We start from the raw sequence: 56,839 nt of genomic DNA, 5'->3' as shown, positions 1-56,839 counted from the left end.
CTGGGCCGGGTAGGTGAGTTCGAGTTCCTGGGGGACGACGCCGATGGGCGAGGTCATCGAGAGCATATGGCCGCGGAACTGGATGGCGTCGTGGAGCTGTTTGTGGCTCTGGGAGTCGCTGTAGGGCTTGCGGGCCGAGCAGGGGACGATCACCAGGGGCTGCTCGTCGAACCGGCAGCGGTAGCGGGTGGTGACGCGCTCGGCGAAGCGCTGGATCTCGACGCGGCGCAGGGTGTCCTCCGTCGCAGCGGTGATCTCCTCGCGCCGGAGGACCGGGGTGCGCTGTTCGAGGTAGCCGTACTGCTGATCCAGGCGTCGCATCGTCGCCGTGAGCCACTGGTCCTGGCGGACCTGCCCCTCGATGTAGTCCCGCAGGCGGCCGTCCCGGATCCGTCGGCGGACGCGCTTCAGTTCGGCCTCGAGCGCGTTGACGTTGTGCTCGACGCAGGCCGCGCGGTCGAACTCCTCGCGGGGGACCTGACACGCCGGGCACGAGCAGGGGAGTTCGTCCAGATCTTCGAGGAAGTACGCCTCGTCGGTCGTCAGGTAGCGCCCCTGGGTCCCGCGGACGACGGCGCGGTCGGTGTCGACCAGGTCGACGCCGGCGTAGACGAGCGTGGCGACGTTCCTGGGAGTTGCGACGCCGGGGAGGTACAGTGCCGTGTCGGCGGGCGTCGCCTCCCGCGTCCCGACGACGGCGTCGACGAACGCGCTCGCGTGGCCGACGTAGCCGGTCGCGCCTGAGAGGACGTACGCGTCGGCCCCGTGGTCCGCAGCGGTGTCGGGCGAGACGACGGCGGCGCTCGGGTAGTCGACGTCTGGGTAGTCGACGGCGAAGGCGTCCTCGACCTCGTCGGGCGTTCCCGCGGGGAGCCCGCGATGCGGGAGGACCGTGAGAACGGAGTCGTCGCCCTCGGGGACGTCGCGGTCTTCGGGCCAGAGGCTCCCGGCGTCCGCGACGACGTCGTCCGCGAGGCGGGGCGTGACGTGGGCGTCGGCCAGGCGGAGTTCGCCCACCCGCGCGGCCCCGTCGCGCTCGTGGACTTCGAAGTGGTCGGTCATGGTCGTTCTGGGGCGCGGGGCGGCAATTAACTTGTTATCCCCGGCCGGGACCTCACCGGTGGCTGCTCTCAAGTTCGTTGCCGCCGCGATGGCTCTCACTAGTCGGTGGCGTTCGGTGGTTGTCCACGTCGATCCGGTCACGCCCGGAGTGCCCCTGTCGGCGCTTCCTCTGGCGGTTAGCTCTGCTTACGAGCCGGTGTCGTGGGATACGATCACGTTTCTCGTCCGATCGCCATCGGGGTGGTATAGACTACTCTGGACCTCGATCCGGTAAAGCCGCCGCAGTCTATCGGTTCCGGCTCGCTGGCGTTCGGTTCGCGGTACGCTGCGTTTTCTTTTGGAACTCGGGGACGACGGTCGAACGAGACATGTCTCCGGACGATACACTCGACGAAGACGACCGACGACAGGCGGAACCGGACGCGCGGACGTCGCGACGGTGGTTCCTGGCAGCGACGGGGCTGACGGGACTGGCCGGTGTCGGCGGGTTCGCGTTCGCACAGCAATCCTCGAACACCTACGAGTTCGGCGGCGAGGTCGCGGGCTGGCAGGCCCGGTCGCCCGCCGCCATCGAGGGCGAGACCAATCCGACGCTGGACCTGGAGGCCGGCACAGAGTACGAGGTAGTCTGGGAGAACCTCGACGGCGCGCCCCACAACTTCGTGATTCAGGACGCCGACGGCGACCGGATCGTCGGCACCGAAATCGTCGACGAGCAGGGCGCGACCCTGTCGTTGACGTTCACTGCGACCGAGGAGATGGCCCAGTACATCTGTACGATCCACCCGTCCTCGATGGTCGGCGATATACAGATCACCGGCGGTGAGTCGGCGACTGGAACCGGCGGAACGGCGACGCCGCAGGCCGACCGGTTCGTTCCCGAGGGCCCGACCGTCGGCGTCCAGCGAGTCGCCGACGGCCCGCTGACGAGCCCCGTCGCTATCCGATCTGTCCCGGGGATGGACGGGGCGCACGTCGTCGTCGACCAGCCGGGACAGCTCTACCTTCTGGCGGACGGTGAGTTGCAGCCTGACCCGCTGCTCGACGTCGGCCCGACGCTCGCCTTCGGGCGGGAAGGCGGCTTCGACGAACGGGGGTTGCTCGGCCTGGCCTTCCACCCCGAGTTCGAGGAGAACGGGCGGCTGTTCCTCCGGTACAGCTCCGTGGACCCGTACAGCGACGACGGGCTCGTCGGTCCGGGCGACCGCGAGTTCCCCGACGACTGGGACCACGTCGAAGTGCTCTCGGAGTTCCGGGCGGTCGGCACCGGGTCCCAGCTCGGGGTCGACGCCAACTCCGAGCGAGTGCTGCTCGAAGTACCGAGCCCGCAGTTCAACCACAACGGCGGCGCGGTGACGTTCGGTCCCGATGGCTACCTCTACACCACCGTCGGCGACGGCGGCAACGCCAACGACGTCGGCCTCGGTCACGTCGCAGACTGGTACGACGGGAACGAGGGCGGCAACGCCCAGAACGTGCGGGCAAACCTCCTCGGGAAAGTTCTCCGGGTGGACGTCGACGCCGGTGCGTCGGCGGGCGACGACGAACCGCCGGGGAGCGGGCTTCCCTACGGCGTCCCCGACGACAACCCGTTCGTCGGCACCGGGGGGATGGACGAAATCTACGCCTATGGGCTGCGCAACCCCTGGCGGATGTCCTTCGACGGCGGAACCCTGATCGCGGCAGACGTCGGCCAGGACCTGTACGAGGAGGTCGACGTGATCGAGGCCGGCGGCAACTACGGCTGGAACGTCCGCGAAGGGTTCCACTGCTTCGACGCAGCGAACCCGACCGAACCGCCAGCGGAGTGTCCATCTTCGGCCCCCGACGCTCCGCCCCACGACGGCCGGCCGCTCCGCGACCCAGTCCTCGAGTATCCCCACACCTACGACGGGACGAGCGTGGGGATCTCGATCACCGGCGGCTACGTCTACCGCGGCGACGAACTCTCCGAACTGTCTGGCCGGTACGTCTTCGGCGACTGGTCCACCAGTTTCGCCGAACCCCGGGGTCGGATCTTCGTCGCGACGCCGGACGGCGGCGGGAGCGGGACCGAGACAGGGACGGCGACCGCGACCAGCGCTGCGATTGGGACCGAGACCGGCGCCGGAAGTCCCTCGGCGACCGCGACCGCGAGTCCAGCGGGCGAAGGCGGGGAGGCGACGCCCGGGAGCGGCGGTGACGACCAGTTGCTCCCGTCCGACCAGCCCTGGCCCCTCGAAGAAGTCCTGATCGAGGGCGGAGAAGGCCAGCAGCTCAACCGGTTTATCAACGCCTTCGGCCAGGATTCAGACGGGAACCTCTACGTCCTCGCCAGCCGCACGGGGCGGATCACCGGCGACGGCGGCGAGGTGTACCAGCTCGTCCCGGCCGGCGACGGCGACCAGATCAGCCAGCCGGAGATGGAGACGCCGATGCCCAGAGCCGACGATGGCGGTGAAGGTGCGGGCGAGAGTGCGGGGAACGAGACGACGAACGAGTCGGCGGGCACCGAGGCGGGGAACGAGACGACGGCTACCGAGACGATATCGACCAACCAGACGCGGACGACGGAGGGGATCTAGCTGGACGAATCGCCGTCCCGTCGCTCGGCGAGGTTCCGAACCTCGACCCGGTCGGGCACCCGGTCCAGCGCCGACGGCGGCCAGCGGTCGTGGCCGAGCGTGAACTCGGCGTCGGGATTCAGTTCGACGAGCCGGGCGAGCCCGTCGGCCGCCGCCTGGTAGGCCTGCGGTTCGAGCGCCTCCGGCACCTCCGCCGTGAAGGGGTACGTCTCGCTCAACTCTCGAGGATAGGGACCGAACGGCGCGGCGATGCGCCAGTTCTCGTCGAACTCGTCGCTCCGTGCGCCCTCGGTGACGAACACGTCGCCCGAGAGGTCGAACCGGTCGAGTCGCTGGTGGTGGCGCACCACTTCGGGCCGGCGCGCGCTCTCCGTCGAGAGGTAGAAGAACGTGTCCTTGGAGACGGGATCAGTCTCCTCCAGCTGGTCGGCGTGGTGGAGTAAGGTGCGGTACCCGTCGAGCATGTCCGGGTGGGCGCGGGCGCGCGACTCGACGAGTTCCAGCAGGTCGCCGTCGCGGATGGCCTGCTTGATCGTTCGAATCTCGCCGTAGGTGACGTGGAGGTTGTGGCGGGCGAGCAGTTCCTCGGTCTCCCGGTCGCTCATCTTCCGCAGGGCCTCGGGCGTGTACTCGGCGCAGACCGGGCACTGGCACGGGAAGTACTCCATGTCGTCGAGGTGCTCGGTGCCCCGCACGGTGAGGTAGCGCCCGTCGCGGGCGTAGAGGGCGTAGGCGGCGGAATCGAACAGGTCACAGCCCAGCGCGACGGCCAGCGCGAACATCATCGGGTGGCCCGCGCCGAAGAGGTGCACAGGCCTATCCTCGCCGAGACCGCGCTTGCAAGCGGCGACGACGTCGACCAGGTCGGCGTAGCGGTACTCGTTCATCAGCGGCACGACGGCGCCCAGCGGGAAGACGTCCAGCGAGGTGCCGTCGGCGTGTTCGGCGGCGGCCCCCCGGAGGTCGGGGTAGGTCGACCCCTGGACCGGCGCCGTGACGAGCATCTCGCCGACGTCGACGGTCTCGGCGAGTTCGAGGCGCTCCTGGGTCGTTTCGAGTTCCTCCTCGGCCTGCTCGCGCTCGACGTCTGGCGGTGTCGGGATGTCCACCGGCGTCCCGATGTCGCTCCCGATGTCGTGCTGGAACTGCAGAATCTCCTCGGTGGTGACGGTGATGTCTCCGTACTCGGCGAGCTGGAACGACCCGGAGTCGGTCATGATCGCCCCGGAGAAGTCCAACAGGTCGTGGAGGCCTCGGTCGAGCGCGGGCTCGCGCAGGTCGTCGCTCCCGTGGAGGACGTAGCTGTTGGTGATCAGGATCTCGGCGCCGAACTCGGATTCGAGGGTCGCCGGCGACACGGTCTGGACGTGGGGGTTGACGACCGGGAGGAGTGCGGGGGTCTCGACCGTGACGCCGCGACGGGGAACGGTGAGTTCGCCCAGCCGCCCCGCGGCGTCGTAGTGGCGGACCTCGAAGTGACTCATTGGATAGTGTGGGGTTGACTGGACGCCTAAGGATTGCGTTCTCTGGGCCGGTTGCGACGTGGCTCAGAACTCGGTCCAGTCGACGACGGGGACGTCGTCGATGCGGTCGAAGTGGTCGACGTTGGCACGGTCGATGTTGTCAAGGACCGACGTATCACAGCGATTCATCGTCACTCCGCGTTAGCCTTCCCGGCTCAGCTGTCCGATATCGTCCTTCACCGCTTCCTGCGTCTCCGGGTCAAGGACGCTTGCACCCGTGACGTCTGCGAGCTTTCCGTCGTCATCGAGCCGATCCCTGATGACGTCGCTGAAACTCCGATCCCCCTTCTCGCGTTTCAACGCTCGATAGACGTCGTCGTCGATCTCGATGTGCTTGCTCATGATGTGCATATAGTGGTTTTACGCAAAGAGTTTTCAAACGAGTACAGCGCCATCGACTCTCACGGACGTAATCACCCGTACAGGATGTCGTCGATGTCGTCTTCCTCTGTTTCGACGCCGGAGTCGAACATACCGGACCGGGCGGCTTCCCTCTCCGCTTCGGAGAGCGGGACGGTCGAGGCTCGGAATGAGTTCACGACATAGGATTCCGAGGCCTCTTCGACGAGCTGTCCCAGTAGCTCCTCTAGCGTGACGTCCTGCCCCGTTCGCTCTCGGACTACCGCCTGGAGTTCTTCCAGACGTGACTTCGTGTCCGCATCCACTTCGACCGTCGGCATACGATTCAGTAACGCTTGCTGCTGGATTAATCTACCCTTGGTGACTTCGGTGGCTGATGGTTGGTTCGCCATCATTCTGCTCGGTACAGATGAAAGACATAGCGATCTGGGGGTTTTCGGCGATATAGCTGTGAGTGCGAGGTTCAACAACTCGAAAGCCCTCGGCGCGCTGGGGTCGCGCGACCCGCCCTGCGCTCCTCGACTTCGTCTGCGGTGCTTGCGGGGTCGTGCTTCCCCCACCCCGCCTCGCCCTTTCAGTCCTCCAGGCACTGCCTAGCTCGCGCGGCCTCACTCCGTTCGGCCCGCGCTCGCGATTGGAACCACCAAACCTCCCCGGATTCGCGCCGTCCGGCGCGAATCACGCTTCCTGACCGCTCCGCAACCGCTTGGCCGGGAGCGCAGCCCGAGTGCTGCGAGGGCCGCGGGACCCGGGGAAGGACAGGGCTGCCGTAGCGGCCCTTGGAGGACTGAAAGGGCGAGCGTGTTTCCGGGAACCTGGACGACGCAAGCACCGCAGGCGGAGTCCTCGTGAGCGAAGCGAACGAGGGCTCGTCAGAGCTTACCTCTGACGGCTGCCGAGGAGCACAGCGAGTCCCGGGGCCGGAAACGTGCGAGGGCTTTCTGAGTGTTGTCGTGCCAGTCCCTTCCAACGAAAAGTCGCAGAACCATCCGCTCACTTCACACCATGCAGAACACAGAGAAAACGGCTGCCGTGTGCTCACTTCATGTCACGAGCTCACGCAAGTAGTCACGCAGGTCCTCGATGGGCGTTCGGGGGCAGGCCATCAGCGTGGACATCGTCTCCGAGTCGATGCTCGACCCGGAGACCGTGACAGTGGTCGTCGTGTCGTTGCAGTCGAACCAGATCGGCGTGACCTCGATGACCTCCGTCTCCTCGCCCTGCTGGAACGTTATCGTATAGCTATCCTCGTAGTCGATGGTGCCGTTCACCCTGGCCCCGGAGCCGAGTTCGAACGTCCGCCGGAAGACGAGCGTGCCGTCGCGTTCGATCCGCAGGTCGACGGTCTCGGACTCGTTCCCCGTGTTGCGGATCACCAGCTCGATGGGTTCCTCGGCCCTGCCGAGGTTCGAGTCGACGGCGAGGAACTCGACGGTCGTCTGGTTCGTGACCTGCTGTGTCGTCGTCTCGTTGGGGGCCGGCGTGGCGGGTCCGTCTGCGAGGCCTGCGCTACACCCCGAAAGCAGTGCGGACAGCGCGATCAGCAGGAGGAGGATCCTTTCTTTCACACCGACGGCATCGCGACGAAGGCGTATATGCTTCCTGTGAGCGGTCCGTCGCAGAGTCCGAGCGGCCATTCGAGCAGAAAATATATATGCGGCCCGTGTTACTCACAATCTGAGTAACTAATGACGATCCTCATCACTGGCGGTGACGGCTACGTCGGGTGGCCCGCCGCACTGCGAATCGCGGACCGGACGGACGACCGAGTGCTGCTCGTGGACAACTTCGGCCGACGTGAGTGGGTCGAGGAGACGGGCGCGACGAGCGCGACGCCCGTCAAGAGCATCGACGAGCGCCTGGAGGCCGCACGCGAGGTCCACGGACTGGACAACATCTCGTTCGTCGAGGGCGACCTCGTCGAGAAGAGCTTCGTCGACGAACTCCTCCAGGTACACGAACCGGAGACGATCGTCCACGCCGCGGCCCAGCCCTCGGCGCCGTACTCCCAGATCAACGGCGAGCGGGCGAACTACACCCAGCACAACAACATGCAGGCGACGCGGAACCTGCTGTGGGGCCTCGAAGAGCACGACCTCACCGACACCCACTTCGTCGAGACGACGACGACGGGCGTCTACGGCGCGCCGGAGTTCCCCATCCCCGAGGGCGGCGCGACGATGGAAAATCAGGGCGAGCGCGACGACGTGCCGTTCCCGGCGATGGCCGGATCCTGGTACCACCTCACGAAGTCCCACGACGCGGCCAACATGCGGCTGGCGCACAAGCAGTTCGACATCCCGATTTCGGACGTGCGGACGGCCATCGTCTACGGGACCGAAACGGAGGAAACGCGCGAGGACGACCGACTGAAGACGCGCTTCGACTTCGACTACTACTTCGGCACGGTCACGCACCGCTTCTGCGCCCAGGCCGTCGCCGGCTACCCCGTGACGGTGTACGGCAAGGGTGAACAGCGCAAGCCCTTCATCTCGCTGGAGGACGCCGTCGAGGGACTCGCCCAGCTCGCCGTCGCCGACCCCGACGACCGCCCGGAGGGCCTCACAGTGTATAACCAGGTCACGCGCGCGATCAGCATCGTCGAGATCGCCGAGACCATCGCCGACGTCGGGTCGGAGTTCGACCTCGACGTCGACGTCGAGCACTTCGAGAACCCCCGCGACGAGGACGAGACCCACAAGATGGAGATCGAGGACGACCGCTACGCCGACCTGATCGGCGAGCAGGCCCAGAGCTTCGAGGACGGTGTACAGGACATCTTCCGGACGCTCACCCGCTACGCCGACACCATCGAGGCCCACGAGGACCGGTTCCTCCCTGGCGTTCTCGAGGAGTCGGAGGACTGAGGCGGGATGGACGTCCTGGTCACCGGCGCCTGCGGCTACATCGGAAGCGCGCTCGTCCCGCTGTTGCAGGACGACGAGCGCGTCGACCGGATCGTGCTGCTGGACAACCTCTCGGACGGGTCGCCCCGCTCCTTGCTGGGCTCGGTCGGCGACTCGCTGGAGTTCCGCCGCGGCGACGTCCGCGAGTACGGTGACGTCGAGAGCGCGACCCGAGACGTCGACGCCGTCGTCCACCTCGCGGCCATCACGGGCGCCGCGAGCACCCACGACCGCCGGGAGGAGACCTTCGCGGTCAACTACGACGGGACGGAGAACGTCCTGACCGCGGCGGGCAAGTTCGGCGTCGACGACGTCGTGCTGGCCTCCTCGTGTAACGTCTACGGCCGCGCGACCAGTACGGACATCGACGAGACCACCGACGCCGATCCGATCAACCCCTACGCCGAGACGAAACTCCAGTCCGAGGAACTGCTCGCCGAGTACTGCGAGGAGTTCGGCATGGACGGGACGGCCCTGCGGATGGCGACCAACTACGGCTACTCGCCGGCGATAAGGTTCAACCTCGTCGTGAACTACTTCGTCTTCCGGGCGCTCACGGGGCGCTCGCTGACGGTGTACGGCGACGGCTCGAACTGGCGCCCCTTCGTCCACGTCGAAGACGCCGCCCGCGCGTACGCCCACGCCGCGCTCGAACCCGACCGCTGGGACCACCGCGTCTACAACGTCGGGACCAACGACGGCAACTTCCAGATCGCCGACGTCGCCGAGTTGGTCCGCGAGGAAGTGGGGCCGGTCGACGTCACCTACCTGGAGGACGAACACCCCGGCCCGTCGTACCACGTCAACTTCGACCGCCTCGCGGAGACGGGGTTCGAGCCGTCGTGGACGCTCCGCGAGGGCGTTCGCGACCTGAAACGCCGGTTCGAGAACGGCGCAACGATCCAGCAGTGACCGACACACCAGACGAGACCAATGACTGACACGCCACACATCGCGATAACCGGTGCCGCGGGTTACATCGGCAGCCGCGTCGCCAGAGAGATACAGGAGACCCACCCCGACTGGGAACTGACCGCCATCGACAACTTCTACCTCGCCAAGGTCCGCTCGATCGGTGACCTGGAAATCGACCACGTCGACATCCGTAACCGGGACCGACTCGAGGCAGCCCTCGACGACGCCGACGTCGTCCTGCACCTCGCCGCCGTCAGCGGGGTCGACGACTGCCAGGAGAATCAGGACCTGGCCTACGACGTCAACGTCCAGGGGACCAACAACGTCGCCTGGCTCTGCCGCAAGACCGGCGCCGGCCTGGTGTTCCCGTTCAGCATGGCCGTCCTCGGCGACCCCGAGGCGTTTCCCATCACCGTCGACCAGCCCCGGGGCCCGATGAACTGGTACGGCCGGACCAAACTCCTCAGCGAGCGCGCCATCGACACCTTCGCCGAGGGGGCGTTCCCCGCCCACCAGTACATGATCTCGAACCTCTACGGCTCCCACGACGTCGACGGGACCACCGTCTCCAAGGGGACCGTCATCAACTTCTTCGTCTCCCGGGCGAAGGCCGGCGAGCCCCTGACGGTGTACGAGCCGGGGACCCAGTCGCGCAACTACGTCCACGTCGTCGACGTCGCCCGCGCGTACGTCCGCAGCTGCGAGCGCCTGCTCGACCAGCTGGCGGCCGGCGAGACGGGCGTCGAGAAGTACGAGGTCGCCAGCGACGAGGACCCCAGCGTCGAGACGGTGGCCAACCTCGTCGCCGACATCGCTGCGGAGGAGACGGGCGAGCGACCCGAAGTGAAACTCGTCGAGAATCCGCGGGCCGACGACGAGACGCTGACGGACACCTTCGAGGTGGACACCTCCCGAGCCCGCAACAAGCTTGGCTGGAACGCGGAACGGAACATCGAGTCGGTCGTCCGGGAAATCTTCGCCGACGAGTAAGCGGAGCCCGCGGCGCTGAGACCACCGCTCACCGCGTGATGTCGAACCGGGCGCCGCCCCGGTCGCTCTCCGTCACGGACACCTCCCACCCGTGAGCATCGGCGATCTGGGAGACGATCGAGAGGCCGTAGCCGGTCCCCTCGTCGGCTGTGGTGTAGCCGCGTTCAAACACGTTCGCCCGGAGTCCCTCGGGTATCCCGGGCCCGTCGTCCGCGACCCAGAGCCCCGGACGGTCGACGGTCCGGCCGACGCGTACCGTGACTGCGTGGTTCCCGCACTCCAGGGCGTCCTCTCGATCAGGGGAACGAGGCTCTGTGGAGCCGTGCTCGACCGCGTTCCGGAAGAGGTTCTCGAGCAGTTGCATGAACCTGCTCTCGTCGGCGTCCACCTCCCCCAGGCCGGGGTCACACTCGAGCGTCGCCTGGCCCGTGTCCACGTTCTGCCAGGCGGCGCGGACGCAGCGTTCGACGTCGACGAGTTCGGTCTCGCCGATGAGGTGGCCGTCTTTCGAGAGCGCCAGAATGTCGTCGACGAGGACGTCGATCCGTCGCAGCGATTCGGCGACGCTATCCAATTCCACGACGTCGTGTTCCTCCTGAGCCAGTTTCGTGTATCCCTGCGCGACCGTGAGCGGGTTCCGGATGTCGTGTGCGAGGATGTCGGCGAACTCGTCGAGGCGCTCCTTCTGGTCGCGGAGCTGTTCCTCACGCCGTCGCCGTGCGGTGACGTCGCGGATGATGCCCGTGAAGTACTGCTCGCCCCCGTGCTCGTGTTCGCGGAGGCTGATGAGCGTCGGAACCTCGTGGCCGTCTTTGTGGAGCGCCGGTAGCTCCATTCCGTCCCAGTCGATGTTTCGGTCGCCCGTCTCGACGAACGCCCGGAGCGCCGACGCGTGTACCGGCTGGAGCCGCTCGGGGATGATCTTCATCTTCGGACTCCCGATCAGTTCCGCCGGCGTATACCCCAGAATATCCTCGATGGCGGCGTTCGCGTAGACGATTTCGCTGTCCTCGTCGATCGTCAACATCCCCTCGGCGGCGTTCTCGGCGAGCGTCCGATAGAAGTCGTCGACGACGTCGTGGGGGATGTCCGGCTCCATTCTCTCGTTGTAGACTCGACGGACTACGATGGGTTAACCCTTCCCGAGAGTTCTCACGTTTTGAAATGGGCGGTGGGCTCGTTCGACCCGGGCGTCTACCGCCTTCCCTTCGATGCTGCCGCTTCGACGCCCTGGAACTGCACGCAGACTACGTAGCCGAAGATTGACACCATTCGGGACTGAACCGGGGGATATGTCCGCCATCTCTCGCAGCCTCCGGACCCCTCACGCCCTCGCCGCGTTCGGCGGTCTCGGCTATGCGGCCGCACTCTTCTGGTGGTTCTCCTCGAGGGGCCTCCACTTCTCGTCGCCGGACCCCGTGACGACGGCTATCGGGTTCGGTTACAGCGTGGGTGGCCTCTTCCTCCTGGGCGCCGTCCCCCTGTACCTGCTCGTGCGCTTCTCGCTCGTCACGCCCGTGCTCGCGACGGGCTGGACTCTCGGGAACACCGTCTATCAACATCTCTACGGGACGCACCTCCACCCGCTGAGTTCGTACCTGATCGTCTGGCCGCTGCTGTTCGGCCTGGCCGTCCTGCCGGGGGCCGTCGAAGCGCTAATCCGGCTCGGACTCGACCGCGGGTTCGACCGGTTCGGACTTCGGCCGCTGGTGTGACGTGTAGTCGAAGCGCTGCTCTGACGACGGTCGTCGGGCCTCACGTGTCAGTACCACTATGGTCCAGCACAGAAATCTGCCACTGTGAACCACGACGAGTTCCCCGGCGTCGCGCTCCACAACGTCGCCGAGACGGCCACGGCGCCCTGGAGTCCCGACGGCCACCGGCTCCGCCGCGTCCCTGCGGCACTCGGAAAGAGACTCAACGTCGACGCCCGCGAGCGGATGGGCTACCCGACGAACGCCGAACTCCGCTTCGTCCCCGAAACCGACGACGCCTCTGTGCGGGTGACGGTCTCGGCGCAGGGGAGAACTGTTCTCCACCCGTTCTGGGGTGGTTTTCAGGGCGAGGAACCGATCGAGTTCGGCCCTGTCCCGAAGACCATCGAACTGACCGTCCCTGACCGAATCAGTGTGCTCGACGACGCAGTGGCGACGGGCGCGTTCGACCCGCGCGTCTGTCGCCTGCGCTTCGACGCCTGGGAACCCGTCGCCGTCCACGACGTCGCGGGGGCGTGCCGACCGCCGACGGACGACGAACTCCCGGACACGCAGTACCTCGCCCACGGGACGTCCATCACCGAGGGCGCCGCGGCCTCCGCCGCCCACCTCACCTACGTCTCGCGGGTCGCCCGTCGTCTCGGCGTCGACCCGGTCAACCTCGGGGCGTCGGGGTCGGCTTTCTGCGAACCGGCGATGGCCGACTACCTCGCGGATCGGGACGACTGGGACGTGGCGACGCTCGCGCTGTCGGTCAACATGGCCAACCGCGGCTTCACCGAGAAACAGTTCGACGAGCGCGTCCACGCCTTCGTCCGGACCGTCGCCGAGTCGAACCCCGGGAAGCCGGTCGTCTGCGTGACGCTGTTTCCCTACCACGAGGACCTGGTGCGGGACGGCGACCGAGAGCGTGCAGCGGCGTTCCGGTCGTCGCTCCGCACGGCCGTCGACAATTGCGCGACGGGCAACGTCCACCTCGTCGAGGGCCCCGACCTCATGGACGCGACCGGCCTGACGACGGACCTGCTCCACCCCGGCGACGCAGGGATGGAGGCCATCGGGCGCGGACTCGCCGAAGAAGTTCGTCCGCTGCTCGACTGAGGCCCTTCACCCCCGCTGGGGCGCCGCGCTGGCGAGTGCTCAGCGGCCGATAGTCCCCTGCCGCGTAATGGGTGCGTCCGGATCGACGAGGAAGGCGACCACCAGCGCGTCATCCCGCGCCGTGATTGTCAGTCCCTCGTCGTCGACGAGCAGTCCGCTCTCTCCCTCCTCGAAGCGCGCGTCGGCGGCCTCGACCGCTCCCTCGAACACGTAGAAGTACGCGTCCCGCCCCGCAATCTCGGGAAGGTCGACGCTGGCTCCCTCGCCGATCCGGGCGTCGAAGCAGTCGACCTCGTTACGAACGGACAGGGGCGCGTCGGACTCCTCCGGACCGAAGAGATGCCGCCACTCGTTCGCGACCGGATCCGGGATGGGCTCGTGCTGGATCTGCGGTTCGAGGCCGAGACTGTGCGGTCTGACAAATATCTGGAGCATCCGGAGCGGCGGGTCGTCGGCGAGCGTGCGCTCCTCGTGCCAGAACTCGGTGCCCGCGCCCATCACCATCAGGTGGTCGGAGTCGGTGACGAGTTTGTTCCCCTCGCCGTCGTCGTGGCGCATGACGCCGGCCGGGACCCACGAGATGATCTCCTCGTTCCGGTGTGGGTGCATCGAGATGAGCGTGTCGGGGTCCATGAACGACTCGACGACGGTCGCGAGCGGGCCGTAGCCGTGGTCGTCGTGGTCCGGGCGGTTCCGACCGGGGAAGTTGAAGTGCGTCCTGAACTTGCCCTGATCCTGTATCACGTCCGTTCGCGGCGCTTTGTAGAGTTTCTCTCGGGTGTCTGCTTCCATTGTCGGTACTACGTGCCGGACGCCTTTGACGGTCCCGGCGTCACGAACGCGAGCAGGTGGCGTCGATGCCGCCAAACCCATACTCCGTTGTCAAATCGAGCGCCGTCTCACAGACGCGTCTCGTCGTGACCGGCGAGGAACCCCGGCCAGGTCCGGCTGTCGTCGGCCGGAGAGCCACCCCCGGACTTATTTCGCCCGATGGATACTCCGGATCATATGGTTCCCGACAGAAGCGGTGGAAGCGCTGCGGATAGTGGATCGGTGACGGACGGTGGAGCGGCCGCCGGAATCGACGAAGCCGTCCTCTACACCGTCGTCAGGAAGGCCGTCGAGGACGCTATCCTCGGCGTCATCGGCACCGTCCTCCTGGTGGGCGTCGCGTTCGTGATTGCGTACGTCGGGCTACTCGGCGTGCTGGCCTCGGCCGGATCCACTGGACTCGGGTTGACGGGCGTCGCAGTCGGCGTCGCCCTGATCGCCGTCGGCCTGTACCTCACTGCAGCGACGCTCGAACTGATCCCGCCGATCCGCGAATGGGGTGGCGAGTGACGGGCGTTCGCTAGAAACCGCCGCTCGACGCTGGCTCGGACCGTCCCCTCACTCCCAGACGGCCGCCACACTCTGCCCCTCGTGGACGATGCCGTTCAACGCCTCAACGACGGCCTGCGGGTCCTCGGTTTGCCAGACAGAGCGGCCGATGACCGGACCGCGCGCGCCACAGCCGACGGCTTCCTCGATGTCGCCGAGCATCGCCCGCGTCGACCCGGACGCCGGGCCGCCCAGCACGGTGACGGGGACCGGTGACGCGTCGACGAGGTCGGCGTAGGAGTCGGGTTCGCCGGTGTACGGCGCCTTCAGGACGTCGGCGCCGATCTCCCAGGCGATGCGGCAGGCGTCGGCGACGTACTCCGGGTCGGTCTCCAGGGGCTCCGGAACCCTGCTCCCCCAGCCAACCGGTTCGACGATGAGCGGGACGCCGGTGCCCCGCAGTTGCTCGGCGAGGTCGGCGACGGCCTCGATGTTCCGCTGGAACAGCTCGCGGTCCTCGCGGCCGAAGACGAGCACCATCTTCACGCCGACGGGGTCCAGATCCAGCAACGTGTCGACGTCGAATGGCTGGGTCCAGATGTCCATCGCCTCGTCGTGGCCCGGCCGGGTCGAGAACGTCGCGACGTCCGCCGTGACCAACAGGTCCGCGTCCGAGTTGTCGAACCGGTCTGCGTAGCGCCGGGCGAAGTGGGGCCCGACGAGGACGCCGTCGGGGTCGCCGGCGAGGACGGCGTCCAGCGTCGCGCTGGCGTCCTCGAACCCCTCCAGCGCGCCCATCCCGAGACCGTGGTCCAGGGCGATGACGACTGCGTTGCCCGACTCCGTGTCGAAGAGGTCGTAGCTCATGGGTGTGGACTGGGACGGCGAGGGAAGGAAGGTGTCGGTTCTGAAATCCGGCCGGCGTTACTCGTCCTCGAACAGCGCGTAGTGGAGAACGGCGAACCCGGACCGGCCGTCCTGGAGGTCGCCAGTGCGGACACTCTCGACGAGGTCGTCGAACGAGGCCGTGTCGACCCGGATGGACTCGTTGTCGTCGAGTCGCTGCTCGGCCGTCGGTTCGCAGTCGTGAGCGACGAAGTAGTGGAAGTACGAATCCGCGAAGCCGTTGGCCGGTTCGACGCTGGTGAGGTGTTCCATCGCGCCGGCCTCGTGGCCTGTCTCCTCGACCAGTTCGCGGTGGGCAGCGGCGGTCGGGTCGTCGTCCTCGGGCTCGATGCTGCCCGCGGGCAGGCCGCGATTGACGCGCTCGACGGGCTGGCGCCACTCGTCGATGACGACGACGTCGCCGTCGGGCGTGAACGGGAGAATAACGACGGCCTCGCTCTCCGAGAGGTAGTCGAACTCCGCCGTGGTGCCGTCCGGGAGTCGAACCGACTGGTTGAAGATATCGAACCCGTCGCAGGTGTAGGCGGTCTCCGTGGCGAGCGTCTCCCAGGCGAGGTCCTCGCCGTTCGGTCCGTCGGCGACGTCTCGGTCGGTCATGGGGGTATCTGGCCGGCCCAGGCGGTTAAGCGTCGATGATCCGCGGTGAGCGTGGTCAGTCTGACCCGGTTCGGCCCACGTCGACCACGTTGTCGGCGCCGGTCTGGGCCACGACGGCGTAGTCTTCGACGGTCGGGTTCTTCACGGTGTATGCCAGCAGGCTGGAGAAACCGTTCGGACCGGGGTGGAGACCGATACCGCTCCCGGCGCCGACGAGTCCCGGGGGCTCCGCGTCGAGCGTCTCGCGCCACCACGCCCGGTCGAAGAAGAGGTCGGCCATGTCCATGTGCTTGGCCTCGTGGGTGAAACACCGACCGTCGTTCCGGAGCACGGGCCAGAGGTGTTCGAGCGCCGTCTCCGCGGACGCTCGCAGACCGACGTCGAGGAAGGCGGCGACGCAGGGTTCGTCGAACCCCGGCATCGTCTCCTCGAAGTAGCCCGGGTGGAACACCACGGCGCCGGGGTCGCCGTAGGCGACGACGTTGGCCTCCACCTCGTCGATGGTCGCGTCCCAGGAATTCTCCTCGTAGGCGTGGACCCGTGCGGAGTCGACGACCAGGTGCGTCTCGTCCTCGGCCGTCGGTTCGGGCATCCCCTCGAAGGAGTCGAACACGTGGAGTGTGCGGTCACACAGCCCCGCCACGAGCGAGAGGTTGGCGGTGCTACCGCCCTTGAAGCAGCCGCACTCGACGACGCAGCCGTCGACATCCGGGGGAACCTCGAGGATGGCGGCCGCCATCACCAGGTGTTCGACGAAACTCGACCCGGTCGGGATCTGCCAGTTGTTCCGTACCATCCGCGCCGCGAGGACGAGTTTCGACGCGAGGCCGACGTCGTACGCCGCGCCGGTGTCCGGGTCGAAGTAGTCGGCGAGGATGATCGGCAGTGACGCGGCGGCTATCGCGAGGCGGTACGCGCGGGCCACCGCGCGACGCGCGTCTGTCGTCTCGAACATGGTTCGGTGAAACCCGCCCCCATCTGTTTGTTATAGGCGCTGTACCGATTGTATGTAGCACGTACTTCGGCGTCCGTCGACCGCTCACGTCGTGTCGCGTTCGACGAACGTGCCCGTCCAGTTCGTCGGGACGTCGACGGGCCGCCCGTCCAGTGTCCACGACGAGTCGGAGAGCGGCAGGGGCCGGACCGCGAGCGATTTGCGTCGGCTGCGAAGCCACGACAGCGGCGGCCGGTCGTCGGGCCTGAACCCCAGTCTGTGGAGGATCGCCGGGCTGGTCGCGCCCGCGCTGACGGCGACGAGCGTCGAGTCCGCGTGGTCCCGGGTCACCGCTCCGAAGAGTGACGTGGCGGTGCCCATCAGCGAAGCGTCGCCTGGCAGCGGCAGGACGTCTGCGACCTGCGTGACGGTGGCGCCGTCGGCGAGCGTGCGGGTCCGCGCGACGAGCGCGGCGACGACGGTTCCGCCGCGGCTGGCGAGGTAGGTCGTTCGTGACCACGCCGGGCTCCCGAACCGCCACCTGAGGAGCTCCTCGTCGCGGAGCACGTGGAACCTGCCCGGCACGCGGCGGTCGTAGAGCGACGCGAGGGTCGCGCAGGGGACGCCTCGCCGGGACTGCACGTCGACGTCGGACCGTCCGGACGCGTGAGTCCCGGTTCGCCGCACCGACCTGACCAACGGTCGGAGGGTCCGGCGAGCGAGCGCTCTGGCCGGTCCGTCGAACCGCTCTGCGAAGAGGCGAGCCGGGTCCTGGACGCGGTAGTACGTCACTTGCGGGCCGAGCGTCCGCCAGCCGAGTTTCTCGTAGCCGGGCCGGGCCGCGTCGTTGGGGAAGTTGAACAGTAACGCGGGATCCTCGTCCGCGTACGTCGCGATCGCTCGCCTCGTCATCCGGCTGAAGAGACCCCGCCGCCGGTGATCTGGGTGGACCATCGTATCGCTCGGTTGCAGCGCGTCGACGACCGACTCGCCGGCGCGTATTCGAAAGGCCATGAACGGGCGCGCACCGACGATCTCGCCGTCGTATTCGGTCACGAACATCGGCACGTGGTCCACGATCGGGTTGGACGCGTACTTCCAGTCGAACCAGCCCTCACCCCGGTCCCGGCCCCAGACGGTCCGGTCGAGGGCGAGGACTCCGTCCCTGTCCTCGGAGCGAAATTCACGCACTGTATACGAATCCCCCGGCCCACGTTTCCGGTCCACATCTGTGGCGCCAACCATCGGTACCCTCCTCCTCTGTCCGCCAGCAGTTTCAATATGTATTGCACAATACGGCAACAGGTTTCCATTACTTGGGTAAGGCAGTCGTACCACGGGGACGACGGGTGCCGTTGGCACGAACGAGCGGCTGGTAGCGGTCGGTCGTCGGGTACCGGTTCGTCGTGGACGGTTCACGGCACGCGCCGCCCTGCTGGCCACGCCCGTTTCCATCTCTCGCCGCATCGACGCCGTAGCCACCGTTCCGGCGCCGACGTGATCGGACCTCGTCGACTCGACTGCGTGGCCCGTCGAGGAGGCGCCCGCGACTCGTTCACGCAGTCGAGGCCGGGGACGCTTTTGTGTCGTCAGTCCGAAATGACGGCGTGCTCGGGGCAACGTCTGATGACGGCGCAGCGAGAGCCGACGCGGGCGAGGGTGACGTCGTCGTCGACGTCGGCCTGCTGGTCGCCCACTCCCCCCGGAGCGGCGGCGTCGACCTCGCGGGCTTCGCCGACCGGGCTGCCCGGGACGTCGTCGGCGAACTGGCGTCGGCGACGGACGCGAGCTGGCGGTTCCACGCGGAAGAGCCCGAGGAGCTGTCTGATTACGACGCCCGCTACCCCTCCGAGTTCCTGGAGAGTGCGGCACTGCGGATGGTGGAGGGACCCTACGACCTGGTCGTCGTCGTCACCGACGTCCCGCTGCTCTCGCGGCGCGAGCGGCGCGTGCCCGGGCTAGCCTCGCCGCTGGGACGCGTCGCGGTCGTCTCGACGCGCACGCTCCGGCTGTCGCCGCGCGACCAGCCCCGGCGGTCGCTCGACGACGCGGCGGTGCGCTGGAACGGGGCGGCACTGATACTCCACCAGATCGGGCACGTCCTCGGTGCGGGCCACGACGACGGCGGCGACGCCGCGATGGCGCCGTTCACGTTCGACGCCGAACGGGACGGCGTCCCGCGGTTCGACGCGACGCTGAGCAGACAGTTCCGCCGCGAGGCGGGCCGGATACCCGAGGAGGAGACGGACGCCCGCGGCCCCCTCGGCCGGCTGTGGTTCTACCTCGCCAGCGTCGCCCGGAACCCGGGGGAGGTAGCCGCCGCAGTGGTCAGGAGTCGGGCGCTCGCGCTCCCCCTGTCGCTACCGAAGCTGTCGACGGCGGCGCTGGTCCCGACGCTCGTCGTCGTCTTCAGCGCCGAGACGTGGGACGTCGGGCTGAACATCACCGACGGCACCGCGACGCTGTTCGCCGTCGGATCCATCCTGCTCGCGGCCGTCTACCTCCTCTTCTCGCACAACCTGCTGTTCCCCCGCGGGCGCCAGCAGGTCCTCACCGAACACGTCGCGCTGGTGAACGTGACCGTCTTCTGCATCCTCGTCCTCGCCATGGTCGGGCTCTACCTGCTGGTCGGGGTGATCATGCTCACCATCGAGTACGTCGTCTTCCCGCCGAACCTGATGACGAACTGGCCGAGCCTAGAGGACCCGACCGTCGGCGTCGTCGAACTCGTCCGCATCGCGGGCTTTATCGCCACCATCGGCGTCCTCTCGGGCGCGCTCGGCGGCGGCCTGGAGAAACAGACGATCCTCCGGCATCTGGTCCTGTTCAACGACCGTCCGTGAGGTGATTTTCGTCGTAAGGGTCGTCGTGTCGGCCCATCGTTCGTTCATGGTCAGTAGAGGTCGAGGACGTGTTGATCAGTGGGTTCTGCGATTGCCGCTTCGAGCACGATGCAAACAACTCGAAAGCCCTCGGCGCGCTCTCTGGAGTCGGAATCGAGACCGCAAACACTTCGAAAGCCCTCGGCGCGCTCGCCTCGCGCGGCTCGCTGTCGTTCGAGAGAGCGGAGCTCTCTCGTGATGACGAAAGGCGCGCAGCGCCTTTCGAACCACGCTCCTCGCTCCGCTGCGGTGCTTACGTCGCCGTGCTTCGGCCAGTGCACCTCGCCCTTTCAGTCCACCAGGAAACTTCGTCGCTCGCGCGATGAAACGCGCTCGCGATTAGTTCCGCCAAACCTCCCCGGATTCGCGCCGTCCGGCGCGAATCACGCTTCCTGACCGCTCCGCAACCGCACAGCGGTCGGCCGGGAGCGCGTTTCATCGCGCGACCAGGGGAAGGGCTGGGCTGCGGTGCTGTGCTGACCTGGAGGACTGAAAGGGCGAGGTGCGGTCCGGGGTTCCCGGACCGCACCGAGGGCTTTCTGGTTCTTGCTGTCGGCATTCATTTCACTCGTTCAAACGAGAACCACCCCCTCACTACACACCTCTCCAACAGCCACTCTCAGCCGACCTCGTCCCGGCTACTTCACCTTGTTGCGGAGGCCCTGGAAGAAGGGGCCGGGGTCGTCGAGGTTGAGGTAGTCGAAGTGGGGCTCCGAGAGGCAGGAGGCGGCTATCTCCCAGGCCGTCCCGGTCAGCGACGGCCGCTGGACGAGCGGCGAGTCGTCGGTGAGGATGCTCAGGAGGTAGCCCAGTTCACCGTGGAGCAGGTGGCTCCCGACGCCGATCTCGTAGTCCGGGTCGATCTCGTCGGCCCGGTCCATCGCCTGGAGCCAGTAGTAGCCCGGGAAGTCGACGCCGGCGCGGACGGTCGAGGGCAGGGACTGCCACATCCGGGGGTTGATCTCCGTGAGGATGAACTCGCCGGTGCGCTCGTCGCGCATGTACTCGATGCAGGCCAGGCCGTGCCAGTTCAGGTGGCTGAGCAGGTCGTCGGCGACGGCGTCGAGTTCGGGGATGTCGGTGGACCGGCGGTAGACGCCGCCGCCGCCGGTGTAGGAGTTGCCCCGGATCTGGTGGTGCTGGAAGGTGGCCAGCGCCTCGCCGTGGTCGTACAGCCCGGCGAACATGTACTCCTCGTCGTAGGGGACGAACTCCTGGACGACGGGGTCGTGTTGGTACTCCTCGCGGATCGCGCCGGGGTCCGGTTCGGCGCCGGGCTGGAGGTGTTTGACCGCCTTGACGACGGCGGACTCCCCCGGGTCGAGGTGGTCGACGTAGTCGTCGACGACCAGATTGTACCGGGACTTGACGATGAGGTCCGGCCCCCAGTCGTCGACGTCGGAGAGGCGACGCGTCTCTGGCACCGGCACGCCCGCCGCCTCGGCCGCCTCGGCGAGTCGCAGGCGGTCGTGGACAGTTCGTAGCTGGTCGAACGACGGGACGGGCAGTGAGACGTGCTCCTCGAACTCCTCGCGGTACCGGGAGAGGACGTACCCGTCCTCCGGCCGGACTGGAATTATCGTCTCGATGGTCTCCCGCTCGGCGAGTTCGAGCAGCGCGTCCCGGTAGGCCAGCAGGTCCGCTTTCGGCGGCGGCAGGTCGACGGACTCGTCGCAGTACCGCGACGCCGCTGCCGGGACGGCCTCCTTCTCCGAGGCGACGATGGTCCGGACGCCCCGCTCCGAGAGCGACCTGACACAGACGTAACTCTGGGCCTCGTGCCCGGTCGGAATGACGACGGCGTTCACTCTTCGGTTCTCCTCATGTCGGCAGTGAGGCGTGCGCTCGGGATTAGTATGCTCTCCTGAAGATTCGCCGGCGGTGTCTAGAGCCACCTTACCGGATACGCTAGATATATTGAGTGCCGACGCGGCCGCTTCCGTACCAGTCGACCGTCTGCCGGTTCCTCCGGCCGCTAGAGAGCGGCTACTGCCCCGTGTTGCTGTTCCCGCGTGCCGTCAGTAGCTGGTGTACCGGTCGGTGTCGAGGTAGTTGTGCGCGACGACGATGGCGTGGTCTGCGTGGATGGCCTCCGGCCCCAGGGAGAGTCGCTGGTCGGCGACGTCGTCGAGGAGCGCGCTCTCGGCGTCCGTGAAGTCGTGGTGGTCCGAGAGGACGAACACCGGGTCGGTCGGCGGATCGACGTCGACTGCCGGGTCACCGTTCTCGTGGAGCTGGACGACGGTTCCCTCCTGTGCGGCGCTCTCCAGGGTCGCCTCGAAGCCCATCCGCGAGAGCGAGACGCCCGGCGACGTCTCGACCGGGATGTGGCCGATGGCCTCCTCGCGCTCTTCGAGGGCGTTCCGGACCCGCGCCGCCGTCGAGCGCTCGTCGGGGTTGAAGTTCCGGAGCGCGCTCCCGTCGAAGGTGACGGTGTACTCGTCGGCGAGGACGAGGTGGACGCGGACGTCCTCGCGGAGGCCGTGTGAGAGCACGAGCGCGCTCGTGACACAGCGCGCCAGCAGGTCGAGGCGTCCCGCGCCACCGGGGAGGTCGTCGAGGGAGAACTCCGGTGTCGTCGGGACGTCGTGGCCGGTGACGACGAACTGTCGGCTCATGGCTGTAGGCGTCGGACTGCGTACTTAGGTGTATTGACGTTCGTTCCGGACACATGTGGCGTAACACGCTTCGGAGAAGCGCTCGCACCGAGGAGTATGACAAGACCAGAGACCACGGTCAGCGAAGGGTGGTTCGTCACAGTTCCCGAAGCAGTTCGTCGGCGTCTCGACATCGAGCCAGGCGACAAGCTACGCTGGGACGTCGACGAATCGGGTGACCTCTCTGTGGAGATCGTGCGACAGCGACACGGCGCATTCGAAGGAGACGACCTGAAAGCACCCATGGGCGGCGACGGCATCGAAACGCACGATATCGCCGGGAACGAGGCCGATTCCACGCTCTCGGAGGATTCCTGAGCTCTGGTCCTCTGTCGTTTCTGAGCGAATCGTGCACATCCAGCCGAGACGAGATCCTCGCGACATTCTATCCAGTAGGACGACCTTTCTCCACTCGACTTCCGATCTGTCGCGCGACGCCAGATTTCTAGACGGAGCCAGCGCGACGCCGAAGATAATCCCGCGTTAGTCGCGTAAGGGCACTCTATAACTAACCACGAAGTTCCCAATAGGGGCCTACGGGCTTGCGGTTTCGTCTGCGAACTCGGTTGGCTTAACCAGGGTGGATACACGAGGGAGCGCCAGATGATTTACACCGATACACTGCCGACACTATGAACCGGGAAACGGGCGCGTGGCTCGCGGTCGCCCTCCTCTCTATCAGCGCGATGGGCGTCTCGGCGACGACGCTGGAGTCGACGATGTCGACGGACGCCAACGACGTCATCGACCTGGACTACGACCAGGTGCCCATCGGGCAGGACACCGCCTCGGACGTGATGGACGAGATCGAGGGGGACGAGCAGGAGGGTGAGCCCGCGAGCGCGACGAACGCGGACGCGAATGGGCAACGCGACGCGACGAGCAGCAAGCCGGCGGAGAGCCAGTCCCAGCAACGGCAACAGCAGCGAGAGCAGCAGCAGGACGACAGCGGCGAGCAGGGCCTGGAACCGATGTCACTGCTCGACCGGCTCCTGGCCCTGCTGATGGCCCTGTTGCCGTACCTGCTGGTCCTCGCCGCCGTGCTGGGTGCGGCCGGAATCGCGTATCGATACCGTGATCGGCTGCTGGCCGCGTTCGCGGATCCGGACGACGAGGAAGACGCCGAAGGCCCCGCACCTGTAGCCCAGTCGGACCCGCGGGAGGGCTCGCCCGCTCACGCCGTCGAACGCGCGTGGCTCGGGATGGTCAGCCGCCTCGACCTCGATCGTCCAGGAACGATGACGACCAGCGAGTGTGCGAGTGCCGCCATCGAGGCCGGACTCGACAGGGAGGCCGTGAAGCGACTCACCGAGACGTACGAGGAAGTCCGCTACGGCGGCCGTCCCGTCACTGCCCAGCGCGAAGAGACCGCCCAGCAGAGTCGGGACCGACTCGACGCCGGAGGTGGGACCTGATGGCACTCACGCGCAAAGCGCCGGCCGCCGCAGGAATCTTCCTGCTGGTTCTCGGCATCCTCGCCGTCCTCTCGCCCGCCGTCGCGGGACTGATCCCCATCGGGCCGGCCCTGGCGCTCGCCGGCAACGACTACGTGCTGGTTGCCGTCCTCGCCGTGCCCGCGCTCGCCGCCGTCGTGGGCCTCGTCCTCTCGCGGACGACGACGGGCGTCTCGGAGGCGACGCCGCCCCCCGTCGAAGGAACGGACCCAGCCTCGCCCGGCCGCGACGTCGACGACGCGCTCGGGTCGCTCCCGTTCCTGCGCGTGATCGATACGCACCGACGTGTCCACGCGCGCGTCCGGGCCGCCGCCGTCGATGCCGTCGCCGAAGCGTACCGGTGCTCCCGGCCCGACGCCCGCGACCGCATCGAATCGGGCAAGTGGACCGACGACCAGGCCGCCGCGGCGTTCCTCGCCGACGACGAACTCGACCCGCCCGGACTCGCGGGGCGCCTCGCCACGCGTCTCCGCCGGGACGACTGGTTCCGCCGGCGCGTCGACGCGACGGTGGCCGCGCTCGAACGGCTGGAGGGGGAGTCGGGGATGGAGGGTGAGTCGGCGTGAGCGACGTTCGCACCACTGGTCGCTGGCGCGGCGTCGTCGCGCTCTCGCTGTTCGCGGGCGCCGTCGGCCTCCTCGCCCAGCGCCCCAGCCTGCTGTTGCTCGCCTCTGTCGGCGTCGGCTACGCCGTCTACCCGCGGCTCGTCCCGGAACCGCCCGAACCCGACCTCGCCGTCGAGCGGACGATATCGGAGCGGACGCCCGCACACGGGGAGTCGGTCGACGTCGCGGTCACGGTCCGCAACGAGGGCGACCGGTGGCTCACCGACCTCCGCGTCGTCGACGGCGTGCCCGCCCTGCTCCCCGTCGTCGACGGGACGCCGCGGCGCGCCACGGCGCTCGGCCCCGGCGAGGAGACGACCATCGAGTACGCCGTCGAGGGTCGCGAGGGGAAACACCGGTTCGAACCCTCGACCGTGCTCACGCGGGACCTCGGCGGCGCGACGGAGCGGACGACGACCGTCCACGAGTCGACGGTGATCGACTGCGGCGTCTCGGTCCCCCAGGCCGCCCTGCGGGACCTGACCCGCCGCCGTACTGGCGAACTCGTCACCGAGGAGGGCGGCAGCGGGCTGGAGTTCCACCGCATGCGCGAGTACCGCCGCGGCGACCCGGTGAAACGGATCGACTGGCGACGCTTCGCCAGCGGTGGCGACTTGACGACCGTCGAGTTCCGGGAGGAACAGGCCGCCGCGGTCGTGCTCTGCGTCGACGTCGGGACGTCCACCGCACCGGACGAACCGGGAGCGTCGCCGACCGCCCACGCCGTCGCCCGGAGCGTCGCCGCGGCCGACCGCCTGGCCGCCGCGCTCGCCGACGCCAACCACGAGTTCGGCCTCGCCGCGCTCGGCCCGGAGCCCTGCTGGCTCCCCCTCGGCGTCGGCAAGAGCCACCTGGCCCATCTCCGCCAGTTGCTCGACGCCGACCCCGCGTTCGCGCCGTCGACGGTCGCTGGCAACCAGGACGACGCGCTGGACCGCGTCGTCTCGCCCGAATTCGAGAGCAGGGACGTCGCGCCCGAGGTGAACGACACCCAAGTGGGGCCCACGGTGGACCAGCCCGGGACCGCCGGCGCCGAACCCGCGCTCTCCGACGGTGGCCGGCTGGTGGACGGCGCGACGAGCGGGCGCGACCGCCAGACCGCCGAACTCCGTGAGCGACTCGGGGGTAACACGCAGATTACGCTGCTGAGCCCACTGGCCGACGACGACATCCTGGGGACGGTGCGGACCCTGGAGGCCGCCGGCCACCCAGTCACCGTCGTCAGCCCGGACACGACGGCCGGGGAGACGGTCGGGAACCGCCTGGCCGCGCGCGAACGGACGACGCGGATCCAGGCGCTCCGCCGCCTCGGCGTCCCCGTCGTCGACTGGCAGACCGGCGACCACCTCGGCAACGCCCTCGAACGGACCATGGAGGGATACCGATGACGTCGCTGGCTGCCTCGCGTGACCTGCTCGACCGACCGACTGCGCCCGGCGCGCTGCTGGCGATGCTTGCTGGATTCGCCGCCGTCGCCATCCTGATCGAGGGTGCCGGCCAGTGGCAGGCGCTCGTCGTCGACGTCGTCGGCCTGGCGCTCTGTGCCGGTGGCTACGTGGCGTGGCAGCGCGGGCAGAAGGTTCCAGGGTCGCTCGCGGCGCTCGCGGGCGGCGTGCTCGTTCTCGTGGCGCTCGCGCTGGCCGTCTCCCAGCCGGAGGCGATGACGGAACGACTGGAGCTACTCCCTGGATTGCTCGGTCTCGCGGTGCTGCTGGCAGGGCTGTTGCCCGTCCGTGCGGGCTGGGAGCGCAGGCTCGTGACCACCGGGGCCGCGTTCCTGTTCGTCGGCGTCGTCACGAGCGGCGTCGTCCGCGGTGCCTCGGAGATTCAGTTGCTGGCCGCCGGCGTCGCGTCGGTGCTCGCCTGGGACCTGGGCGAACAGGCCGTCTCGCTGGGCGGCCAGGTCGGGCGACGTGCGCAGACCCATCGGGCAGAACTGGTCCACGCTGGCGGGAGTCTACTTGCTGGAGTCGCGATTCTGGCCGTGACGCTCGGCGTGGCTGCGATGGACGTGCAAGGGCTCTCGCTGACCGGCTTCGCGGTGTTGCTGGTCGCCGGGTTCGCGCTGGTCGTGGCGACGCGGCAGTGAGGACTTCGCTGTTCGCGCCGGCCCCCGAGACTCCGGTGGCGGGTCGCGCGGTCCACCTGATCGTCGTCGCGTACTTCGTTCTCAGATCGCGGGAACGCGGACATCGTTTCAAATAGGCCCGCTGCGACTGTACAGATATGAGTTCAGCACTCGATCGACCCCTGTCAGAGGACCCGCCCGTTCGCCCGGAGCGAGTGATGCCGCTCGTCGCGGCCGTCGTGACCGGTCTCGCCGGCCTGCTCGTGGCCGTCGGCCTCCTCTCGCTGTGGCCCACGCTGGCCAGAACGGTCGCCGGGTCGGTGTCGCCGCTGGCGCTGGCGATCCCGCTCTTCGGGGCGCTGCTCGTCCTGGTCGTGGTCGCGTCGGCGCGAACCCGGCCGCGACGGACGCGGTAGCGGGACCAACGACTGGCTGCAGGAGGCGGCTCTTTTCGGTGGCATTCGTCCGGAGAGCGTTCTCGGACTCGGCGTCGCGTTCGACCCTGGCTGGTTTCGGCTGCGAAGTGAGTCCGGCGTCGACCGGGGGAACCAGTCGTCAGGCCGTTCGCCGACTGGCCCAGTAGAGTGCGCCAGCAGTGACGACGAACAGGAGTGTCGAGAGGTCGTAGGCCACGCCCGGAACAGTCGATGCGAGCGGCGATCCCACGCCGACGAGGATCGCCGCGAAGGCCGCGCCGACGGGCCACAGGCAGCCGACGCAGGTAGCGACGCCGAGGAGACCAGCGAGGGCGGTCCGGGAGCCCGAGAGCACGAGCGTGTACACGAGTACCGCGAGCGCGGCGTACCCGACGACCTCGAACGGGAGGACTGCGAGGTGGACGAACTCGGTCGTGTAGAACAGCGCCGGTCCCCAGCCGGGCGAGAGCCAGACGACGGACGGTGACATCGACATCCCGCCGTGGCGGATCAGGCCGCCGGCGACGGCCAGGACGAGGAAGTAGCCGAGGGCGAGCGTACCTGCAGCGAGGCGCCGTCGCGAGGACGCACTTACGGTCGGTCGACGGAGCAGAACCCAGGCGCCGACGTTTATCCAGACGAACGGGTAGAGCGTGTAGCGGAGCGCGACGACGGCGGTGTCGGTCAGGTGGAGATACACCCCGAGCATCGTGAGTTCGACGACGAGCAGCGCGCTGACCGCGCTGACCGTAGCGGAGCGACCGAGCGGCAGCGATGGACCGACCGATCGGTCGACGGCAGTCGCCACGGGGTCAGGCACCTCCCGTGTGGTCGTCGGCGGTCGTCCCGGCGCGGAGGTTCCACGCGCCGACGGCGAGGAGGACTGCCATCACGAGCCCCGTCACGGCGACGAGGTACTGACCGACCGAGAGGGAGACGCCGAACAGGGCCGCGAGCGTCCGGAACTCGACGATGACCGGAACGAGGAACGCGAGGATGACGAGCAGGCCGGCCCGGGAGATTCGCCCGCTCACGTGACTACCTCCAGCCAGGACAGCACCACGGGATACGATTCGGTTCCCGGCCCGAACAACCCGCCGTCGGCGACGATGGCGCCGATCGGCAGGCTGTAGGCCAGCAGGACGAGCAACAGTGCGATAGCGACCCACAGGGAGAGGTTGTCGAGCACTTCGGGGGAGTCCTCCGGACCGGAGAGCGCCGGGGGAAGGGACCGGTCGACGGTACCCTCCATCGGGTCTTCCAGTAGCGAGATGATGAGGTTACCCAGGAAGAGCACGACGGAGACGAACAGCAGCGTCCCGCCGATGGCGACCTGGGCGTCGAGTTCGGCGACGCTGCTGAGGCCGGCGTCGAAGGCGAACCCGTCGTACTGGGGTTCGGCCGTCCGACGCGGGATGCCGACGAGCCCGGCGCGGTGCATCGCGTTCGACATCAGCACCATGCCGACGAACCACATGACGACCTGGAACAGGCCGATGGTCCGACTGTACAGCCGTCGGCGGGTCAACTGCGGTAACAGCCAGTAGGTCGCCGCCATGAACGTCAGGGCGACGGCCGTGCCGACGGTGAGGTGGAAGTGGCCGGGAACCCACAGCGTGTTGTGGATGAGGTAGTTGATGTTCATCCCGGCGTTGACCATCCCCGAGAAGCCGCCGGCGGCGAACATCAGGCCTGCCAGCGCCATGCCGGTGAAGGCCGGGTCGCGCCACGGTAACGCACCGAGCCACGAGAGGTAACCCTCACCACCGCGCTGGCGAGCGCCGTGTTCCATGCTCGCCACGACGGTGAACGCGGTCAGCAGGCTCGGGAGCAGCAGGAACATCGTGTTCGTCATCGCGATGAACTTGAACCCCTCCGCGATGCCGGGGTCGAGGTACTGGTGGTGTATCCCGACCGGCGTCGACAGGATCAGGAACAGCACGAAGACGACGCGTGCGAGCGGGTCGCTGAACAGCCGACCGCCGGAGATGGACGGTAACACGGTGTACCACAGCAGGTAGGCCGGCATCAGCCAGAAGTACACCACCGGGTGCCCGAAGTACCAGAACAGCGTCCGCGTCAGCAGCGGGTTCACCTGGTCGATGATCCCGAGCGACCACGGGAGCAGGAAGAAGACGACGGAGATGGCGACCCCGATGGTCGCGATGTACCACATCAGCATCGAGGTCAGCACCATGAACGTCTGGAGCGGGATGCGGCCGTCGTTCTCGGTGCGCCAGTGCCACCACGAGCGGAACCAGTCGAAGCCCGCGAGCCACGTCCCGATGATGAACACCGCGAGTCCCGCGTAGAAGAGCGGGTGTGCCTGGAGCGGCGCGTAGAACGTGAAGAGCACGTCCGCGCTGATCGGGATCGAATCGACGAACCCGCCGAGGATGGCGACGCCGGCCAGCACCGTGCCCGCGACCATCGTCAGGTACCAGGCCCAGGTGAAGCGGATGTTCTCGACCGGTCTGTCGAGACTCCGGGTCACCGCCCACGTGAACAGTCCGACGAGGAAGAAGATAGTGAAGGAGATGACGAGCAACACGCCGTGCAGCGTGAGGACCGTGTAGTAGTCCGCCGAGTCGATGAACCGGACGTAGCCGACCCGGTGGAGCGCCTGGACGATGCCTGCCAGCGCGCCGATGCCGAGCGCGACGAACGCGCTCCACAGCGACGCCCGGACCACCTGGGCTTCGTCGGGGAACCTGTCGAGGAACAGTTCTTCGCCCGGCAGTTCTTCGCTCGTCACGCGTCGTCACCTCCGTACTCGTCTTCGGGAACGACGACGAGTTTGCCCTCCATGTCGTGGTGCCCCTGCCCACAGTACTCGTTGCAGATGATACCGTACTCGCCCGGCTCGTCGAAATCGACGGTGATCTCGGCGACCTGTCCCGGGATGACCATCGTGTTGACGTTCGTCCCGACGACCTGGAACCCGTGGATCACGTCCGCGGACGTCACGTAGAACGTCACGCGGCTATCGGCCGGCACCCGGATGGGGTCGGGCTGGTACATGAACTGGCGGGCGACGACAGTCACCTCGTACTCTCCGTCCCCGACCCGTTCGACGCCCGGTTCGCCGAACCGCTCGTTCTCCGAGAGGGACGTGGAGTCGACGGTCCCGCCGGAGGCGTCGACCATCGCGATGCCCGCGCCGGCGGCACCGTAGACGACCGTCGCGATGAAGCCGACGATGAGGAACAGCGACGCCACGAGCCAAATCTTCTCGTACGTGTGGACGTTCATCCTACCACCGTCGGCCCGTTGCCGAGGAACTCGACGAAGTAGGTGAGGACCCACATCCCGACGAGGATGAGAAAGTACACCGTGATGAGAGTGAGCGTCCCGACCGGGTCGAACTCTTCGTGTCCGATTTCCTTCAGTTCTGTGTCGGTTGCCATTCGTTTCTGCTGAGTAGCTTGGGGGGTGAGTGGAAATACGGTCTGCCTGTTCCCGGCAACTGAGACCAGCCAGCCCCTTTTTATGAGCGCGCCCCTAACCGCGACTGATGGAACTGACACCGCGTCTCGGTGCAACTGTCGGGCTACTGTCACTTATCCCGGTGGCCGTCTTCGCGCTGTCACGGGGCGAGCTGTACGTCGGGATCGCGCTGGTGAACGTCCTGCTGATCGTGGGTAGCCTCTACGTCGCGTTCACGCCGGTGAACGGTCACGAACCGGATGGGGCAGTCTGAAACGTTGCTGGTCGCCGTCGACGTGCCGGGCGCCGACCTGCTGATGTTCCTCGTCGTCGGCGTCCTCGCGGGGGCACACTGCCTGGGGATGTGCGGTCCGCTGGTGACGCTGTACGGCGAGCACGTCGACGCGTCCCGTGACCGCCGTCGCGCGAACCACCTCACCCTCCGAGCCGTCCGCCAGCACTTGCTATTCAACCTGGGGCGAGCGAGTAGCTACGCGCTGGTGGGCGCGGCCGCCGGCTTGCTCGGCGCCGTCGTCTTCGACTCGGCCGCCACCGTCCAGGGAGTCGGTGACGGGCTCCGCGGCGCCGTCGGCGTCCTGGTCGGGATACTCGTCGTCGCCGTCGGCGTCTCGTACCTGCTCGGTGGCGCGGGCGCGCTCCACCGGTTCGTCCCCGGCGGCGGGCCGTTCGGACGACTCGTCACCGTGGCGACGAACCGCGTCGACCGCCTGGCCGCCGGGCCCGGCATCGCCGGCCTCGGCGCGCTCCACGGACTCTTTCCCTGTCCGATCATCTACCCGGCCTACCTGTACGCCTTCGCGGTCGGGGACCCCGTTCGCGGTGGGCTGTCGCTCCTCGTCCTCGGTCTCGGCACCGTGCCCACGCTGTTGCTGTACGGCCTCTTCCTCGACGCCGTCGGGGTGGCTCACCGCCGTCGTCTCCACCGTGCGCTCGGCGTCGCGTTCGTCGTCCTGGGGTACCTCCTCCTCGCCCACGGCCTGATGCTGTTCGGCGTGCACGTACCCCACCCGACCATTCCACACCGATCACTCTCCCATGTCCTGTAGGCTCTGTGAGTTGCCGACGCCCGACCCGCCCGTGACCGCCCCCGAGGTAGACGGTACCTTCTGTTGCCGGGGCTGTCTCGAGGTCCAGCGTCGACTCGGGGACGAGGCCCGGGCCGCGCTCGACGACCGCGACGACGACGACGGCGCCGCGACGGTCCCGGCGGGCTGCGAGCAGGGCTTCCTCGCGGTCGAGGGGATGCACTGTTCGACCTGCGAGGTGTTCGTCGAGTCGCTCGGCCGCGACGTCGAGGGCGTCGAGGCGGTCGAGGCGAGCTACGCGACGGAACTCGCCAGGGTCGTCTACGACCCCGAATCGGTCGACTTCGACGCCCTCCCGGACCGGTTGACGGGCTACGGATACGAGGCCCGGCAACCCGACGCGGACCGCAGTCCTGACGAGGACGGGCTCGTCCGCTTCCTCGTCGGCGGGGGGCTCTTCGGGATGATGGCGATGCTGTGGTACGTCCTCTTCCTGTATCCGACCTACTTCGGCTATCCGCCGCTCGTCGAGTTCGGCGGCCTCGACTTCGTCTACATCGCGGCCAACGTCTGGGCGTTCACGTCGATCGTGTTGTTCTACACTGGCTACCCGCTGTTGCGCGGCGCGTACGTCAGTCTCCGGTCCTGGCGACCGAACACCGACCTGCTCGTATCGCTGGCCGCCGTCGGCGCCTACGTCTACAGCACGCTCGCGATGGTCCTCGGCCGCACGGAACTGTACTTCGACGTGACCATCGCGATCGTGCTCGTGGTGACCGCGGGCACGCAGTACGAATCGCGGGTCAAACGACGGGCGACCGACCTCCTCTCGGAGCTGACCCGTCTCCAGGTCGACGAGGCCACTCGCCATCCCGACGGTGAGACGGTCCCCGTCGAGACGGTCTCGCCCGGCGACCGACTGCTGGTCCGGCCCGGCGAGCGAGTTCCGGTCGACGGGACCGTCATCGAGAACGCCGCGGCGGTCGACGAGGCGCTGGTGACCGGCGAGTCACTCCCGCGCCGGAAGGAGCCCGGTGACGACGTCCGCGGCGGCACCGTCGTCACCGACGCCCCGCTCGTGATCCGGGCTGGAGACGAGGTGACGAGCACGCTCGACCGGCTCGTGGAACTCCTCTGGCGCATCCAGAGCGCCCGTCCCGGCGCCCAGCGGCTCGCCGACCGACTCGCGACCGTGTTCGTCCCCCTCGTCGTCTCCCTGGCCGTTCTCGTGACCGGCTGGCTGCTCGCGACCGGCGCGAGCACGACGACCGCCCTCCTGACGGGGCTGACGGTCCTCGTCGTCTCCTGCCCGTGTGCGCTGGGGCTGGCGACGCCGCTCGCCGTCGCGACCGGCACCCGGACGGCCGCCGAGCGGAACGTCGTGGTCACCACGCCCGCGCTGTTCGAGACGGCGCCCGACGTCGACACGGTCGTCTTCGACAAGACCGGCACGCTGACCACGGGCTCGATGCGCCTGCTGAACGCGACGGCACCGGACGCCGACGCGACGAAACTCCTGCAGCGGGCCGCCGCCCTCGAACGCTACTCGGCCCATCCCATCGCGACGGCGGTCGTCGCGGCCGTCGACGACCCGCCGGAGGCAGTCGACGTATCACAAGGCGACCGGTCCGTGACGGGAACCGTCGACGACGAGCGCGTCGTCGTCGGCCACCCGTCGGCGTTCGAGACGCGCGGTTGGACCATCCCCGCCTCCCTCGTCGAACGGGCCGACGAGGTCAGAGCCGACGGGTCGGTCCCCGTCGTCGTCGGCTGGGACGGCCGGGCCAGGGGCGTGCTCGCCGTCGGGGACGAGATGCGGGCCGAGTGGTCGGCTGTCGCCGAGTCACTCGCCGACCGCGACGTCGTCGTGCTGACCGGCGACGAGGGAGCGGCCGCCGACCGACTCCGCTACGACTCCGGTGTCGACCGCGTCTTCGCCGGCGTCAAGCCCGAGGCCAAGGCCGCGACGGTCCGGCGCCTCCGCGCCGAGGGGACGGTGGCGATGGTAGGCGACGGGAGCAACGACGCGCCCGCGCTCGCGGAGGCCGACGTCGGCATCGCGATGGCCAGCGGCACGGAACTGGCCACCGAGGCCGCCGACGCCGTCGTCCTCGACGACGACCTGCGCGCCGTGCGGGCGACGTTCGACCTCGCTTCGGCCACGAACCGTCGCATCCGGACCAACCTCGCGTGGGCGTTCGGCTACAACGCCGTCGCCATCCCCCTGGCCGTCGCCGGGTTGCTCAACCCGCTGTTCGCCGCGGCCGCGATGGCGTCGAGTAGCCTGCTCGTCGTGCTCAACTCCGCGCGGTCGCTGTGAGCGGGTAATTTCGGTGGGTTCCCCGGCCGCATCCGCAGCGTCCGCCTCCACTGATACTCTGCGGGCGGTGTCGACGTCGACCGCCTTCGCCTACAGCTTCTCCGCGCTCCGGGCCTGCTTGGCCCGCCGATTCGCCTGTTCCTGGCGGTTCTGTGCCGCGTTCACGAGCGAGTCCGGCAGGTCGTCACTGGCCTCGGCGAGGCGCTGTTCTGCCCGTTCGAGCCGGTCGGCGACCGCTTCGAGCTGTCTGTCCGCGTTCCCACGGTCACCCTCACGGGCCCGCGCTGCCGCTCGTTCTGCCGCGTCGACGACCGCGGCGAGCGCCCGTTCGAGACCCTGGACGGAGTTCTCCGACCCGCCAGAGCCACCGGTCCCGGATCCGTCGGCGGCGTCGGAGCCGCCGGTTTCGGTCTCCGTCTTGTCGTCGCTATCTGCATCGTCGCTATCCCCGTCGTCGCTACCGTCGCCGTCGTCACCGTCCATCTCCGCCGCCACCGCCGCCCGCGTCTCCTCGCTGACGTCGGCGAGATACTCGGCGAGCGGCGCCTTGCCTGTCTCCGGGTTCTCGATGCGAACGTCGGCGTCCGAGTTCCGGTCCGGATTGACTCGATAGGCACCGACCTCGTCGTCGCTGTCCCGGACCTCAGTCGTGTACGCGCCACCAGCGTGGACGTAGACTGCCTCGTCGCCGTCGTCTCCGACCGGTGACTCGTAGAGGCGACCCGCGAAGTCGTCTTCGAGGGCCACGGTGGCGACGTCCACGTCGGCGTTCGCCGTCCCGACCTCGAGTTTCCTCGCGTCGCGGTTGGCGACGAGCGGGATCTCGCCGTCGACGCCGGCCGCGGTCACCGCGTCGGCGTTCCCGTCCCCGCCGCCGTTTGCGCCCGCGCTCCCCTCGCCACCGTCGTCTCCCCCGTCCCCGCTACCGGCTACCGACACCCGCTCGCTGTGGGGGGCCTGCCCCGCGCCGTTGACCGTCAGCCGGTGGTCGCCGGCCGGGACGTCCCGGACGACGGCGACGCCGCCGAACGTCGGGACCGCTTCGGGGTCGCTCTCCAGCAGGGCGACGGACTCGACGGTCGCGTCCGTCGTCGTCAGCCCCTCGTCCTCCGGCGCGTCATCGCTGGTTATCGCCTCCGTGACGCGGGTTACGACGGTGTTGACCGGCGCCGGCTCGCCGATGGCGTCGTAGCGCTCGGCCAGCGCCGCGCGGTGGTTCGGGTCCGTGACGTCCGCGGCCGGGTTCTCGTACCGCGGCTGGTCCCACGGCGCCCCCGTCGTCGTGATGTGCCCCGCGACGGCGTCCTCGACGGCCTGCGGGACGGCGAACTCGAAGCTCAACTGCGGCCCGGTGAAGTCGGCGATGTGTTCGAGTTCAGTTGTAGGGACGAGGTCGTACGCCACGTCGGGATCGTCGGCCGTCTCCTCGCGCTCGGCGTGCTCGAATACGAGCCCGGTCTCGCGCCGGGGGAGGTCCGTCGGTGGAGACGTCAGTTCGTCGAACGCTCGCACCGTTAGCGCCTCGGTGACGAGCGAGTCGGCCGTCACCGACGGCAGTCGTTCGTGGTCGTAGATCGGCGCGCCCTCGTACGCCGGGACGACGTAGGGCAGCCGGGACCCCTCGTCACGCGGGAGCCCGTAGGCCAGCGGGATCTCGGCCAGGTCCTCGACGCCCTCGATAGCCCTGTTGGTGACGTCGGCGAACAGGTCCCCGTCGGGCAGACGCTGGAACCGGTCCGCGTCGTCGTTGACCGACAGCGCCGTCGAGTGCGAGCCCAGCTCCGCGAGCATCCGCGGAATCGTCTCCGGGTCGGGGTCGAGGAACTCGTTGTTGGGCACCTTCCGGGAGTGCGAGCTGGCGACGTACAGCTGCGGTTCGTCAGATTCCGTGTCGACGAAGACGTGCAACACCTCCCAGTCGTGCCAGTGGAAGTTCGTCGTGAACTGGTCGAACGCCGAGTACAGCCAGAACTGGACGACCGCCAGCGGCGAGTTCTCGTACTCGACGGCGTTGTAGAACACCGTCGGGTTCGGCGGGTCGCCCTGGCCGTAACGCTCGTGATAGCCGTCGAACGCGTCGAAGCCGTCGACGACCGTTTCGCCGTCCGCTTCGCTGGCGTAGGGCCGCGGGTCCGTCGGGAACCACGGCTCGTGCTCGTCGAAGTACAGCGTCGGCGCGAAGCGCGTCGCGAGTTCGCGGGCGAGGTCGTCGTCGGCTGTCGCCGCTTCGCTGTCGTTCTCTGCCTGGAGTGCCGAACAGCCAGCGAGTGAGGTGGCGCCTGTGGCTGCGAGTGCGCCGAGGAGGGTTCGGCGGTCGAGGTTCTGTTCACTCATCAGCAGAGAGCTGATGGGAGGGAGTATCGATCGCGAGTGAATGCATTACCCAACGACGGCTAGACGCGGGGAAAGGTCTTCTGGCAGTCGGGCAGTGGGGTGATTCTGGTCACCGAGACCAGGCGTGCGGACGACATGCGGGCCTCCGAATCCCCCGGCCCGACGAGTGTCGCGGACGGCCCGACCGCGTCACGTCGGCGGTGGCTCGCGCCGGACCTCGGTCACCTCGTAGCCGAACGTCGTGAACCCGACGGCGGCGACCACCATGGCGCCCACCAGCAGGACACTCCGGAACTCGCTACCCGTGGCGTTCAGGTGACCTGCGCCGGCGGGGACCGACAGGACCGCCGTCAGGACCACGGACAGGAGCATCACCGCGACGAGGACAAGCACCTCCACACGTATCGCCCAGACGAACGACTGCGTCGCGCCCCGGCCGGTGGCGTTCGCGGCGCCGCCGTGCGGGAGGCGGGAGAGCAGTCGACGGCCGGCCGTCCGACGGCGACAGGCCGCGGGCTGGAGTCGAGACAACAGGAGGAAGCGGTTGACCCCGCCGAGGCCCGCGGCGGCGAGCGCGAACGCCACCTTCACCGCGAGGACGACGCCGTAGTCGGAGGCCCGTACCGTCGTCGCCCCGGGCAGGTGCCAGACGGCGATGAGCAGGCCGGCGACGCTGGCCAGCGTGACGCCGCCGACGGCGATGGGCGAGAACGACCGGATCGCTCGCGCCACCGCCCGACGTCTCGCGTCCTCGTCGACGGCCCGGAGCACCGGCGGACAGACCGTCGTGAGCACGACGAGGCCGCCGGTCCAGACCGCCGCACCGGCCATGTGTCCGAACTTGAGCGCGATCGCGACGCGGGCGTCGGGAACGACGGTCGAGTACCCCGACGCACAGACGGCCAGCAGGACGAGGACGCCGCCGGCGGTGGCGCCCCGGAGCCACCATTGACGCGGCACCACGACGAGGCCCACGATGCCGACGAGCGCGACCAGACCGAGCCCCAGGGTGACCGCCGTCTGGGCGACCCAGACCGCCCCCCACTCGGTCGCCAGGAGCGCACGGCCCCCGTCGGCCGAGAGGGGGAGCCCGCCGGAGCTCGTCGCGAGTAACAGCGCGGTGGCGGCGGCGAACGCGGTCAGCGCCGGGACCCCCACGAGCAGCAGGACCAGACGGTCGACGACGGTCGTCCTGACGTCTTCCGCGTCGGCCAGCGGGTACACCACCAGCTCCGCCGTCGGTGGTCCCCCCACCAGGACGACGACTGCGAGCAGCAGCGTTCCACGGAGCGGCGCGGTGAGTTGCGAGGCTAGTTCCATCGTGGTGTCCGGTTCGTGTCCGTCGCGCGGCCCGGTCTCGACGGGGTGGTCGTGATCGACGACGGCGCAGGTCCGCGAATCGCCGTCGGCGTCGTCGCGTCGGGCGGCGTCACCGGTGGTGACCAGACGTCACGCGACGTTGCGGATCGTTCGAACGCCGACGACTGGCCGTCGCGCGTGGCGCTCCCCCCGTCAGTGTACGGCACCGTTGCGCGCCACGTCCGCGATTCGAGCGGGCCGGCTCGGACCCCCGAAATATCTTTCGAGTTTTGTAGAAATTAAAGTTATGAATATTAGACCGTATATAATATCTAAATACGAAAAAAGGGGAGTGGCGCCGGCGTCGCTGGCGTCCCCTTGGCCCGTACTGGTCGCAGGGCTACGGTGAGGGAAGTAGCGTCGTCGATCGGCCCGCAGATGTAGCGGAGCGTCCGACTGCGTCTCGCACGCGCGTCGCTAGCGAGGAACAGGCAGGGCAGGCGTGGAGTTCGTCGTCGTTCCGGACCCGGCATTCGAATCTGCGTGCCCACTTCTTCGCAACGAATACCCGTCACTGACGCTCCTCGTATTGCGTTGAGAGAAGTGGGCCGGCGCAGATTCGAACTGCGGTTACGGCCACCCGAAGGCCGAAGGATACCAAGCTACCCCACCGGCCCGTGTGGTAGCAGCTAGTGCAATGTGAGGCCGAGTTTTAACGGTTCCGAAACCGTCCATTGGCCAGGTCCGATTGCGGGACACGAACCATACCGTACGCCCGCAGCTCGCGAGTCGCGCCCCCATTACGAGAGAGATGAGCGGCGTCGCGTCGAGGACCTACATTCACAGGTCCTCAATGTCGTCGTCGAGGTGGTCGCCCGATACCCACGTACTATCACCTTCCTTCGCTACTTGGACGAAGTCCCAGACCGAAACGCCGGCGAGATCGGCAGCGTTAGTGAACGTGGTCCTGCCCTCCCCCAAATGTTCTAGGGCCTGTTCGCGACGCCAGTTCTCGAGTCCTTCGGTGAGGAGTTTTCGGACGGCCGAACGCTGGTCGAGATGTTCTTCATCGACGTATCTTTCTAACTCGGCTTCGAGTTCGTCAGGCATCTGGACTGATATCGTCTCCATTGCATTTGCGTCAAGTGCGTCGTATATAGACATTTTTGCAGTCCAGTCTGGCTGTCAGAATCTTCTAGTAGTGAATCGGCTTGGGTATAGGACCGGTTACTTGCCGTCGAAGGTGAGATACTCGTCGACTGCTTCGACGAATTCCACGTACTGGGCGAGATCGTTTTGCAGGGCGTCGAATACGATGTCGTCGTTTACGATGGGTCCGTACGTATGTGCGAGGACGTTTCGAAAGCCGACAGCAGTCCGCAATCGATCGGCGAGGCCCGCGTCGATGATCCCTTCGTTTTCGAGAGCGGTGACACGCGCCTTCCGTCGTTCGGGAACGTCAGCGCGTTCCTGTTTACAGAGCTCCGACGAGATATCGAGTACCGCTTCGGCCAACTTCTCGAACTTCCGCTCGATCGCGTCTCGCCGATCCTGTTGGTCGGGCGCGACCTATTCTTCACGCGATAACTGTTGATACTCGCGGAGACGTATTACATTCCGCTCGATATCCTCGATAGCGTCGGCGATTCGGTTGGCCCGGTCCGGAGGGAGGTCGTCGGCACTCATCGTCCCCGTTGCCGAGCTCCCACTGGTTTCACGAGAATCCCTCGCGGAGTCGACTGGCCGCGGCTGTGACTCGCTTTCTCGCATTTTCGACTGACGGCTCGTCACCTGTGAGTCGCCGTTCGAGCGTTTCCAGCCGTTCCTCGGAACCGAGGACGAGGACACCGTCGTCGAACACGACGCTCGCAAACGGCGGGGAAGTCGAATGAACGTCGACGAGGTCCACCTGCCGTTCGATCTCGTCTTCCAGCGTCGAGTAGAGGTCGAGATATACTGCCGCGTACCCCTCGTCTGTCGGGCGGTACTCACTGAACTCGATAGCGATATCGAGGTCAGCGGGGTCCGCGTCTGGTTATACAGTGGATCCGAAGAGTACCGCTAGACCGACTCCATGGGCAGCTAGCACAGCACGGAGACACTCGAGTTCGTCGCCGGTGAGTGCGACTCTCTCCTCGTCGAACCCGGGCATATGCGAATGTTTGGAGGGCATTTGTTTATAGATTTCTCACAGGCGGTGCTCCGGCTAACCGGTCGTCGGAACGGATCCCCTCGACAGGAATCATCACGCCCCGGCCCAGGTAGGCTCGAATTGCGACGACCCGTCCACGGCGATACGTGTGCGAGTCCCCCATCAGAAGAATGACATCAGATCAGACATCGTAAACAGGTAGATGTCGTCGCGTTCCGTTGCTGCATCCCGCAAGTCCGACGTAAATCCAGACCTCGAGAAGAGAGCGCAGGCCACCAGTAGCTGGCGTTCATCCCCCCGTGGTACGAGGAGGCCCACGCCCGTTCTGACGCTCTGTCGATCAGTATGCGTGCGATAATATGATCGCGATCATAACGGGCTCATCAGTTGGGGTGATACCGCTGTGCCCCTGCGAGAGGTACTGTTGAGTATGTGCGGGGAGACGAGACTGATGGTATAGCAAACACGTCGAAAGCCCTCGGCTTGCTTCGCGGCGCAGCCGCGAAGGTATAGAAGGTCGGCGGAAGCCGACCTTCCGCTCGCGCGCCCTGAGCGGGATATCCTCGCTCCTCCGTCGCTCGGATAGGGCCCGACTCAGCCCCCGCGACCGGCCTCGTGGTCCGAGAGACCTTCGGTCTCTCGTCATCACGAAAGAGCGAAGCTCTTTCGAACGACCCTTTCATTCCTCCAGGGACAGCTATCGCTCGCGCGGCCATCGGCACGCGCTCCCGAATGAACTCCCCGCTCCTCCCCGAACCCGCCGCGTCCGCGGCGGGTCACGCTTCCTTGCCGCTCAGCAACTGCCCGGCTGTGGCCGGCAATCGTTCGGCCAGCGCTCGTCGATTCGACGGCTTTCCCGGTCGGATTGCACTGCGCCGTCTCGACGTGGGAAGACGCGCCTCCGCGGGGTCACAGGTGCCCGTAGCCCTTCCGTTCGAGTTCCGCGTCCAGTTCGACGTGCATCGCCTCGACGGTCCCCTCGGCGAATCGCTGGCCCGTCGTCGCGCCCGAGATTTCCGCGATTTCGGCGTGCCAGTCGCGTACGGTCGACGCGAGGTCAGCCAGGAGGTCCTCGGCCGTCTCGTCGGACCCGTCGACGTCCGCGACGACCTGCCAGCCGGGCTGGAAATTTTCGAGGACGTATCCCCGCTCCGCGAACTGGATCGCGAAGCGCTCGCAGACGGCGCCGAATCCGGTTTCGATGCTGAGCAGCGGGATGACGTGGACGACGTCGTCACGGTCCTCTAACGCGCGGAGATCCGCGACGGGCACGGCGGTGTCGGGGAGGACCGAACCGAGTGGGTCTGGGAGGGCTTCGTTATCAACGGTCTCGGTTCTGTGCGTCGGCTCGTATTGGTCGACGGCGTCGCCCTTCCCGTTCACGACCCCCGGTTCCGCGTCGCTCGGTTCGTCATTCAATATCTCTTTCAGGATAGCGTAGAAGCGCCACTCGTCGCCGTAGTCGTAGAGGTAGCAGATCCGGTCGTACTGTTCGAGCCCGAGCTGTCGGGTCAGCTCGCCGATGGTGACGGCGCCCGCGTTCTCGGTCCTCTGGGGGCCTGTCAACAGGTTGGGGCCGGACGACTCTTCGTACTCTCGTGGACTCTGGTAGACGACGTCGCTGTTCCAGTAGTCCTCGTCGGTCCCGACGAACCACAGGTGATCCTGGCCGAGTCCGACGGCGGCGTTGATCGCCGTCTGGAACTCGGCGATCGTCCTGTCTGCCCCGACGACGACGTCCCGCCAGAGCGCAGTTGGATCCCGGTCGAACTTGACCCGGAAGCGATAGGCGGTCATGTGTTGACCGTCGGTCGAGTTTTCCGTAATCGTTTCGGCGCTTTGTTAATTTTCACGCAAATCGGCAACGACCTGCGGAGAAGCGCCGACCGCTCGCGGAGCGGGACTCTCACGAACCCGCCGGCCGACTCGTTCCAAAAGCTCGCCGAATTTGCCAAGCGTGCACGCGTACATATTCGGTGTACCGTTCGACCCACCGTCTCGCAGAGCCCCACTCGAGCGTCGCCTCGGACTCGCGGACCAGCAATGTCTCGTCCCGTTCGTTGCCTCCCGCCACATATAGCCCCATTACGTCGTTCCACCAGCGTCCGACCCGTGAATATCTCACCGGGGACGCCGGCGTTCGAACCGGCTGTCTGTCACTATATCTGCGATCATATTATCGCGCTCATAATCGGTGCTGTGGAGTGACTGGTAGAACTCGTCGCGGGCCGACCGCTGGTGGAACGTTCTCAAAGTTGTATTTAGCAAATTGACAGGACGGAGAAAGCGGGGGACTCCGCAATGATTCGTTCGACAGCGCTGTTCCGCGGTCTTTTTATCTTCAAACCTGGCATCCTCTGGTATGAATATCTTAGTCACCGGCGGTGCGGGGTTCATCGGGGGCCACCTCGCCGAGCGGTTCCTTCGGGAGGGCCACGACGTCAGGGTCCTCGACGTGATGCATCCGTACTACGACCTGCGGATCAAGGAGCACACGCTTGGCATCCACCGCGACGTTGCGGAGTCAGAAGGTCGCGAGTACGAGTTCGTCGAAGGGGACGTCCGGGACGCAAATCTCGTGGACGAACTCGTTTCGGACGCTGACTACGTCTACCACCAGGCCGGTCGTGCGGGCGTCCGCGACAGCGTTGCGGAGCCTCGTGAGTACCACGAGGTGAACGTCGACGGGACGCTGAATATTCTGGACGCCGCCCGTGCCAATGGCGTGGAGCGTGTGGTAATGGCTTCGTCCTCGTCGGTCTACGGCGGTCACGAGGAGTTCATCCCGTTTGCCGAGAGCGACCCGACGATGCCCGTGAGTCCCTACGGCGCGTCGAAGCTGGCAGCCGAACGCTACGCCGGGTCGTATCACGAGGTGTACGACTTGCCGACGGTCGCACTGCGATACTTCACTGTCTACGGTCCGCGAATGCGCCCGAACATGGCCATCTCCAACTTCGTCTCGCGGTGCATGAACGGCGACGCACCAATCGTGTACGGGGACGGGATGCAAACGCGTGACTTCACCTACATCGAGGATGTCGTCGAAGCGAACCTGTCGTTGCTAGATACTGGTGTAGCCGACGGTACGGCGATGAATATCGGCTCAACGGACAACATCGCTATCAAGACGTTGGCCGAGGAGGTTCGGGACCAGCTGGCGCCTGGGCTGAATCTGGAGTACGCCGACCGATACGAGTCCGACGCCGAGCACACCCACGCCGATACGTCTCGGGCTGCGGAGTTACTAGGGTACGAACCGAGTCATACGATTCGGGAGGGTGTCGGGAAGTTCGTCGAGTGGTACGAAGCGAACCGGGAGTGGTACGAGCCGCTGGTGTTGGCGTCGTAGGCGGAAAGTTTTCGTCTTTTTTGGTGCGAACCGAGGACGCGATAGCGACCTATTCGTGTTTGAGTACGGACGCCACGCGATCTGCAAGTATCGGCCATCGGTGTTCCCGTTCGACATACTGGATCCCTGCTGTCCCCATCTCCCTTGCTATCTCTGGGTCGCTAACGAGCGATTTAATGGCTTCGGCCACCCGTTCCGAATCGTTTTCGACGGCGAAACCGGCGTTCGCTTCGTCTGTGATCCGGTCAATCTCACGAAGGCTACTCGCGACGTACGGCGTGCCGACGGCCATGCTTTCAAGTAGTTTGTTCGGCCGGGCATAATCGAGTCTGTACTGCTGCTGGAGCGGGACCAGACTAGCCGTCGCCGTTGAGAGGATGGTGGGAATCTCCTCGCGCGGCACGACGCCTTCGAACGTGACTCGGTCCGTGAGTTCTTGATCGCGACAGAACTGCTCAAGTTCCTCGCGCCGCTTCCCGGTGCCCACTAGGACGAGTTCCGCCACGCCATTGAGGTACTCGAACGCGCCGATGAAGGGGCGGAGTGCGTGGGCCTCTCCCATGTTCCCGGTGTACACCACGGTATCGCTCCGCTGGTTATCGCCAGAAGGGGCAAACAATTCAGCGTCGACTCCAAAGGGGACCAGCGTGAATCGGTCGAGCGAGACATCGTACTTCTCGGCGAAGTGCTCGGCCATCGTCTCTGTGATGACGAATAGGTGATCCGATTTAGTGATCGCCCGCCGCTCTAGCCACGAAATGGCCCGATACGGGATCGATCCCCGCTCAACGTAGCCGATGTCGAGTGCATTGTCGAGCCAGAGGTCGAAGATGTCTGGCATCCACTGGAGTCCGAGCAGATGGCCGACGATGCCAGGTAGGAACGTCGTATGCGGCGCAGAGACCGTGACGATGCCGTCGTAACGCCGGTGGGTCAACACGACGTAGAGACTGGCGAATACGGAAAAAATGACGTAGTTCAAGATCCTGCCGAGGTTCGAACCCTCTGAAGTGGCGTCGCTCCGAGGCTGGTAGGACCAGAGCCGAGTGACCGGCACCTCATCTATCACGTCACGTTCGACCGGTGTCCATGACCGATCGAACTCGCCATACGGGAAGGCCGGCGGCGGGCAGAGGACCCGGCAATCGTGATCCTCCGGCAGTTCTTCAATTAGCTTCTTCCAGCGGTGTGCACCGCCGAGTGATTCGGGTGGGAAGAAATGCGAGACGACGAGGGTTCGCGTCGTCATTGAACGTGTTGGGTCGGATCGAGTGGTTCTGCGCCTCCGAACTGAAGGAGTTCGATTCCCTGATCGGCCAGCCGCCCTCGTATGCCGTCGATGGCTGCGACGGTGTCGTCATGGGCGACGAATTGCACGACCACGTCGGGCGATTCCTCGGCGACGAGTGAGCGGAGGTCGTCGTACCCCATCTCAGGGACGTGGTCGTCGTAGTGGGCGACCGAGTAGCCGTCGAGACGCAGGTCTTCGACTATCTCTTTAGCAGGACTGTTCCGCTGATCGTACGTGTTCGGCTTGTAGGATGCGCCGAGCGCAAGTATGTGGGGATCGGTGTACTCCGCGGTCGCCCGCCGTATCCGCTTCGTCGCGAAATCCGGCATCATGTCGTTAATCCTGCGTGCGGTCGTGATGAGGTTCGTGTGCTCGGGATCAACTTCGTTGAGAAACCACGGGTCGACGGGGAGGCAGTGGCCACCGACGCCGATACCAGGCGAGAGAATGTCGACGCGGGGGTGATTGTTGGCGAGATCGATGACTTGCTGAGCCCCAATACCGAGTTCGTCACAGATAAGTGCGAATTCGTTCGCGACGGCGACGTTAATGTCGCGAAACGTGTTCTCCATGAGCTTACAAAGTTCTGCCGAGAGTAGATCTGTCTCGTAGATATCGGCTTCCAGAAATGGTTCGTAGATGGCTGCGGCGGCGGCTGCACAGTCTGGCGTTGCACCCCCCACGATGCGGTCATTTGAGACAATCTCTTCGAAGACGTTACCCGGCAGAATCCGTTCTGGCGAATGTGCCAGGTGAACGTCGTCTCCGACCTCGAAACCAGCGTCGGTGAGGAGATCGGTCACGAGCGTATCGCATGTCAACGGCGGTATCGTCGACTCTACATTCACCACATCACCCTGAGACAGGTACGGGAGAATTGACTCGATGGCTGCCTGGACGTATGAGAGATCCGGGCTCTTCTCTGGGTGGGTGAGTGGCGTTGGAACGGAAATGACGAATGCGTCTCCCTCTTCGGGCGCATTCTGCGCGACGAGGTGTTCTTGAACCGTGTCGTCTTCCAGGAGCGCTTGCATCTCACTCTCGTCGAGGTTGAGCGAAGCGTCGTTGATGGCTTCTGTGACGTTCTCGTCAATATCGACGCCAATAACTTCGACACCCTCTGCCGCGAGCGAGAGGGCGAGCGGAAGGCCAACGAATCCAGTTCCGATGACGACAACCTTCTCGATTTCAGACATCGTAGTAGTCGCGCATCCATTCGATGGTCTCCGGGACCCCTTCCTCCAGTCTCGTGCTTGGGTCGTGATCGAGGTCTCGTTTTGCCCGCTCGATGCTTGCTTTCTTGTTCAATGTGTTGTGTTCCTCTCGTCCCCGATACTCGACCTTCGAATCGTCCTTGTCGAGATAGTCCAAAATGAGATCGGAGAGGTCCTTGATGTTCCGATAGTCCGTGCTGGCGATGTTGTACACTTCGCCCGGGTCGAAGTTCTCTACGACGTTCGCCAAGGTGTTGACGGTGTCTCCGACGTATGTGAACGAGCGGTGGTGATCGTCGTACACGTGGTAGGGTTCGTCGTGGAGTGCGAGGTAGCAGAACTTCGCGACGACACTACGGTATTCACTGTACTTCTCGCCGGGGCCATACGTATTGAAGAGGCGAACTCGAACAGTCTCACTTCCGTGGCGGTCGGCCGCGTTGAGCACCTGCATTTCGTTGACCCACTTCGAGATTGCGTAGTCGTTGAGCTGCCGAACGCTCTGTTCGTGAGGGACTGACTCCTCCATGACGCCGTCGTAGTCGCCGTACACCTCGCTGGAGGATGAGAAGATCATCCGAAACCCATGCTCGGCCTGGAGACGAAGCAAATGTTTTGTGCCAACGGCGTTGGAATTCCACATCGTCTCGTAGAAGTTCTCTCCGTTCTTGCGGCCGAACTCTGCTGCGAGGTGATAGACGTAATCGAAGTCCCGATCCTGGAACACCCGCTCCAGTTGTCGGTATTTGCTTACGTCGCATCGGTAGTACCGTTCGCGCTCTGACCAGGGAAGGTCAGCGACCCAGACGTCGTGACCGCGGGATTCGAGTTCGTCAACCAGAGGAGCACCAACGGATCCAAGGCCACCAGTGACGAGGATTGCTGCCATTACGTGATAGCCATTGCCCGAGTATGATTATCTTTTGCTTCATGCCTAGTCGGTGCTATTCGTCTAGTATCACGTCGAGAATCTGAGTGGCGGCTGTCCCATCGCCGAATGGGTTTGGCCAATCCCCTTTTGATTCGTTCATCCGTTGGGCCGCTTCCAGAACAGCGTCCGGGTAAGTTCCCGCGACGACGTTCGCACCGGCGTCGACGGTCTCTGGTCGTTCCGTTGAATCTCGTAACGTGACGCAAGGGGTTCCAAGGATGCACGCCTCCTCTTGGACGCCGCCGGAGTCGGTGAGGATCAGGGCGGCCTCATCTTCTAGACGGAGAAAGTCGAGGAAGTCAAGCGGGTCGACCAGTGTCACCGAATCTGGGACAGAGAGTTCGAACTCGTCCAGTCGTTTCCGCGTCCGAGGATGGATAGGATAGATAACGGGTAGTTCTAACTCGTCCGTGACACCGTTGACTGCACTGAGGAGTCTGGTCAGCTGGTTTCGATCGTCAACGTTCTCCGCCCGGTGGGCTGTCAGCAGAATGAACTCGTCCGGATTGAGGCCGTTGTCTGCCAGGACGGTACTCTTATCAACCGCAATTTCACGGTTCTGCTGGACCGCGTCGACGATGGTATTACCGGTGACGTACACGCGGTCGTCCGGTATCCCCTCGTCTTCGAGGAGTGTCGCGGTTTCAGACGTGGGGGCGAAGAGGTAGTCGGCCGCGTGGTCAGTGAGGACCCGATTGATCTCCTCGGGCATCTCACGGTCGAAACTCCGAAGGCCCGCTTCGATATGTCCGAGTTCGGTATCGAGTTTGCTCGTCGCGATGGCGCCCGCAAGGACCGAGTTGGTATCACCTTGAACGAGCACGACGTCGGGGTCTAACTCCAGTAGTGCGGCCTCTATCTCGGCGAGCATCTCGCCTGTCTGTCGCCCATGTGAACCGGAGCCAACTTCGAGATTATAGTCGGGTGCGGGCAGCTTCAGTTCATCGAAGAAGACGGCGTCCAATTCCTCAGAGTAGTGCTGGCCGGTATGGACAATAGTACACGACGCATCCCGACGTTGGCACTCCCGAACGAGTGGGGACAGTTTGATCACCTCGGGGCGGGTTCCAAGGACCAGTACGATACGTTTTTCGCTCACTATAGATTCGTTCGGTAACGACGGTCAAATCGCTTTTCGTTACGAGTCGTTCACGAGCGAGCGGTATAGGTCCTCGTGCCTGTCGACGCACGCTTCGAGCGAGAAGACGGATTTGACCCGTCTCCGCGCATTTTCCGCCCGTCGTCGACCTTCTCCAGGATCGGCCAGTACATTTTCGATGGCGTTCGCGAGCGCGTCACTATCCTTCGGCGGAACTACCCATCCGTAGTCTTCGTCAGGAATCTCCTCTGGCACCCCTCCAACTGCAGTCGCCACGACCGGACATTTCATCGCCATCGCTTCGAGCACGACGATAGGGCACGCCTCCGCAACCGATGGCAAGACAAATATATCAAATAAGGAGAGCAACTGTGGAATGTCGGACCGGAATCCGACGAACTGTACCTGGTCTTCGAGACCGAGGCTTGCCCGGAGCGAGCGCAACTTATGGAAGTACGCCTCCCGGGAATTGAGTGGAGCGCCGACGATGGGGACCGCGACTTTCCGCCCATCTTCGAGGACCGTAGCGATGGCGCGAAGCAGATACTTGTGGCCCTTGATCGGATTGAGATTGCCGACGGTCCCGACTATGGGAACATCAGCTTGGAGCCCTAGTTCGTCTCGCATCGTCGCTTCGTCTATCTCGACTCTGTCGGGATGAAATGCGTCGATGTCCACTGGTGCGTACAGCGTCGTTGAGGAAGTCTGTGGAGAGAAATAATAGTCATGGACGGCGTCTGCGGCAACGATGATTTCGTCAGCCCAGCGGGTCCCCATCCACGCTGCCGCTTGCTTCACCGGGAACGGAGTGAGTGTGTCGTTGAAGTGCCACGCGAGCGGCGCGTCAGTTCGAGCTGTGGCCAATGCTGTCTGAAAATTCACGACCATGTTCGCGTGAACGATGTCGATTTGGCTTTCCCGAATAGTGGCAGAAATTTCGCGGACAGATGGTAGGAAATCAATCAAGAATCTGGCATTTCCACCGACCCTCGTTGGCGGTCGGATCCGTGAGAGCGCCACCCGCTGTACTTCGAACGCCTGGGCGCGAGCGGCGTCGGAAAATGCGTCGTCACCAGGTGGGATCAGGAAGACCGTTTCTATGCCGCGCTCTCTGAGTCGCTTCGCGACGTCGAGCGACCGTCGTTGTGGACCCCCCATTCTCGGGTCCGTGACGCTGCTGAGAACGCGCATCCGTGGTGTACGCATCCGCTGGAGCGGACTAAATGCGTTCCGACTTGGTCACCGTCGACAGGCCGCTTCAACGGCCGTGGCGAACTGCTCGGCGGAGAATACCGGTGAGAACCGTTCGATTGCGATCCGCCGGGACCGCCGCCCCATCTTCAGACCTACATCTTCGGTCGCCAGTACGTCTTCGATTGCCCCAGCGAGGGCCGCAGGGTCTCTTGCCGGGACGACGTACCCGTTTCCTCCGTCGGTAATCATCTCTGGTGCGTTACCGACGCCATCAGTCGTTACGATGGGGAGTCCGGCCGCCAGCGCTTCGTTAAGGACGAGTGGTGCGAGGTCTTCGAGCGACGGTAGGACGAAACAGTTGGCCCGGGCGAACTGGCGACGTTTCTCATGTTCCGACACCCAGCCGGTAAACGTGACATCCAGTCCATGCTCGTTCGCTTCCCGTTCGTACTTGTCCCGTTCGGGCCCGTCTCCGACGAGGACGAGTTCGACGTCTCGCCGGTAGAGTTCGTCGTACGCCTCGATGAGGTGTTCAACTCCCTTCCGTTCGATAAGCTGTCCAACATAGAGAAGCCGAAAGGCATCTCCCGGCTCTCGTTCTGAGTAGTAGCCGTCGACGTCAACGACATTCGGTGCGACCGTGACGCGGTCGTCGGGAACGCCTTGTCGTAACTGGAACTGCCGGGCTTTCGCCGTCGGGACCACGAGCGCGTCACTCCGAGTCGCCATCGTCCGCATCAGCGGAGTGAGCAGCTTTCCGACTGGGTTCCGGGGGTCTCTGAGACGTTCGGTCCAGAGGATAGTTCCGTCCAGCGCGAGCTTCGAGACAAGATAGCCGAGTTGCATTGTGAAGTTGGTACTCCCGCCGATAATCGCCGCGTCGAACCCGCCCTTGGTGAGTTTCGTCGCTACTGACGGGTTGACGTGATAGTGGATGTCTCCCCTATCGAAACGGACCCCGGGAAGGACAGTGAAGTCGTGCCCAATCGAGTCTGGAACGGACCAGTTGCGCTTCTCGTGCGACCGAGCGCAATAAAAGACGTGGAGATCGATTGCGGGATGGTCCGAGAGCGCGTCGAAGAGAACGGTCCGATATGGCGTGATGATGTTGTGTACGAGGGCGACCCTGAACCGATTCATTTCTGTTGTGTGTCAGTGGTCGGTACGACCGTATAAAACCGCTCATACGGGTCCCTCCCCGGTACTGTCACCGGAATCATCGGAATACTCATATCTGGTGGCCCGAAGTTTGTTCTATTGTGAGTCGGAACGTACTCCTCCTCGTTCTCGATGGAGTCCGGGCGAAGAACGCGTCGCTCTACGGCCATCAGAACGAAACCACGCCGTTTCTCGAAACCTTTGCTGACCGTGCTACCGTCTACGAACAGGCACGATCTCCCGGCGTCGAGAGCCTGTCTAGCCACACGAGCATTTTTACGGGGTACCACGTTCCAGAACACGGCATTACGTCCGCTGATTGCGATCTGAAAGACGGCGTCCTGATCTGGGAACGACTTCGGAACGAATATGGCTACGAGACTGGCGTCTTCACGGAGAACCCCTTTCTCACGACTGGGACGCTCGCCAAGGAAGCGGCGTACGATACGGTAGTGGACTGGCGCGAGGAATATCCATTTCCGGGGGGCGTCGATCCGAAGGCATTCGTCAGCGGAACGAAACCGGCGTATATCGACTATCTCAAGGCTTGCATCGGTAACTCTCGACCGATAGGTTCGCTCGTCAACGGCCTCGCGCTCCAGTTAGAGTCGAGGTATCCGTCGGTGCTCCCTGACCGGTATCGAACGAAGGTGTCCGCCGGAACGTACGCCGATTCGTTTCTCAACTGGGAGCGCAGGACCGACGGCCCGTGGGCGGCGTGTGTCAACTTCATGGACGCCCATATGCCGTACAGTCCGAGTTCAGAGCACAATGAATGGGACGATGGCACCGCGCTGACGTTCCAGTCCGGAATCCAGAACATGACCTGGGAGTACAGTTGCGGCCACAGGCCGCTCAGTGAACTCGAACAGCTGGAAGGACTGTACGACGGGGCGATCCGCCAGATGGACGCAGCGATAGGCCGAATCGTTAGCGAACTCGACGAGCGAGACGTGCTCGATGAGACGCTCCTCGTCGTGACCGCCGACCACGGCGAGGGGTTCGGTGAACTGAGTCGCATCCGTCCCGAAACTAACGTCGTCGGGCACGACGGGGGCGGGAGCCACGAAGTCCTCACGCACGTGCCGCTCGTCGTAAAGTATCCGGGTCAAACTGACGGGAAGCGGGTCAGCGAACCGGCTACACTAACCCGATTCTGCGACGTTTCGACGGCGGTCGCCAATGACGTGGACGGATCGAGTTTTGTCCCAGACGACGATATCGTCGTTACACACTCTGCCGGAGAGAAAACGCCAAAGATTCACGACAAGATCCAGAATTACTGTGACGACCTCTGGCCGTTCACGGGAACCGCGAAGGTGGTGTACGACGCCAACCCAGACGGCGGGGTCGTGAAAAACGCACAGTGGCGCTCGGAGGACGTTACTATTCAGGTCGACGACGCACAGGAATCGACAGTTGTCAACACCGAAGACAGCGGGCGCGTCAGGGAAGTCTACAGCCGGTTTGCGGACCGAGGAGTGCGGCACAACAGTTCCGCTGACGTCGACGAAGCGACCAGAGAGCATCTGAGTGACCTGGGATACACGTAACGCATGTCGAGTACACCCAGTGTCTCCGTTATCTTACCCGTGTATAACGACGCGGAGTTCGTCGGCCGCGCTATCGAGAGTGTCCTCGACCAATCGTTCGATCCGTTCGAGCTCATCGTCGTCGACGACGGCTCGACGGACGGAACGTATGAGGTTCTCGACCGGTTCACGAGCGACGAACGGGTGAACCTCGTAGCGCACGACCAGAACAGCGGTCTCCCTACCGCGTTGAATACAGGGCTGGAGCACGCTACCGGTGAGTACATACTGCGCCAAGACGCGGACGATGAGTCACTCCCCGGACGGCTGCGACGCCAGTACGACTACCTCGAACGCCATCCGGAAGTGGACGTACTGACGACTGGCGTTGAAGTCGTAGACGAAGCTGGAGCGGTCCACTACACGATGAGCGGACCCGAGGATCCCGGACAGTATCTAAAGGACCGGAATCCGGTCGTCCACGGTACCGTAATGGCGAGACGCCCGGTGATCGAAGCGATGGATGGATACGACGAATTTTTCCGCTTTTGCCAGGATTACGACCTCTGGATACGCCTGCACCGCGCCGGCTACCAGCTACGAACGCTGTCTGAGCCTCTGTACAGACTCCGCCGAGAGGACACGCTCCTCTCGGTGGACCGGCGCCGCAAAATCGCTCTGTACGGGATGCTCGCGAGAGCACCAGAGAGTTTGAAACGGCGGCTCAAGCAGCGAACGGAGACGCACGGGTTGGACACCATCTACGATGGTTCCGACGCCGAAGAACGGGGTCGATATCACCGACGAATGGCGCTGGCCAATCTCGAACATAGAAATCGAGCGACTGCATTGGGCCACGGGGTCCAGAGCGTTGCAAAACAGCCAAACGATCCGAAATCGTACGAATATCTGGTGCTCACTGGTTTACCCAAAACGATCACCGACCGAATAATGGCGAGGATCAATGGTCGATAACTGTCCCACCGAAGAGACGAGTCGTTTTGACAGTTGGTCTGTTGCGCGTTCTATCGCTGATCTCTTCGTTTCTGGCTGTCGTCGACTTGTTCTGATTTTCGACGAACCCTCATGTAAAATTTTGACTGTTCGTCACACGCAGCGTCGAACGGCAGGTTGCCGCACGATTCGTACCCCTCGCTGTGACGAATCTATAGTACAGACTCTCCTCTGGCGCGTTCGTTGGTACTCGCCTGTCACATGAAGTACGTAGTTCAGAAGGTATAAAACCGCGTGAAAGCTCTGGTTGGATCATGTGCGGTATCGCGGGCATCTTCGGTACCGGTGACCACGCAACCTTCGACCGGATGCTGGAGCGCATCATCCATCGCGGCCCTGACTCTGACGGACAATTTATCGACGAAGACGTTCCGATTCGGATGGGGGCTCGCCGCCTCGCCATAATCGATTTGCAGGGCGGGACTCAACCGTTCTCGAACGAAGACGGGACGGTGACTGTCGTCTTCAATGGGGAAATATACAACTACGAAGGACTGCGCGACGAACTCGAAGCCAAAGGACATCGCTTCGAGACGAACTGTGACACCGAAGTACTGGTCCACTGCTGGGAAGAGTACGGGGAACGGATGCCGTCGCATCTGAACGGCATGTTCGCCTTCTCCATCTGGGATAGCGAAGCCGAATCCCTGTTTCTCGCGCGAGACAGACTCGGTATCAAACCGTTATACTACGCGAACCTAGACGGCAGTTTCGTCTGGGCCAGCGAGATGGGGAGCCTCCTGGAGGCAGACGTCGAAACGCACGTCGACGAGGCCGCGCTTTACAATTACTTCTCGTTCAAGTATACGCCGTGGCCACAGACCCTTCTCGAAGGCGTCCGAAAGGTACCCCCGGGGACCGCTCTCTCAGTCACTGCCGGTGGGGTCACGGAGCATGATTTCTGGAGTCTCACTGAACAGTCAGTGAGCGGGTCGCCGGCGGCAATTGCCAAACGAGTCAGAACGGCCCTGGAACGATCAGTCGAACGGCGCTTGATGGCCGACGTACCCGTCGGCGCGTTTCTGTCGGGGGGCGTGGACTCCTCCGCGATCGTGGGGCTGATGTCGGAGCACGTCGACGACCTGAAGACGTTCTCTATCGGGTTCGACTCTGTGGAACACGACGAGAGCAATGAGGCCCAGTTCGTCGCCGATCACTACGGAACCGATCACCACGATATCACTGTGGACTTGGACTCAATGGATGTGTTTCCGAGGATGGTCCGACACTACGGCGAACCGGTCGCAGACCCGGCCATTCTGCCGACGATGCTCCTCGCCGATCACGCGAGTGATCACGTAAAGGCAGTTCTCTCGGGTACGGGGGCGGACGAGGTGTTCGCCGGCTACAAGCACTATCGAGAATACCCCCGCCACCGTGGCCGGTACGGGAAGATTCCGTCGCCGCTCCTCGAACTGGCCGAGCGCGTCGCCCCGTACGCCCCCGCGAAAGGGAAGCATCTCTCGTATCTCGGGAGCCTGAACTCCGACGAAGAGGGGTTCCTGTTCCACGTCAGGGGATTCGACCAGGAACCAAACCGGTACATGGAAACGGAGTACGACGCGGAGAGTGCCGGGGCGCAGAACTGTATCAACTCGACGTTCGCGCTCCCCCGGGGCGACGATCTCGTCAAGAAAATGTCGACGTTTGACCTCACGTACTGGCTACCGGACGATCTCCTGTACAAGGTCGACCACGCGAGCATGGCGAGCTCACTGGAAGCACGCGTCCCGTTCCTCGATCACGAGTTCGTCGAGTTGGCCTACAACATCCCTTCAGAATACAAAGTCGCCAACGACGAGTACAAACCAATCCTCAAGCGGGCGGTCAGCGACCTCTTGCCGGAACGCATCTACCAGCGCGAGAAACATGGTCTGTCGGTTCCGATTGACGACTGGTTCCGTGAAAGTCATGAGGCCATCGAAGGTGTGCTTACCGAGGAGGCTGTCGCGCAAGCGCCGTATCTCGACGACGCGGAACTCTTTTCGCTGTGGGAGGCGCACCGTCGCGGAAATGCAAACAACAGTCTCACCCTGTGGAAGGCATTGAACTACGTTGCCTGGCACGAGGAGTTCTGTAGGGGGTAACTGCCGGAGAAACACGCCGTACTACTCTCACAGGGCTTTGGGGCTCTCGGCGGTCACTATCCGCAGGGTCGATAGGAGTTCTAGACGTCTCGGAAGACTGCGATGTTCTCGTAGAGCCACTTTAATTCTGAGGGGTCGATCTCTTCTTTTAAGATCTGGGTGTCCGCTTCGGAATACTCCATGCCCGCCGTTTCGAACTTTTCGACCCAGTAGTCGAGTGGTTGCTCATTCACGTGATGCTTCCCACCCTGGCCTGGCGGTGCGGCGGTTATTATCGCGACCGGCCCGATTGCAGCGATTGAATCCACTGCCGTCTGTGCTGCCTCTTTCGGCAGGTGCTCAAGCACCTCCAGACAAAGCGCCAAATCAGAATCTTTGTCCAATTCGAGGGGCTCGGATAGATCGTGGTGCCGGATATCGATGTCGGGGTCGATAGGATTCGTTGCGGCGTACCGTGACCCATCAACACCGTAGACGGTAACACCGGAGTCGTGGAGTGGTTTAAGGAACCGTCCGACTCCACAGCCTAGATCGACTACAGACGATGGGTCGTATTGGTCGACCATGACATTTGCAAATTCCCGAGCGTCCGCTTGCGCTTCCGACCGGAGCATCTTATCATAATATTTCTCACCATACATGTCCTCGATCTCCACAACCCCTAACCTCCAGAGCTTGAACCAGACCGGCTCAATGACCCCTCGTCTGACTCTCCAATGCACGAATCTTATCCCGGAACCGATCGCGGAGAGTGTGCCTTCTTCTCTCCGTTTTAGAATGGCTTTCCGAATGAGACTCATCTGCTTGAAAATGATGAGTTTGCCTATAAGTATTTTCGCTCTGTGTAGCCTTGATAGGCCACGAATCTCCCACCCATCGTTCATCAGGAGTACGTAAATAATCTTCACCTGGGCCCACCACCAAAACGTTCAAATTACTAATATAAAAACCAAACCGCAGTTCGCTCAGATAGTTATTAGGCGTTTGATGCGTCCATGCCCGGTGAAATTGCCATTTCGAACTGAGCGATCGTAAGACCAACCAGAATCCATGTCTGCTTCCAGGCGAGAACGTCGACGGCGAAGGCTTGTACGAGAACACATAATAGCCCAACTCCCAGTACAGCCATCGTTTTGGCCGACTGCGATGCATTAATGGAGAGCCTCACGTAGCCACTCGCGACGAGCCTGAACAGCGAGAGCACAAAGCCGGCCAATAATGACCCGCCGAGAAGGCCAAGCTGTAGTATCACTGACAAACGAGTGCTATGTGGACTTCTCCCATGAGTTAATTCAGAATTCTCGGGAACTTACGTAATGAAGGTTCCAAATCCGTTGGTTATGAAAGGGTGCTGAAGGAACATTCCAATTCCGGTTTGGTATCGGGTCAGTCGGATTCTAATGGATTTGTCAGCTAATTAACCGGCACTATAGTATGTGGACAGCCTTCTGACGTATGCGGTAAGGACAAGCATTAAATCCTAGAGGCTAGTCGTGACAAATAACATACAAAAAGTATGCAGGCAGGAATGTGTTGTATATTCGACAGTAGCGTTTTGGTCGTATAACTATTTTCGCCCCATTGTCCCAATTGGCTAGTAAATTTTATCTGATTCCACAATGTACTGTGTGGTCAGAAACAACTCTTGCCATTTATTGTGGTGAGGACCTGGTATAATATTACTTTCTTTTTGGCGCGAGTGACTTATCGCCATATTCTTGAACTGCTCACTGCATTTCCCATTGTGAAATACTGAGCGAATCATGACAGAGGATATTTCAAATAAATCAACATCAGTTATACATTTTCAGTATGCTAAAGCAATTCGTATTTTGTCAACAGCAGTTCTCATTTCTCCATATTTGTCAGTCACCTTCCCAATTTCCGTCAACAACACCACCTTATACCTCACCGCTACTCGGATACTTATGATCTTAACGGGTATTTTTGCAATTGCTTTTTTATTGAAGAACAGTCAAGTTCACCTCACAAATTCGCCAATTTTGCTATTCATAGTATTTGGAACTATATTTCTCAGTGCCAGCTGGTCGCTTTTTCCGTCCAATACGCTAAACCGAGTTTTCGATCTTGGCTTTTTTGCCCTCTTCTATTTATCAATTATACTCATACCCAGCAATGAGGTCAATATTGAAAGTTGGCAAAGGATAGTATTAGTTGCTTGTTGTGTAACATTTTTTGTATATCTCTTGGGCCTTACTACGGATTTATATAGTGCTGCTGTGCTCCAAAATCATGCGGCAAGACGTCTTTTGGTCCCAATTCCCATTTCCTTAGCTTATGCAGTCACAACAAATAGAAAAAATATTCGGCGAGTTTCAGTCTTATTAATGTCCACATGTATAGTTATGACAATTCAATCTCAATCCCGGAGTGGAATACTTACGTTAGTATTTT

At 64.7% G+C, this 56,839-nt stretch carries 52 protein-coding genes, 1 tRNA gene and 1 pseudogene (1 of these 54 cut by a window edge); 22 read left to right on the top strand and 32 right to left on the bottom strand.

The genetic code is table 11. The features are described 5' to 3' along the window. Positions 1-1,062: the 5' portion of an archaeosine synthase subunit alpha gene (arcS, locus tag AC5FRV_RS09920; protein WP_493560932.1), read on the bottom strand. The gene continues 699 nt to the left of window position 1, outside the view; only the first 1,062 of its 1,761 coding nucleotides appear in the window; its start codon is at positions 1,060-1,062; its stop codon lies off the left edge, out of view. Positions 1,063-1,430: 368 nt separating this feature from the next. Between arcS and AC5FRV_RS09915 the strand changes: the two genes are divergently transcribed. Next, a complete protein-coding gene (locus AC5FRV_RS09915) occupies positions 1,431-3,626 on the top strand; it encodes a PQQ-dependent sugar dehydrogenase (RefSeq protein WP_493560931.1) in 2,196 nt (731 codons plus the stop codon). Here the strand turns inward: AC5FRV_RS09915 and tgtA are convergent. From tgtA to AC5FRV_RS09895, 4 genes are all read right to left on the bottom strand, one after another. Beyond that, positions 3,623-5,110, bottom strand: coding sequence for a tRNA guanosine(15) transglycosylase TgtA (tgtA, locus tag AC5FRV_RS09910; RefSeq protein ID WP_493560930.1), 1,488 nt, complete (start codon positions 5,108-5,110; stop codon positions 3,623-3,625). The genes AC5FRV_RS09915 and tgtA overlap by 4 nt on opposite strands. A 180-nt stretch (positions 5,111-5,290) precedes the next feature. Then, positions 5,291-5,491: an antitoxin VapB family protein gene (locus AC5FRV_RS09905; protein ID WP_493560929.1), complete on the bottom strand. Its 201-nt coding sequence runs from the start codon at positions 5,489-5,491 to the stop codon at positions 5,291-5,293. 71 nt (positions 5,492-5,562) lie between these two features. Further along, positions 5,563-5,829, bottom strand: a complete 267-nt coding sequence (locus tag AC5FRV_RS09900) for a hypothetical protein (RefSeq protein WP_493560928.1) — start codon at positions 5,827-5,829, stop codon at positions 5,563-5,565. Between the two features lie 723 nt (positions 5,830-6,552). Next, a complete protein-coding gene (locus AC5FRV_RS09895; protein ID WP_493560927.1) occupies positions 6,553-7,077 on the bottom strand; it encodes a hypothetical protein in 525 nt (174 codons plus the stop codon). 120 nt (positions 7,078-7,197) lie between these two features. Here AC5FRV_RS09895 and AC5FRV_RS09890 point away from each other — a divergent pair, with 120 nt between their 5' ends. Genes AC5FRV_RS09890 through AC5FRV_RS09880 form a run of 3 tightly spaced genes read left to right on the top strand, consistent with a single transcriptional unit; the run spans position 7,198 to position 10,320 of the window. Beyond that, the gene (locus tag AC5FRV_RS09890; protein WP_493560926.1) at positions 7,198-8,376 is read left to right on the top strand and encodes an NAD-dependent epimerase/dehydratase family protein; all 1,179 of its coding nucleotides are present in this window, start codon (positions 7,198-7,200) and stop codon (positions 8,374-8,376) included. A gap of 6 nt (positions 8,377-8,382) precedes the next feature. Next, the gene (locus AC5FRV_RS09885; protein ID WP_493560925.1) at positions 8,383-9,327 is read left to right on the top strand and encodes an NAD-dependent epimerase/dehydratase family protein; all 945 of its coding nucleotides are present in this window, start codon (positions 8,383-8,385) and stop codon (positions 9,325-9,327) included. Between the two features lie 21 nt (positions 9,328-9,348). Beyond that, positions 9,349-10,320, top strand: a complete 972-nt coding sequence (locus tag AC5FRV_RS09880; protein ID WP_493560924.1) for an NAD-dependent epimerase/dehydratase family protein — start codon at positions 9,349-9,351, stop codon at positions 10,318-10,320. Between the two features lie 28 nt (positions 10,321-10,348). Here AC5FRV_RS09880 and AC5FRV_RS09875 read toward each other — a convergent pair whose 3' ends face one another. After that, positions 10,349-11,419, bottom strand: a complete 1,071-nt coding sequence (locus tag AC5FRV_RS09875; RefSeq protein ID WP_493560923.1) for a two-component system sensor histidine kinase NtrB — start codon at positions 11,417-11,419, stop codon at positions 10,349-10,351. Between the two features lie 193 nt (positions 11,420-11,612). On the opposite strand from AC5FRV_RS09875, the gene AC5FRV_RS09870 reads away from it, so the two are divergent. Both AC5FRV_RS09870 and AC5FRV_RS09865 read left to right on the top strand, forming a co-directional pair. Beyond that, a complete protein-coding gene (locus AC5FRV_RS09870) occupies positions 11,613-12,035 on the top strand; it encodes a hypothetical protein (RefSeq protein WP_493560922.1) in 423 nt (140 codons plus the stop codon). 84 nt (positions 12,036-12,119) lie between these two features. Continuing rightward, positions 12,120-13,136, top strand: a complete 1,017-nt coding sequence (locus tag AC5FRV_RS09865) for an SGNH/GDSL hydrolase family protein (protein ID WP_493560921.1) — start codon at positions 12,120-12,122, stop codon at positions 13,134-13,136. Between the two features lie 39 nt (positions 13,137-13,175). On the opposite strand, the gene AC5FRV_RS09860 is transcribed toward AC5FRV_RS09865, so the two are convergent. Continuing rightward, a complete protein-coding gene (locus AC5FRV_RS09860) occupies positions 13,176-13,928 on the bottom strand; it encodes a pirin family protein (protein ID WP_493560920.1) in 753 nt (250 codons plus the stop codon). Between the two features lie 216 nt (positions 13,929-14,144). On the opposite strand from AC5FRV_RS09860, the gene AC5FRV_RS09855 reads away from it, so the two are divergent. After that, positions 14,145-14,477: a hypothetical protein gene (locus AC5FRV_RS09855; RefSeq protein WP_493560919.1), complete on the top strand. Its 333-nt coding sequence runs from the start codon at positions 14,145-14,147 to the stop codon at positions 14,475-14,477. Positions 14,478-14,525: 48 nt separating this feature from the next. On the opposite strand, the gene AC5FRV_RS09850 is transcribed toward AC5FRV_RS09855, so the two are convergent. The 4 genes from AC5FRV_RS09850 to AC5FRV_RS09835 form a co-directional block, all read right to left on the bottom strand. After that, positions 14,526-15,323 (bottom strand): class I fructose-bisphosphate aldolase, encoded by a 798-nt coding sequence (locus AC5FRV_RS09850; protein WP_493560918.1) that lies wholly within the window; start codon positions 15,321-15,323, stop codon positions 14,526-14,528. 57 nt (positions 15,324-15,380) lie between these two features. Next, positions 15,381-15,959 (bottom strand): NUDIX hydrolase, encoded by a 579-nt coding sequence (locus tag AC5FRV_RS09845; RefSeq protein WP_493560917.1) that lies wholly within the window; start codon positions 15,957-15,959, stop codon positions 15,381-15,383. Positions 15,960-16,014: 55 nt separating this feature from the next. Continuing rightward, complete coding sequence (locus AC5FRV_RS09840; RefSeq protein WP_493560916.1) at positions 16,015-16,914, bottom strand: TylF/MycF/NovP-related O-methyltransferase; 900 nt, start codon at positions 16,912-16,914, stop codon at positions 16,015-16,017. Between the two features lie 84 nt (positions 16,915-16,998). Further along, a complete protein-coding gene (locus tag AC5FRV_RS09835; protein WP_493560915.1) occupies positions 16,999-18,084 on the bottom strand; it encodes a GNAT family N-acetyltransferase in 1,086 nt (361 codons plus the stop codon). Positions 18,085-18,500: 416 nt separating this feature from the next. Here AC5FRV_RS09835 and AC5FRV_RS09830 point away from each other — a divergent pair, with 416 nt between their 5' ends. Then, complete coding sequence (locus tag AC5FRV_RS09830) at positions 18,501-19,736, top strand: hypothetical protein (RefSeq protein ID WP_493560914.1); 1,236 nt, start codon at positions 18,501-18,503, stop codon at positions 19,734-19,736. 677 nt (positions 19,737-20,413) lie between these two features. On the opposite strand, the gene AC5FRV_RS09825 is transcribed toward AC5FRV_RS09830, so the two are convergent. Next, positions 20,414-21,583, bottom strand: coding sequence for a carboxylate--amine ligase (locus AC5FRV_RS09825; protein WP_493560913.1), 1,170 nt, complete (start codon positions 21,581-21,583; stop codon positions 20,414-20,416). 210 nt (positions 21,584-21,793) lie between these two features. Next, on the bottom strand, positions 21,794-22,393 hold the full coding sequence (gene trmY, locus AC5FRV_RS09820) for a tRNA (pseudouridine(54)-N(1))-methyltransferase TrmY (RefSeq protein ID WP_493560912.1): 600 nt from the start codon (positions 22,391-22,393) through the stop codon (positions 21,794-21,796). Between the two features lie 96 nt (positions 22,394-22,489). Here trmY and AC5FRV_RS09815 point away from each other — a divergent pair, with 96 nt between their 5' ends. The 6 genes from AC5FRV_RS09815 (at position 22,490) to AC5FRV_RS09790 (ending at position 26,975) form a co-directional block, all read left to right on the top strand. Beyond that, positions 22,490-22,750, top strand: coding sequence for an AbrB/MazE/SpoVT family DNA-binding domain-containing protein (locus tag AC5FRV_RS09815; protein WP_493560911.1), 261 nt, complete (start codon positions 22,490-22,492; stop codon positions 22,748-22,750). A 314-nt stretch (positions 22,751-23,064) separates the two neighbouring features. Next, positions 23,065-23,847 (top strand): DUF4129 domain-containing protein, encoded by a 783-nt coding sequence (locus AC5FRV_RS09810; RefSeq protein ID WP_493560910.1) that lies wholly within the window; start codon positions 23,065-23,067, stop codon positions 23,845-23,847. After that, positions 23,847-24,452 carry a DUF7269 family protein gene (locus AC5FRV_RS09805; protein WP_493560909.1) on the top strand — a complete coding sequence of 202 codons (606 nt, stop codon included), beginning with the start codon at positions 23,847-23,849 and terminating at the stop codon, positions 24,450-24,452. Before AC5FRV_RS09810 ends, AC5FRV_RS09805 begins: the two co-directional genes overlap by 1 nt. Then, positions 24,449-25,879, top strand: a complete 1,431-nt coding sequence (locus tag AC5FRV_RS09800; RefSeq protein WP_493560908.1) for a DUF58 domain-containing protein — start codon at positions 24,449-24,451, stop codon at positions 25,877-25,879. Before AC5FRV_RS09805 ends, AC5FRV_RS09800 begins: the two co-directional genes overlap by 4 nt. Beyond that, complete coding sequence (locus tag AC5FRV_RS09795; RefSeq protein WP_493560907.1) at positions 25,876-26,580, top strand: DUF7519 family protein; 705 nt, start codon at positions 25,876-25,878, stop codon at positions 26,578-26,580. Before AC5FRV_RS09800 ends, AC5FRV_RS09795 begins: the two co-directional genes overlap by 4 nt. 137 nt (positions 26,581-26,717) lie before the next feature. Continuing rightward, complete coding sequence (locus AC5FRV_RS09790; RefSeq protein WP_493560906.1) at positions 26,718-26,975, top strand: hypothetical protein; 258 nt, start codon at positions 26,718-26,720, stop codon at positions 26,973-26,975. A gap of 139 nt (positions 26,976-27,114) precedes the next feature. On the opposite strand, the gene AC5FRV_RS09785 is transcribed toward AC5FRV_RS09790, so the two are convergent. The 5 genes and pseudogenes from AC5FRV_RS09785 to AC5FRV_RS09765 form a co-directional block, all read right to left on the bottom strand. After that, complete coding sequence (locus AC5FRV_RS09785) at positions 27,115-27,783, bottom strand: DUF7546 family protein (protein ID WP_493560905.1); 669 nt, start codon at positions 27,781-27,783, stop codon at positions 27,115-27,117. A gap of 4 nt (positions 27,784-27,787) precedes the next feature. After that, a complete protein-coding gene (locus AC5FRV_RS09780; RefSeq protein WP_493560904.1) occupies positions 27,788-28,009 on the bottom strand; it encodes a CbaC protein in 222 nt (73 codons plus the stop codon). Beyond that, positions 28,006-29,730 (bottom strand): b(o/a)3-type cytochrome-c oxidase subunit 1, encoded by a 1,725-nt coding sequence (locus AC5FRV_RS09775; RefSeq protein WP_493560903.1) that lies wholly within the window; start codon positions 29,728-29,730, stop codon positions 28,006-28,008. The genes AC5FRV_RS09780 and AC5FRV_RS09775 overlap by 4 nt, the downstream gene beginning before the upstream one ends. A gap of 14 nt (positions 29,731-29,744) precedes the next feature. Beyond that, positions 29,745-30,227 (bottom strand): annotated as a pseudogene (locus AC5FRV_RS09770) (cytochrome c oxidase subunit II); the annotation flags it as partial. Further along, positions 30,224-30,382 (bottom strand): cytochrome oxidase, encoded by a 159-nt coding sequence (locus tag AC5FRV_RS09765; protein ID WP_493560902.1) that lies wholly within the window; start codon positions 30,380-30,382, stop codon positions 30,224-30,226. The pseudogene AC5FRV_RS09770 and the gene AC5FRV_RS09765, both read right to left, overlap by 4 nt. A 107-nt stretch (positions 30,383-30,489) precedes the next feature. Here AC5FRV_RS09765 and AC5FRV_RS09760 point away from each other — a divergent pair, with 107 nt between their 5' ends. The 3 genes from AC5FRV_RS09760 to AC5FRV_RS09750 are packed head-to-tail and all read left to right on the top strand — an operon-like array spanning position 30,490 to position 33,767. After that, positions 30,490-30,675 carry a DUF8131 family protein gene (locus tag AC5FRV_RS09760; RefSeq protein ID WP_493560901.1) on the top strand — a complete coding sequence of 62 codons (186 nt, stop codon included), beginning with the start codon at positions 30,490-30,492 and terminating at the stop codon, positions 30,673-30,675. After that, a complete protein-coding gene (locus tag AC5FRV_RS09755; RefSeq protein ID WP_493560900.1) occupies positions 30,662-31,468 on the top strand; it encodes a sulfite exporter TauE/SafE family protein in 807 nt (268 codons plus the stop codon). Before AC5FRV_RS09760 ends, AC5FRV_RS09755 begins: the two co-directional genes overlap by 14 nt. After that, entirely contained in the window at positions 31,458-33,767 is a 2,310-nt protein-coding gene (locus AC5FRV_RS09750) for a heavy metal translocating P-type ATPase (protein WP_493560899.1), read from the top strand. The genes AC5FRV_RS09755 and AC5FRV_RS09750 overlap by 11 nt, the downstream gene beginning before the upstream one ends. 90 nt (positions 33,768-33,857) lie before the next feature. On the opposite strand, the gene AC5FRV_RS09745 is transcribed toward AC5FRV_RS09750, so the two are convergent. The 7 genes from AC5FRV_RS09745 to AC5FRV_RS09715 form a co-directional block, all read right to left on the bottom strand. Continuing rightward, a complete protein-coding gene (locus tag AC5FRV_RS09745) occupies positions 33,858-36,101 on the bottom strand; it encodes a hypothetical protein (protein WP_493560898.1) in 2,244 nt (747 codons plus the stop codon). A 189-nt stretch (positions 36,102-36,290) separates the two neighbouring features. Continuing rightward, positions 36,291-37,421, bottom strand: coding sequence for a CopD family protein (locus tag AC5FRV_RS09740; RefSeq protein ID WP_493560897.1), 1,131 nt, complete (start codon positions 37,419-37,421; stop codon positions 36,291-36,293). Between the two features lie 583 nt (positions 37,422-38,004). Continuing rightward, positions 38,005-38,077 (bottom strand) — tRNA-Pro (locus AC5FRV_RS09735). Positions 38,078-38,240: 163 nt separating this feature from the next. Then, positions 38,241-38,531, bottom strand: coding sequence for a DUF7120 family protein (locus AC5FRV_RS09730; RefSeq protein ID WP_493560896.1), 291 nt, complete (start codon positions 38,529-38,531; stop codon positions 38,241-38,243). Between the two features lie 96 nt (positions 38,532-38,627). Next, positions 38,628-38,915: a type VII toxin-antitoxin system HepT family RNase toxin gene (gene hepT / locus AC5FRV_RS09725; protein ID WP_493560895.1), complete on the bottom strand. Its 288-nt coding sequence runs from the start codon at positions 38,913-38,915 to the stop codon at positions 38,628-38,630. A gap of 199 nt (positions 38,916-39,114) precedes the next feature. Continuing rightward, complete coding sequence (locus AC5FRV_RS09720) at positions 39,115-39,402, bottom strand: hypothetical protein (protein ID WP_493561270.1); 288 nt, start codon at positions 39,400-39,402, stop codon at positions 39,115-39,117. A 1,059-nt stretch (positions 39,403-40,461) separates the two neighbouring features. Next, a complete protein-coding gene (locus tag AC5FRV_RS09715) occupies positions 40,462-41,349 on the bottom strand; it encodes a DUF7964 domain-containing protein (protein WP_493560894.1) in 888 nt (295 codons plus the stop codon). Positions 41,350-41,914: 565 nt separating this feature from the next. Here AC5FRV_RS09715 and AC5FRV_RS09710 point away from each other — a divergent pair. Continuing rightward, positions 41,915-42,904, top strand: a complete 990-nt coding sequence (locus AC5FRV_RS09710; protein ID WP_493560893.1) for an NAD-dependent epimerase/dehydratase family protein — start codon at positions 41,915-41,917, stop codon at positions 42,902-42,904. A gap of 49 nt (positions 42,905-42,953) precedes the next feature. On the opposite strand, the gene AC5FRV_RS09705 is transcribed toward AC5FRV_RS09710, so the two are convergent. The 6 genes from AC5FRV_RS09705 to AC5FRV_RS09680 are packed head-to-tail and all read right to left on the bottom strand — an operon-like array spanning position 42,954 to position 49,773. Then, a complete protein-coding gene (locus AC5FRV_RS09705; RefSeq protein ID WP_493560892.1) occupies positions 42,954-44,153 on the bottom strand; it encodes a glycosyltransferase family 4 protein in 1,200 nt (399 codons plus the stop codon). Next, the gene (locus tag AC5FRV_RS09700) at positions 44,150-45,391 is read right to left on the bottom strand and encodes a nucleotide sugar dehydrogenase (RefSeq protein WP_493560891.1); all 1,242 of its coding nucleotides are present in this window, start codon (positions 45,389-45,391) and stop codon (positions 44,150-44,152) included. The genes AC5FRV_RS09705 and AC5FRV_RS09700 overlap by 4 nt, the downstream gene beginning before the upstream one ends. Continuing rightward, positions 45,384-46,298 carry an NAD-dependent epimerase/dehydratase family protein gene (locus AC5FRV_RS09695; RefSeq protein ID WP_493560890.1) on the bottom strand — a complete coding sequence of 305 codons (915 nt, stop codon included), beginning with the start codon at positions 46,296-46,298 and terminating at the stop codon, positions 45,384-45,386. The genes AC5FRV_RS09700 and AC5FRV_RS09695 overlap by 8 nt, the downstream gene beginning before the upstream one ends. Positions 46,299-46,353: 55 nt before the next feature. Then, on the bottom strand, positions 46,354-47,439 hold the full coding sequence (gene wecB, locus AC5FRV_RS09690; RefSeq protein ID WP_493560889.1) for a non-hydrolyzing UDP-N-acetylglucosamine 2-epimerase: 1,086 nt from the start codon (positions 47,437-47,439) through the stop codon (positions 46,354-46,356). A gap of 39 nt (positions 47,440-47,478) precedes the next feature. Next, positions 47,479-48,630: a glycosyltransferase family 4 protein gene (locus tag AC5FRV_RS09685; protein ID WP_493560888.1), complete on the bottom strand. Its 1,152-nt coding sequence runs from the start codon at positions 48,628-48,630 to the stop codon at positions 47,479-47,481. A 48-nt stretch (positions 48,631-48,678) separates the two neighbouring features. Continuing rightward, positions 48,679-49,773 (bottom strand): glycosyltransferase, encoded by a 1,095-nt coding sequence (locus tag AC5FRV_RS09680; RefSeq protein ID WP_493560887.1) that lies wholly within the window; start codon positions 49,771-49,773, stop codon positions 48,679-48,681. Positions 49,774-49,892: 119 nt separating this feature from the next. On the opposite strand from AC5FRV_RS09680, the gene AC5FRV_RS09675 reads away from it, so the two are divergent. The 3 genes from AC5FRV_RS09675 (at position 49,893) to asnB (ending at position 54,424) form a co-directional block, all read left to right on the top strand. After that, positions 49,893-51,344 carry a sulfatase-like hydrolase/transferase gene (locus tag AC5FRV_RS09675; protein WP_493560886.1) on the top strand — a complete coding sequence of 484 codons (1,452 nt, stop codon included), beginning with the start codon at positions 49,893-49,895 and terminating at the stop codon, positions 51,342-51,344. Between the two features lie 3 nt (positions 51,345-51,347). After that, on the top strand, positions 51,348-52,298 hold the full coding sequence (locus tag AC5FRV_RS09670) for a glycosyltransferase family 2 protein (protein ID WP_493560885.1): 951 nt from the start codon (positions 51,348-51,350) through the stop codon (positions 52,296-52,298). 293 nt (positions 52,299-52,591) lie between these two features. Beyond that, on the top strand, positions 52,592-54,424 hold the full coding sequence (gene asnB, locus AC5FRV_RS09665) for an asparagine synthase (glutamine-hydrolyzing) (RefSeq protein WP_493560884.1): 1,833 nt from the start codon (positions 52,592-52,594) through the stop codon (positions 54,422-54,424). 80 nt (positions 54,425-54,504) lie between these two features. On the opposite strand, the gene AC5FRV_RS09660 is transcribed toward asnB, so the two are convergent. Beyond that, on the bottom strand, positions 54,505-55,332 hold the full coding sequence (locus AC5FRV_RS09660; RefSeq protein ID WP_493560883.1) for a methyltransferase domain-containing protein: 828 nt from the start codon (positions 55,330-55,332) through the stop codon (positions 54,505-54,507). 855 nt (positions 55,333-56,187) lie between these two features. Between AC5FRV_RS09660 and AC5FRV_RS09655 the strand changes: the two genes are divergently transcribed. Next, on the top strand, positions 56,188-56,839 hold a 652-nt coding region (locus AC5FRV_RS09655), incomplete at its 3' end, for a hypothetical protein (RefSeq protein ID WP_493560882.1).

Source organism: Halomicrobium sp. HArcel3 (assembly GCF_058933135.1).
The sequence above is the reverse complement of the archived record's forward strand: the minus strand, read 5'-3'. Positions and strand labels throughout refer to the sequence as shown.

What these genes read in the sequence shown, in the direction of transcription:
- AC5FRV_RS09915 (WP_493560931.1), top strand. Translation starts at nt 1,431, where the DNA reads ATGTCTCCGGACGATACACTCGACGAAGACGACCGACGACAGGCGGAA.
- tgtA (WP_493560930.1), bottom strand. Translation starts at nt 5,110, where the DNA reads ATGAGTCACTTCGAGGTCCGCCACTACGACGCCGCGGGGCGGCTGGGC.
- AC5FRV_RS09905 (WP_493560929.1), bottom strand. Translation starts at nt 5,491, where the DNA reads ATGAGCAAGCACATCGAGATCGACGACGACGTCTATCGAGCGTTGAAA.
- AC5FRV_RS09900 (WP_493560928.1), bottom strand. Translation starts at nt 5,829, where the DNA reads ATGCCGACGGTCGAAGTGGATGCGGACACGAAGTCACGTCTGGAAGAA.
- AC5FRV_RS09890 (WP_493560926.1), top strand. Translation starts at nt 7,198, where the DNA reads ATGACGATCCTCATCACTGGCGGTGACGGCTACGTCGGGTGGCCCGCC.
- AC5FRV_RS09885 (WP_493560925.1), top strand. Translation starts at nt 8,383, where the DNA reads ATGGACGTCCTGGTCACCGGCGCCTGCGGCTACATCGGAAGCGCGCTC.
- AC5FRV_RS09880 (WP_493560924.1), top strand. Translation starts at nt 9,349, where the DNA reads ATGACTGACACGCCACACATCGCGATAACCGGTGCCGCGGGTTACATC.
- AC5FRV_RS09875 (WP_493560923.1), bottom strand. Translation starts at nt 11,419, where the DNA reads ATGGAGCCGGACATCCCCCACGACGTCGTCGACGACTTCTATCGGACG.
- AC5FRV_RS09870 (WP_493560922.1), top strand. Translation starts at nt 11,613, where the DNA reads ATGTCCGCCATCTCTCGCAGCCTCCGGACCCCTCACGCCCTCGCCGCG.
- AC5FRV_RS09860 (WP_493560920.1), bottom strand. Translation starts at nt 13,928, where the DNA reads ATGGAAGCAGACACCCGAGAGAAACTCTACAAAGCGCCGCGAACGGAC.
- AC5FRV_RS09855 (WP_493560919.1), top strand. Translation starts at nt 14,145, where the DNA reads ATGGTTCCCGACAGAAGCGGTGGAAGCGCTGCGGATAGTGGATCGGTG.
- AC5FRV_RS09850 (WP_493560918.1), bottom strand. Translation starts at nt 15,323, where the DNA reads ATGAGCTACGACCTCTTCGACACGGAGTCGGGCAACGCAGTCGTCATC.
- AC5FRV_RS09845 (WP_493560917.1), bottom strand. Translation starts at nt 15,959, where the DNA reads ATGACCGACCGAGACGTCGCCGACGGACCGAACGGCGAGGACCTCGCC.
- AC5FRV_RS09840 (WP_493560916.1), bottom strand. Translation starts at nt 16,914, where the DNA reads ATGTTCGAGACGACAGACGCGCGTCGCGCGGTGGCCCGCGCGTACCGC.
- trmY (WP_493560912.1), bottom strand. Translation starts at nt 22,393, where the DNA reads ATGAGCCGACAGTTCGTCGTCACCGGCCACGACGTCCCGACGACACCG.
- AC5FRV_RS09815 (WP_493560911.1), top strand. Translation starts at nt 22,490, where the DNA reads ATGACAAGACCAGAGACCACGGTCAGCGAAGGGTGGTTCGTCACAGTT.
- AC5FRV_RS09810 (WP_493560910.1), top strand. Translation starts at nt 23,065, where the DNA reads ATGAACCGGGAAACGGGCGCGTGGCTCGCGGTCGCCCTCCTCTCTATC.
- AC5FRV_RS09805 (WP_493560909.1), top strand. Translation starts at nt 23,847, where the DNA reads ATGGCACTCACGCGCAAAGCGCCGGCCGCCGCAGGAATCTTCCTGCTG.
- AC5FRV_RS09795 (WP_493560907.1), top strand. Translation starts at nt 25,876, where the DNA reads ATGACGTCGCTGGCTGCCTCGCGTGACCTGCTCGACCGACCGACTGCG.
- AC5FRV_RS09790 (WP_493560906.1), top strand. Translation starts at nt 26,718, where the DNA reads ATGAGTTCAGCACTCGATCGACCCCTGTCAGAGGACCCGCCCGTTCGC.
- AC5FRV_RS09765 (WP_493560902.1), bottom strand. Translation starts at nt 30,382, where the DNA reads ATGGCAACCGACACAGAACTGAAGGAAATCGGACACGAAGAGTTCGAC.
- AC5FRV_RS09760 (WP_493560901.1), top strand. Translation starts at nt 30,490, where the DNA reads ATGGAACTGACACCGCGTCTCGGTGCAACTGTCGGGCTACTGTCACTT.
- AC5FRV_RS09755 (WP_493560900.1), top strand. Translation starts at nt 30,662, where the DNA reads ATGGGGCAGTCTGAAACGTTGCTGGTCGCCGTCGACGTGCCGGGCGCC.
- AC5FRV_RS09750 (WP_493560899.1), top strand. Translation starts at nt 31,458, where the DNA reads ATGTCCTGTAGGCTCTGTGAGTTGCCGACGCCCGACCCGCCCGTGACC.
- AC5FRV_RS09745 (WP_493560898.1), bottom strand. Translation starts at nt 36,101, where the DNA reads ATGAGTGAACAGAACCTCGACCGCCGAACCCTCCTCGGCGCACTCGCA.
- AC5FRV_RS09740 (WP_493560897.1), bottom strand. Translation starts at nt 37,421, where the DNA reads ATGGAACTAGCCTCGCAACTCACCGCGCCGCTCCGTGGAACGCTGCTG.
- AC5FRV_RS09730 (WP_493560896.1), bottom strand. Translation starts at nt 38,531, where the DNA reads ATGGAGACGATATCAGTCCAGATGCCTGACGAACTCGAAGCCGAGTTA.
- AC5FRV_RS09715 (WP_493560894.1), bottom strand. Translation starts at nt 41,349, where the DNA reads ATGACCGCCTATCGCTTCCGGGTCAAGTTCGACCGGGATCCAACTGCG.
- AC5FRV_RS09710 (WP_493560893.1), top strand. Translation starts at nt 41,915, where the DNA reads ATGAATATCTTAGTCACCGGCGGTGCGGGGTTCATCGGGGGCCACCTC.
- AC5FRV_RS09705 (WP_493560892.1), bottom strand. Translation starts at nt 44,153, where the DNA reads ATGACGACGCGAACCCTCGTCGTCTCGCATTTCTTCCCACCCGAATCA.
- AC5FRV_RS09700 (WP_493560891.1), bottom strand. Translation starts at nt 45,391, where the DNA reads ATGTCTGAAATCGAGAAGGTTGTCGTCATCGGAACTGGATTCGTTGGC.
- AC5FRV_RS09695 (WP_493560890.1), bottom strand. Translation starts at nt 46,298, where the DNA reads ATGGCAGCAATCCTCGTCACTGGTGGCCTTGGATCCGTTGGTGCTCCT.
- AC5FRV_RS09685 (WP_493560888.1), bottom strand. Translation starts at nt 48,630, where the DNA reads ATGCGCGTTCTCAGCAGCGTCACGGACCCGAGAATGGGGGGTCCACAA.
- AC5FRV_RS09680 (WP_493560887.1), bottom strand. Translation starts at nt 49,773, where the DNA reads ATGAATCGGTTCAGGGTCGCCCTCGTACACAACATCATCACGCCATAT.
- AC5FRV_RS09670 (WP_493560885.1), top strand. Translation starts at nt 51,348, where the DNA reads ATGTCGAGTACACCCAGTGTCTCCGTTATCTTACCCGTGTATAACGAC.
- asnB (WP_493560884.1), top strand. Translation starts at nt 52,592, where the DNA reads ATGTGCGGTATCGCGGGCATCTTCGGTACCGGTGACCACGCAACCTTC.